Raw genomic sequence first — 56,379 nt, 5'->3', positions numbered from 1 at the left:
GCGGCGAGGAGGACTTCACCGTCCTTGAGACGCACGGCACGATCCGCGACTTCGCCGCCGAGGGCTTCGCGCCCAAGGACCACCTGGAACTCGGCGAGGCGCTGGGCGCCATCGACGTCGAGCGCGGCGCCAAGGTGTCGGGCTCGCGCTTCTACTACCTGACCGGCGTCGGCGCCCTGCTGGAGCTGGCCCTGGTCAACGCTGCGATCGCACAGGCCACCGAGGCCGGGTTCATCCCGATGCTGACCCCCGCCCTGGTGCGCCCGCGGGCCATGGAGGGCACGGGCTTCCTCGGCCAGGCCGCCGAGAACGTCTACCACCTGGAGAAGGACGACTACTACCTGGTCGGCACCTCCGAGGTCCCGCTCGCCGCGTACCACATGGACGAGATCATCGAAGCCGAGAAGCTGCCACTGCGCTACGCCGGCTTCTCGCCGTGCTTCCGCCGCGAGGCCGGTACCTACGGCAAGGACACCCGCGGCATCTTCCGCGTCCACCAGTTCGACAAGGTCGAGATGTTCTCGTACGTCGCGCCGGAGGACGCCGAGGCCGAGCACGCCCGACTGCTCGCCTGGGAGAAGCAGTGGCTGACCAGCCTGGAGCTGCCGTTCCAGGTGATCGACGTCGCCACCGGTGACCTCGGCGCCTCCGCCTCGCGCAAGTTCGACTGCGAGGCGTGGATCCCGACGCAGGGCAAGTACCGCGAGCTGACCTCCGCCTCGAACTGCGACGGCTTCCAGGCCCGCCGCCTGTCGATCCGCGTCCGCGACGGCAAGAAGACCCAGCCGCTCGCGACCCTGAACGGCACGCTGTGCGCCGTGCCCCGCACGATCGTCGCGATCCTGGAGAACCACCAGCAGGCCGACGGCTCGGTCCGGGTCCCCGAGGTGCTCCGTCCGTACCTGGGCGGCCGCGAGGTCCTGGAGCCGATCGCCAAGTGAGCCCGGCCCCGTTCCCGTACAAGCTCATCGCGACCGATCTCGACGGCACGCTGCTGCGTGGCGACGACACGGTCTCGGAACGCACCCGGGAAGCGCTCGCCGCGGCCACCGCGGCGGGCGCCGTCCACATCATCGTCACCGGCAGGGCCGTGCCCTGGACCCGGCGCGTACTGGACGACCTCGGCTACCGGGGGATAGCGGTGTGCGGCCAGGGCGCGCAGGTCTACGACGCGGGCGCGCACCGGCTGCTGACCTCGGTGACGCTGGACCGGCAGCTGGCCGGCCTGGCGCTGTCGAAGCTGGAGGCCGAGGTGGGCCCGCTCGCGCTGGCCGCCAGCCGTGACGGGGTGGACGGCGACGTGCTGTTCGGGTCCGGCTACCAGGTGCAGGGCGGCCTGCCGGCGGTGTACCTCGACGACACCGCCGCGGTGTGGTCGGCTCCGCTGAACAAGCTGTACATCCAGCACCCCGAGCTCGACGACGACGCCCTGGTCACGGTGGCGCGGCAGACGGTCGGCTCGCTGGTCGACATCGTCATGGCCGGTCCGGGGATAGTGGAGATCCTGCCGCTCGGCCTGACCAAGGCCACCGGGCTCTCCCTCGCCGCGCGCCGGCTGGGCGTGAAGGCCGCCGAGACGATCGCCTTCGGCGACATGCCCAACGACATCCCCATGTTCGGCTGGGCGGCACATGGTGTGGCGATGGCCAACGCCCATGCGGACCTAAAGGCGGTGGCCGACGAGGTCACGACCTCCAACGAGGAGGACGGGATCGCGGTGGTGCTGGAGCGCCTGCTGGGCGCCGCATAGGGGAGTGGTCGCGCGCGTACGGCCCGTCCGCGCGGATGGGAGGGTCCGGGGCAGCCCGCGCCGAACGGCGCGCTCGAAGTGGCTGCCCCGGACCTTTTGTTCTCCCCGCACCGCCCACTGTGCCCCGGGCGGAAGCCCCGTACCAGTGATTTTCGGCGCCTCGGCGGCAGCCCAGGGGCAGCCGCTGCCGGTCATGTTTCACGTGAAACATGACCAGGGGGGCGGCAGGGGTGCGGGTTGCGGGTCAGTGGCCAGGCGAGTAGGCCGACGGAGAGTGAGATCGCGTGCCCGAGGTCGGTGAAGGTGGCCCCGGTCAGGAGCGGGACCCCGAAGAAGGCGAAAGCGCCGGCCAGGTAGAACCAGCGCAGGGGGCTGGGGAGCCGGTAGGTGAGGACACCGATGGAGGCCGCGAGGCCGTAGCTGACGCCGACGTCGACGACGTGGACCATGCTGTGCGGTGCCCGGTGGTCCTGGATGGCCGTCAGGACGAGCTTCTGGCTGATCAGGGTGGCCGTGATGTGGGCGGTGGCGACGATGGCGAGCCAGCGCAGGGTGCCGAGCCAGCGTTCCACGGGGGCGTGGAAGACCTCGAAGAGGACGGCGTAGAGGGCGAGTGAGGCCGGGTCCTCGATCCAGAAGGCGCTGGAGAGCAGGGCGCGTACGGGGTGCCGGGTGAGCTCGTGGATATTGCTGCTGTGGCGGTGGAGCAGGACGCTTTCGAGGTGGTCAGGGGTGATCACGACGACGAGGCTGGTGATCGCGATGACGAGCAGCCATATGTGCGTTCCGGGCGAGGAGCGTATCCAGGACCTCACGGGCCTGGAGGGCTCCGGCTCGGGGTGCTCGGTCATGCCCCGATGATGCCCCGCACGGCTGTGCCCCGCCCGGCTGGTGGGCCGGGCGGGGCACGGGTGCTCCGGGCTCTTTCGGGCTGGCCCCGTCGGGGCCGTCCTGCTGTTCCTACTCCTCGCCGGCGAGGGTGAGGCGGCGCAGCTTCTGGCCGGCGTACATGGTGGCGCCGACGGTGACCACGATGAGGAGGACGACCGCGGTGGGCAGGGCGACGGTGGCGTCGACGTAACCCTCGCCGGCGATCTTCTCGGCCACGGCCAGGGCCCACTGCTGGACGCTGAGGGTCTTGGCGCCGGAGACCAGGCTGCCGAAGAGCGACTCCCAGATCAGGGCGTAGACCAGGCCGAACACCACCGCATGCCGACTGACCGTGCCCAGCAGCAGGAACAGGGCACTGTAGGCGATGGAGGCGACCAGCGCGGCAATGGTGTAGGCGACGGCGATCTGCTGGCCGTTGTTGTTGAGTATGAAGCCGGCGATCAGGGTCGGGATGGCGGAGAAGGCCATCGTGACGGCGATCGCGACGATCAGCTTGGTCATGATGATCGTCGGCCGCTTCACCGGCTTGGAGAGGAGGTAGACGATCGAGCCGTCGTCGATCTCCGGCCCGATGGCACCGGTGCCGGCGATGACGCCGATCAGCGGGACCATCGTCGCCAGTGCGAAACCGCCCAGCAGATCGGCGGCGATCTTGTCGTCCAGGCCGGTGAAGACGCGGACGGCAGCCGCGATGACGATCAGCATGGCGGGCAGCGCGAAGAGGATCAGCGCGCGGCGGCGGCCGAGCAGGGCGCGGTAGGTGAGCCGGGCCACGGTGGGGTTGTACATGGGTGCCAGCTCCTTCAGGCCGCGACGAGGTAGGAGAAGACCGACTCGAGGGACTCGTCGGAGGGGGAGACCGTGAGCAGCCGGATGCCGTGGGCACGGGCGACCTGCGGCAGCAGCTCCGTGAAGCGTCCGAAGTCGACGGCCTGGATGCGCAGGGCGCCCTCCTTGACGTCGACCTCGATCCCGGCCGTGGACGGGTCGGCGATCAGGGCTGCAGCGAGGGCCCGGTCGTCGGAGGACCGGACCACGTAGCGGTGCGGGCGGTCCGTCATCAGGCGGCGGATCTTGCGGAAGTCGCCGGAGGCGGCGTGCCGGCCGGCGACGACCACCTCGATGTGGGAGGCGAGCTGCTCGACCTCCTCCAGGATGTGGGAGGAGAACAGGACGGTGCGCCCCTCCTCGCCCATGCGCCGCAGCAGGTCCATGAGCTGCATGCGCTGACGCGGGTCCATACCGTTGAACGGCTCGTCGAGCAGGAGCACTGACGGATCGTGGACCAGCGCGGAGGCCATCTTCACGCGCTGGCGCATGCCCTTGGAGTAGGTCGCGATCTTGCGGTCCTGGGCGTACTCCATCTCGACGGTGGCCAGGGCGCGCTGCGCGGCGGCGTCGTCGAGACCGTGGAGCTCGGCGTTGGCGACCACGAACTCCCGGCCGGTGAGGAAGTCGTACATGGCCTCCCGCTCCGGCACGACGCCGATCTGCCGGTAGGCCTGCTCGTTGCCCCAGATGGGGGCGCCGTCGAGGGTGACGGTGCCCGTGGAGGGGGCCAGGAAGCCGCCCATCATGTTGATCAGGGTGGACTTGCCGGCGCCGTTGGGGCCGAGCAGCCCGGTGACGCCGGGGCCGATCCGCATGGTCACGTCGTTGACCGCGACGACGTTCCCGAACCAGCGGGAGGTGTGGTCGATGTCGATGGTGGTCACAGCCCGGCCTTCCGGTAGCGCGCCATCAGGGCGGTGTACGAGCCGACGATGAGGGCGAGGATGACGAGCAGGTAGACGAAGCCGACGCCCGTCGAGGGGCCTTCGCCGCCGGGGAAGGCGGAGGTGGCGCCGAGGAACGCCGTCTGCATGCCGTCGATCAGGGTGATCGGGGAGAACAGGCCCATCCACTCGATCGGGGCGGTCGTTCCGGCGCTGTAGGAGACGCCCTGCACCGCGGTGACCGCGCCGTAGGGGATCACCAGCAGGGCGATGACGCCGGCCACGCCGAACCCGCGGCGCGGGGTGAGCGCGGCCACGACCAGGCCGAGGCCGGCGAAGAGGACCGAGAGCAACAGCACGGAGACCAGCCCCTGGGCGAACCCCTTGGTCTGGTCCGCGAAGTCGAATTTGGCCAGCAGAGAGCCGATCCACATGATCAGCAGCGGTGTGGCGGTGAGGATGAACAGGGCCGAGGCCATCGCCGCGAACTTGGCGAGGACGTAGTCGACCCGCTCGATCGGCCGCGAGAAGTACAGCGGCACGGTCTTGAACCGCAGGTCGCGCGAGACCGACTGGGGTGCCTGCGAGGCGAGGTAGAGGCCGATGACCATCTGGGTGGTCAGCGCGTACGTCGTGTACTTGATCGGCAGGTCGGTCGACCCGGGCACCGCGATGGCGATGGCCACGATGATCAGCGCGGGGATGCACATCACCGCGAAGAGGATCATCGGGAGGACCTTGGACTTGGCCGAGCGGCCGAGCCCGTACGCGCCGCGCAGGGACTGCGAGTACAGCGAGGTGCGGGCGTAGGAGCGGCCGAGCCGGGCGCCTTCGTAGGACCGGTAGCCGATGTTGTGGATCTGGGTGGAGGTCTCAGGCGCCATCGCCACCGGGCCCCTTCCGCTGGTCGTTGTCGCGGAAGACCTCCGCGATGTGGTGGCGGCGCTGTTCCATGCGGACCAGGCCGAGGCCGAGGCCCGCGACGGTGTCGACGATCGTGTCGTAGGTGCTCTCGCCGGTGGCCTCGACGAGCAGGATGTGGCCCGCGCCGGGGAGCCCCTGCTCCTCGCCCGGGTGCAGGACGACGCCCGCCTCGGTGAGCGCCGCACGCAGGGCTGCGGTGCCGTCGGGGTGCGCGTCCGAGTCGGTGACCTCGACGGCGACGGTCGCGGTGGTCTGCATGAAGTCGCTGGTGGAGCTGGACCGCAGCAGCTTGCCGCCGTCGACGACCACGACGTGGTCGCAGGTCCGCTCCAGTTCCCCGAGGAGGTGCGAGGTGACCAGCACCGAGATGCCGAAGTCGGTGTACACGCGGCGGATCAGGCCGAGCATCTCGTCGCGGCCGACCGGGTCCAGGCCGTTGGTGGGCTCGTCGAGGAGCACCAACTGCGGGTCGTGGACGAGCGCCTGGGCGAGCTTGACGCGCTGCTTCATGCCGGTGGAGTAGCCGCCGATGGGGCGGTAGCGCTCCTCGTACAGCCCCACGTGGCGCAGGGTGTCGGCGGTCCGTTCGCGGGCGGCGGCCGGTGGGAGTCCGGACATGCGCGCCATGTGCACGACGAACTCGGTGGCCGAGACGTCGGGGGGCAGGCAGTCGTGCTCGGGCATGTAGCCGACCCGCTCCCGGATGGCACTGCCGTGCGTCGCGACGTCGAGGCCGAGCACGGAGGCGCGCCCCTCGGTGGCGGGGGACAGTCCCAGCAGGATCTTGATCAGCGTGGACTTGCCGGCACCGTTGGCGCCCACCAGGCCGGTGACTCCCGGGCCGATGTCCAGGGAGAGCCGGTCGATGGCGGTCACTCGGGGGTACCGCTTGGTCAGGCCTTCGGCCGCGATGACAGTCACGGCTTCGACGGTAGTGGCGCGTCACCTGCAGGTCGTCAGACTTGGAGCGCGATCCGGTGTCAGCCTTCAGGACTACGAACCCTGACGCGAGACTGATGTGCACCGGACAAAATTGTCCACAGGTCCGTGCACGCCCCCTTGACGTGACCTCCGGCCATTGTCACATTCATCAATGTCAAGTTACTGGCGGTACGGCCCTACGGACGGACGGCTATGGGTGGGGACACGAGGCAGCGCACCGCACGGCTCACCGGTCGGCTCGCCGCCGACCTCAGCGGTTTCAGAGGAGTGCAGCGCCTCGCTTACGAGTGCGCCGAGGCGGTGGCGGCGCAGCTGCGGCCGGGCGTGACCGAGCGCGAGGCCGCCCGGATGCAGCGGGAGTGGCTGCGCCAGCGTGGGGTGCGGGACTGGTTCCACCTGCCGTTCGCCTGGTTCGGGGACCGCACCGCCTTCGCGAACTTCAAGATCCCGCTCCAGTTCTTCCCGACCAACCGGAAGCTGGAGCCGGGGATGCCGTTCATCCTCGACATGGCACCGGTCCACCGGGGCTACGCGGCCGACATCGGGTACTCGGGCAGCCTCGGGCTGAACCCGGTGCAGGACCGGCTGATGTCCGACCTGCGCGCCCACCGGGAGCTGATCCTCGGGCAGGTCCGCGAACGCCGCCCGCTGCGCGAGATATACGAGAACGTCGACCGGCTGATGGTCCGGCAGGGGTACGCCAACCGGCACCGCGCCTACCCGTTCGGCGTGATCGCCCACAAGATCGACCGGGTGCGGGAGCGGCGCTGGTCCCCCACCGCGTTCGGCTTCGGGGTGCAGTCCCTGAAGGGGTTGGCCTCCGACGCCCTGCACGGGCACCGGGAGGGCTGGTCTCCGCTGTGGAGCCCGTACCGCTTCTCCGACCACGCCCCGCAGCCCGGGATGTGGGCGGTGGAGCCGCACCTGGGGTTCCGGGGCACCGGCGCGAAGTTCGAGGAGATCCTGGTCGTCACGGACTCCCGCGATCCCGAGGAGAGCGCGTTCTGGCTGGACGACGATCTGCCGCACGTGCGGCGCTGGGCCGAGGAGAAGGCAGCATGAGCGGCAGGGGCGGGGCGGACGGCGTGGACCGTGTGACGGGCGAGGGCGAGGGCAGGAGCAAGGGCGTGGACGCTGTGGGCGGGGTGAACGGGGTGCGTCGCACGGGTCTGGCCGGAGCGCGCGAGCGCCGGGTGAGCACCGGCGGGATCGAGTTGTGCGTGGTCGAGCTCGGTGACACGGCCCGGCCGACCGTGGTGCTCGTGCACGGGTACCCCGACAGCAAGGAGGTCTGGGCGGAGGTCGCCGAGCGGCTTGCGGCCCGATTCCACGTCGTGCTCTACGACGTGCGCGGCCACGGACGCTCCACGGCGCCCGTACCGCTGCGCGGCGGGTTCACGCTGGAGAAGCTGACGGACGACTTCCTGGCGGTGGCGGACGCGGTCAGCCCGGAACGCCCGGTGCACCTGGTCGGCCACGACTGGGGCTCCGTGCAGGGCTGGGAGTTCGCGACCGTCGCCCGGACCGAGGGCCGGATCGCCTCGTTCACCTCCGTGTCGGGGCCCTCCCTCGACCACTTCGGTCACTGGATCAAGAAGCGGGTGAACCGGCCCACCCCGCGCCGGGCGTCACAACTGCTGGGCCAGGGCCTCAAGTCCTGGTACGTGTACGCACTCCACACGCCCGTCCTGCCGGAGCTCGCCTGGCGCGGGCCGCTCGGCAAGCGGTGGCCCGGCATCCTGGAGCGCGTCGAGAAGGTGCCGGCCGGCTCCTACCCCACGCCCTCGCTGCCCTCGGACGCCGCGCACGGGGCCTGGCTCTACCGCGACAACGTGCGGTCCCGGCTGAGCCGCCCGCGCGCCGACGCGTACGCCCACGTACCGGTGCAGCTGATCACGCCGACCGGAGACGCCTTCCTCTCCGAGAAGCTCTACGACGACCTGGAGCGGTGGGCCCCCGGCCTGGTGCGGCGCACCCTGGCGGCCAAGCACTGGGTGCCCCGGACCCGTCCCGACCAGTTGGCCGCGTGGATCACCGAGTTCGTCACCGCCCGGGAGGAGCCCGCCGCGCGGGCCCCGGAGACCAGGGCTCCGGGCAGGTACGCCGACTGGTTCGGGGGCCGCCTGGTCCTGGTCACCGGCGCCGCCAGCGGCATCGGCCGGGCCACCGCCTTCGCGTTCGCCGAGGCCGGGGCCCGGGTGGTGTGCGTGGACCGGGACGCGGAGGGCGCGGAGCGCACGGCCGGCATGGCACGGCTCATCGGCGCCCCCGAGGCCTGGGGCGAATGCGTCGACGTCAGCGACGAGCAGGCCATGGAGAAGCTCGCGGCGAAGACCGCGGCCGAGTACGGCGTGGTGGACGTCCTGGTCAACAACGCCGGGATCGGCCTGTCGGGTCCGTTCCTGCAGACGACGGCGGAGGACTGGAAGAAGGTCCTCGACGTCAACCTGTGGGGCGTCATCCACGGCTGCCGGATCTTCGGGAAGCAGATGGCCGAGCGCGGCCAGGGCGGACACATCGTCAACACCGCTTCCGCCGCCGCCTACCTGCCGTCCCGGACCCTGCCCGCGTACAGCACGTCGAAGGCGGCGGTCCTGATGCTGTCGGAGTGCCTGCGCGCCGAACTGGCCCCGCAGTCGATCGGCGTCTCGGCGATCTGCCCGGGCATCGTGAACACCGGCATCACCGCCACCTCCCGGTTCGCCGGGGTGGACGCGGCCGAGGAGAAGCGCCGCCAGGCGCGCGCCTCGCGGCTGTACGGGCTGCGCAACTTCCCGCCGGAGAAGGTCGCCGACGCGATCCTCCGGGCGGTCGTGCACAACCAGGCCGTGGTCCCGGTGACACCCGAGTCCAAGGGTGCCCTGTGGATGTCCCGCTTCGCGCCCCGGGCCCTGCGCCGGCTCGCCCGGGTGGAACCCCGGCTGTGAACGGGGGCCGCGCGGCCGTGTACCCCTCATTCCGGCGGTCGTACCATCCCTCGCAGGAGGGCTCGCTGCGCAGGCGGGGCCGGGCCGCCATGTCGTAGGGAGCCGGGATTGTCCGATCAGGCAGCAGCCGAGTACCGGATCGAGGATCTGGCGCACCACAGTGGAGCCACGGTGCGCACAATCCGGGCGTACCAGGACCGTGGCCTGCTGCCGAAGCCGGAGCGGCGCGGCCGTTCGAACGTCTACGGCGACACGCACCTGGCACGGCTGCGCCAGATCGCCGACCTGCTGGACCGCGGCTACACCCTGGCCTCCATCAAGGAGCTGCTGGAGGCCTGGGACGCGGGGCGGGGACTCGGCGGCGTCCTCGGGCTCGTCGCCGAGGTGCACGGGCCGTGGACCGACGAGGAGGCGGCCCGGGTCAGCCGGGCCGACCTGGACGAGCGCTTCGGGGGGACCTCCGACGACGCCACCGTGAACGAGGCCTGCGAGCTGGGCGTGCTGGAGCGGATCCCGGGCTGTCCGGAGGAGTTCCTGGTCCCCTCGCCACAAGAACTGGCGGTGGCCGCCGAGCTGTACGCGGCAGGGGTGCCGCTGCCGGCGATCACCGGGCACCTGCGGGAACTGCGCGGGCAGGTCGAACACATAGCATCCCGCTTCCTGGAGTTCACCACCGAGCACGTCTTCGCCCGCTACTTGGGGCAGGTGCCGCCGACGGACTCGGACGCCGTGGAGGCGGCGGCCCTGGTCCGCCGGCTGCGGCCGCTGGCCCAGCAGACGGTGGACGCCGAGCTGGCACGGGCCATGAGGCTGTTCGCGACCCGGCACCTGCAACGACACCTGGGGGCCGCCGGCGCGCCGCAGGCGTCGGGACCGGCGTCCGTGGCGCTGCCGGCCGGGACGGTACGGGCGGTGCAGGAGCTGGTCGGCGCCGAGCACGTGGGGGAGTTCGTCCGAGCGGCGACGGAACGCGAGCTGCAGGCCCGCAGGATGAACGACCTGGCTCAGCGGGGCGGCCGACGGGACCCGGTGGACGACGGAGAGTAGTCCACAGGGCGGATCGCTCGTTTGCCGTCAAAACCCACCCAACCGGCTGTGGACAAGCCGGGGATTCCTGTGGGCAAACCTGTGGACGACGGATCAGCCGACGACCTCGTTACGCCGGTCTGGCAGTGGGGGCTTCCCTCGTCCCGCCTTCCGTTTCCCGACCCGCACCCCGGCCAGCCGCCCGCCGGCCGGCGCCACGTGGGCCCGAGGCGCGTCCCGAGCCGCCGTACAGGAATCCGGCGAGGGCCAGCCCCGCGGCCGCTCCGACCAGCTGCGCCGCGATGAAGCCGGGCAGCGACTGCGGGGCGATGCCCGTGAACGAGTCGCTGAAGGCGCGCCCGACGGTGCCGGCCGGGTTCGCGAAGGAGCCCGAGGAAGTGAACCAGATCGCGCAGGCGATGTACGCCGCCACCGCCGCCGGGACGAGCTTCGGGCGACCGATGCGCTCCAGGCCCTGGATGACGAGGACGAGCCCGGCGGTGGCGACGATCTCTCCGACGAGCAGGTGGCCGCCGCCGCGGACCTGGGTGGAGAGGACGCCCGGGGGCCGCCCGAACATCACCTCGGCGAGGAGGGCCCCGGCGACGGCCCCGACGGTCTGGGCCGCGGCGTAGACGAGCGCCTCCCCTCCCGCCAGCCCCTCGCCGCCGCGCCGACGCGCCCACCAGGAAGTGAGGCTGACCACCGGGTTGAGGTGGGCCCCGGACAGCGGGCCGAACAGGGTGACGACCAGCCCGAGGCCGATGGCCGACGCGAGCGAGTTCGCGACGAGGGCGACCCCGGTGTCGCGGCTGAGACCGTCGGCCTGGATGCCGGAACCGATCACCACCACGAGCAGGCCGGCGGTGCCGACGAGTTCGGCGACGGCGCGGCGCTGCAGGGAAGCGCGAGTCGTCATCAGGTCCCCCCTGGACGGGATCTTCAATGGAAAAGATGTTCCGTATCTTGGAAGAAGGATAGTTGCTGTCCGCGACCGGACGGCCTGGCGGAAAATCGCTGCGGCGGTCCCGAGCGGACCGGCAGGCTGGGCCCATGGACGACAGACGCACCGTGAAGGTGTCCAAATACGTCTCGAAACACCTGCGGCACCAGCCGGAGCGCATCGGACTCACCCTCGATCTGCACGGCTGGGTGGAGATCGACGCCCTCCTGCGTGCGGCCGCGGCCCACGGATTCCCCATCACCCGTGCCGAGCTCGACCACGTCGTCGCCGCCAACGACAAGCAGCGCTTCGCCGTCGAGGGCACGCGCATCCGCGCCAACCAGGGCCACACCGTCCCCGTCGACCTGGACCTCCCGGCGGCGGAACCGCCCGCGTACCTCTACCACGGCACGGTCGCCGCCGCGCTGGGCGCGATCCGCGCCGAGGGCCTGCGGCCCATGGCCCGGCACCACGTCCACCTGTCCCCCGACCGGGAGACCGCGACCCGCGTCGGCGCGCGGCGCGGCAGGCCGATCGTGCTCAGCGTGGACGCGGGCGCGATGCACGCCGCCGGCCACGTGTTCCGGGTCAGCGCCAACGGGGTGTGGCTGGTGGATGCGGTCCCTCCGCAATTCCTGCGCCTGCCGTGACCCTCCCGAATTTCCCAGGAGATTGTCAGATGAGCGCCCTAATGTGTTGCTCACTCCGGGATCCGTGAGGGGGGGCACCTCGCGATCGCCGAACTTTCCCGTACGCACGCGAGGTGACACTCCATGACGTCCAACTTCCAGGTGGACCTGCGCGGTCTGGTCGACCTGCTCTCCCACCACCTCTATTCCAGCCCGCGCGTCTACGTCCGCGAGCTGATGCAGAACGCGGTGGACGCGGTCACCGCCCGCCACGCGCTCGACCCGGAGGCGGAGATCCGCATCCGCCTGTCGGCATCCGCGGACCGGGTCACCATCGAGGACAGCGGCATCGGCCTGACCGCCGCCGAGGCCCACTCCCTCCTCGCCACCATCGGCCGCAGCTCCAAGCGCGGCGGCGAGCACGGCCTGGAGACCACCCGCCGCGAGTTCCTCGGCCAGTTCGGCATCGGCCTGCTCGCCTGCTTCGTCGTCGCCCGTGAGATCCGCGTCATCACCCGCTCCGCACGCGACCCGCAGGCCGCACCCGTCGAGTGGCTGGCCACGGACGACGGCTCGTACACCGTCCGCGAACTCCCCCACGACGCCCGCCCGGAGCCCGGCACCACCGTCGTCCTCCAGGCCCGGCCGGGTGCCGAGGAGTGGATGGTCCCCACCAAGGTGGAGCAGCTGGCCCGCGACTACGGCTCCCTCCTGCCGTACGACATCACCTTCGACGACGGCCGGGGCGGCGACCCGCGGCCCGTCACCGACCGGCCCGCCGTCTGGGACCGCGCCTTCCCCACCCCGGCCGCCCGCCGCGTCGCGCTCGCCGGGCACTGCGCCCAGCTCTTCGGCTTCACCCCGCTCGACACCATCGACCTGGACCTGCCCGTCGCCGGGGTCCGCGGCGTCGCGTACGTCCTGCCCGAACCGACCAGCCCCGCCCACCGGGCCGGACACCGCGTCCACCTCAAGGGCATGCTGCTCACCGACCGGGCCGACAACCTGCTGCCGGACTGGGCGTTCTTCGTGCGCGCCGTCCTGGACACCGACACCCTGCGGCCCACGGCCTCCCGCGAGAACCTCTACGACGACGAGACCCTGTCCGCCGTACGGGAGGCGCTCGGTGCCCGTATCCGTACATGGCTGGCCGAGCTCGCCGCCAGCGAACCGGACCGGCTGGCGGCGTTCCTGAACGTCCACCACCTCGGGGTGAAGTCCCTGGCCCGGCACGACGCCGACCTGCTCGGCCTGATGCTGCCCTGGTTGCCGTTCGAGACCAGCGACGGCTCGATGAGCCTGCAGGAGTTCGCGGCCGCCCACACCGAGATCCACTTCACCCGCACCGTCGAGGAGTTCCGCCAGATCGCCCCGATCGCGGCGGCCCACGGACTCGGTGTCATCAACGCCGGCTACACGTACGACGCCGACCTGCTCGCCCTGCTGCCCACGGTACGGCCGGACCTGAAGGTCACCGAGCTGGATGCCGGCGCCGTCACGGAACGGCTCGACCCGGTCCCGACCGCCGCCGAGCTCGCCCTCGCGTCCTTCCTGTCCACCGCCCGCACCCGCCTGCAGCCGCAGGGCTGCGACGTGGTGCTGCGAGCCTTCCAGCCCGTCTCCGTCCCGGCGCTCTACCTCGACGACCGGCAGGCCCGCCAGGAGCGCGACCGGACCGCCGCCCTGGACAGCGCCGACTCCCTGTGGACGGGCATCCTCGGCGCCCTGCGCGGCTCCGCGCCGCGCGCCCGCCTGGTGCTCAACCACCACAACCCGCTCATCCGCCGGATCGCGGCCCTGTCCGACGAGGCGCTGGCGGGGACCGCCGTCGAGTCGCTGTACGGGCAGGCGCTGCTGATGTCCCAGCGGCCGCTACGCCCGGCCGACTCCACCCTGCTCAACCGGGCCTTCCTCGGGCTCCTGGAATGGGCGACCCACTCCGCCGATGCCCAGGAGGGCCAGCAGTGACCATGACGCACGAGGAGGTCCGGCGGGGCCTGGCGGAGAACCGCAGCGCCCCGAACGGGACCGCCCGCAACGCCCACGCCGAGGCCCTGGTGGGCGCGGCCGAAGCCCTCGGCGATGCCGCCCTGTTCCGCGACGCACTGGACAACCTGGTCCACGCCTACCTGTGGAGCTCCGAGTCCTCCAAGATGCTGGTGCCCTTCGCCCGGCTGCTCCAGGAGTACGACAAGGACCCCGGCTCCTTCGCCAAGTGGGACGCCCACTCCCTGTTCTGGCAGTTCAAGTGGGTGGCCACGGCCATCTCCGACTCCCCGGAGATCCCGCTCGAATCGGCCTGGGGCTGGGTCGCGGAGATGGAGCGCCGCTATCGGGTCGCCGGCTACAGCGAGCGGCCCGTGCGCGAGGCCGAGATGTGGCTCGCCCACTGCGCCGGGGACGACGAGCGGGCGGACCGGGCCCACCGGGCCTGGCTGGCGGCGGACCGCGACAGCATGAGCGACTGCCACGCCTGCGAGCTCAACAGCCAGGGCAGCTACGCCGCCCTGCGCGGCGACGACGCACAGGCGCTGGAGCACTGGCGGCCCGTACTGGACGGCGAGCGGACCTGCGCCGAGGAGCCCCACCGGGTACTGGCCACGTCGCTGCTGCCCCTGCTGCGCCTCGGCCGTCTCAACGAGGCCCGCTCCCACCACCTGCGCGGCTACCGCATGGCCCGGGGCAACGAGAGCCTGCTGCCGTCGATCGCCAAGCACATCGAGTTCTGCGCGCTGAGCGGCAACGAGTCCCGCGGGCTGGAGATCCTCGCCGAGCACGCCGCCCACCTGGGTCCGCTCGCCAACGCCGACGACCAGCTGGCCTTCCACGGCGGCATCCTCGTCCTGCTGCGCCGGCTGCAGGAGCTCGGGCACGGCAACAGCCCGGCCGCCGCCTACGAAGGCGTCCCTCGCACGGTCTCCGAGCTGTACGAGGTGATGTACGCGGGCTCGCTCGCCATCGCCCACCGCTTCGACGCCCGCAACGGCACGACCCGGGTCTCGGACCGCTTCCTCGCCCGGATCGGAGCGCAGCCGCTCGTCGGCGTGCTGCCGCTGGGCGTGCGCAGCGCACCGCTCCCCCAGACCGCGGGCGCCCCGACCACGGCGGCGGCACCCGCGCCGGCGGCGGCTGCGGCCGCGGCCGCGGTCACCGCCGGCGCAGCCGCGGTCACCGCCGGGGCCGCCTTCGCCGAGCTGGTGGAGCGGGCCCGGCAGGCTCGCGACCAGGGGCATCCGGCCGCGGACGGGCTGTGGGCGGAGGTGGCCGTACGGATGGACGCCCTCCCGGAGGAAGACGTGGATCCGCTGGTCGCCGCCGACGTGGCGGACAGCCGGGCGCTGGCAGCCGCACGCGCCGGTGCCCCGGAGGCGGGGGAGCTGCTGCTGACGGTCCGCGACCGCTACCGGTACCTCGGACAGGCGCAGCGGGCCGCGCTGGCGGAGCTGCGGCTGGCGAGCGTGGCCGGCCAGGACGGGGCCGAGCCCGACCGGGTACGGGAACTGCTGGCAGCGGCGGCGCGGGCGGCCGAGGCGCTGGATCCGGACGAGCCGCTGCGCGCCCGCCGGATCGCCACGGCGGAACTGGCCGCGATCCGCATCGAGCCGCACCTGCGCGCGCGGGACACCGGCCACGAGCACGCCCACGCGCCCCTGCACGGCCGCGATGCGGAGCACGACAACGACCCGGAGCACGACCACGGGCAGCGGGAGCTGACCGCCTTCGCCGAAGCGCACGCGCAGACGCTGCCGGATCTGGCCGCCGACGCCGAGGAAGCGCTCGGCCGGATCGCCCTGTCCCAGGGCGACCCCCAGCGTGCCGCGGCGCTGCTGGCCTCCGCCGCGCGGCACGCCGCAGAAGCGGGCCGGCCGTGGCAGGCCGTGGACCCGCTGGTGCTGCGGGCCGGGCTGCTGATGTCGCTCGGGCAGCCCGAGGAGGCCGAGGAGGCGGCCCGCTCCGCGGTGGAGTCCGCCCTGGAGATCATCGACGCCGAGACGCAGGGGACCGTACGACTCACCCTTGCGGACATCCTGATGGGGCGGGCCGAGGCGGCGGCCGAAGCGGCCGAGCACGCACTGACGGCGGCGCACTGGTTCGACCAGGCCGGACTGTCCTCTTTCAACGGGGCACAGGCACGGCTCCTCCTGGCCCGGGCGTACGCGCGGGACGACCGCTTCGCCGATGCGGCGGAGGTTCTGCAGTCCGCGTTGCCCGACCTGCTGGAGCACGGTGATCTCCAGGCCGTGTCCGCACGGCAGTTCCTGGGCGACCTGCTGCGGCAGCTGAACGAGCCGCGGGCCGCGGCGGAGCAGTTCCTGCTGGCGGCGGAGGCGGCCAAGGACTGGAACGGCCCGCAGCCGCAGGCGGACCTGGCGCACTCGGCTGCGGACCAGCTCTCTGCGGCGCAGCTGCCCGAGGAGGCGATCGCCGCGTACGAACGGGCCCTGGAGCTGTACCGGGCGAACGGTGGCGCGCCGGTCGCAGAGGTACGGATCCTTCGCTCCCTGGCCTGGCTGGCCCTGCGCGACGGGGCAGCGCGGGCGAGCGTGGCGCGGGCGCGGTTCCTGATGGACGAGGCGGTCGGGGTGCTGATGACCGCCTCCGACCCGGGGAACCCGCCGCTGCGGGCCGAACTCGCCCAGACCTGGCACCAGCTGGCGCAGGTGCTCGACCGGCAGGTGACCACCACCGAGCAGCTCGACGAGGAGTACGGGGAGGACGCGCGGCCCGCCGAGCAGCTGGACGCCGCGGAGCTCCGGGCGCTGCGTCTGGAGGAGGTCGACCTGTGCGAGCGGGCCGCCGCCGTCTACGCGGAGCTGGGACCGGACCACCTGGACGAACGCCTGCAGTGCGTGCAGTACGCCGCCTGGACCGAGCAGGAGCTGGGGCGCGACGAGGCGGGGGCGGCCCGGATGTCGGCCCTGGTCGACGAGCTTCGGGCGCTGCCGCAGGACACGGCGAAGGCCCTGCTGGAGCGTGCCGAGTACACGCTCCAGCGGCTGTCCTCCTGAGTCGGGATGCCGAGCCGGTGCCCCCGTCTTGGCGGGGGCACCGGCTCGTGTCCCACCGGCTCGTGTCCGCTGCGGGGGGCTCGGCGGCCGCTCCGTTGGCCGGCCGGTCAGGAGGCCAGCTGGGCCAGCCCCTCGGTGGCGATCTTCTCGAAGACGCCCTGGTCGGCGGCGAAGTCCGAGTCCGGGATCGGCGCGTGGATCACGAGCTCGGTGAATCCGAGCTCCTGGTGGCGCCCCGCGAAATCGACGAAGGCGTCCACGGACTCCAGCAGGGTGTTGCGCTCCGGGGTGAACCCGGTCAGCAGCACCTTCTCCATCGGCTCGATGTCGCGGCCGATCTCCACGAATGCCTTCTCCAGCCGGGTCAGCTGTCCGCGCAGCGCCTCCAGCGACTGCTCGGGGGTGCCGGCCTCGTACAGCTTCGGGTCTCCCGTGGTCACCCACGCCTGACCGTGTGCCGCCGCGAGCTTCAGTCCGCGCGGTCCGGTCGCCGCGACCGCGAACGGCAGGCGGGGCCGCTGGACACAGCCGGGGATGTTACGGACCTCGTCCGCGGAGTAGAACGTGCCGCGCGCGCTCACCGCGGGCTCGGTCAGCAACCGGTCCAGCAGCGGAACGAACTCGGCAAAGCGGTCGGCACGCTCTCGCGGGGTCCAGGGGTCCTGCCCGAGGGCGGTCGCATCGAATCCGTTGCCGCCCGCCCCGATACCGAGGGTGATGCGCCCACCGGAGATGTCATCCAGCGTCATGAGCTCCTTGGCGAGGGTCACCGGGTGCCGGAAGTTCGGCGAGGTGACGAGGGTGCCCAGACGCATGCGCTCGGTGGCCGCGGCCGCCGCCGTCAGAGTCGGAATCGCGCCAAACCACGGGAGGTCCCGGAAGGACCGCCAGGACAGGTGGTCATAGCTGTATGCGGTGTGGAAACCCAGCTCCTCGGCCCGTATCCACTGGTCGCGGCCGCCCTCGCGCCACGGTCGTACCGGGAGAATCACAGTGCTCAGACGCAAACTCATGCGTTCGAGACTACGACGCCGCCCATGTTTCACGTGAAACACAGCTGCCCGATGTTTCACGTGAAACATCGCCATCGGGGTCCCGGGCCAACGGGGCCCGGGTCCTCCAGGGCAGACCCATGGGTGAAGATGGAGCGGTGACCTCGGCTCCCCAGCGCCCGGACGGGCAGACACCCACTCCCCGGCTCATCGCCACCGATCTCGACGGCACCCTGCTGCGCGACGACAAATCCGTCTCGCCGCGCACGGTGGCCGCGCTCGCCGCCGCCGAAGCGGCCGGGATCGAGGTCTTCTTCGTCACGGGCCGTCCGGCCCGCTGGATGGACGTGGTCAGCGATCACGTGCACGGACACGGCCTGGCGATCTGCGCGAACGGCGCCGCGGTCGTCGACCTCCACGCCGGACGGGAGTTCGTCCAGGTGCGGGCACTGCCCCGGGCTACCGCGCTGACGGTCGTCGAGACCCTGCGGGCCGCCGCCCCCGGCACCTCCTTCGCCGTGGAGACGACCGCGGGCATCAATTACGAACCCCTGTACCCGCCCTTCTTCCAGGACCCGGGCGCCCAGGTCGCCACCGCGGAGAAGCTGCTGAGCGTCGAGGCGGACGACACCTCCGCCCCGGTGCTGAAGCTGCTCGCGCACCACGGCGAGCTGACCCCCGACGAGTTCCTGGCGCTCGCCCGCTCCGCGGCCGGGCACCACGCCTCGATCACCCGTTCCAGCCCGACCGCCCTCCTGGAGATCAGCGAGCTGGGCGTCTCGAAGGCCAGCACCCTGGCGCTGTGCTGCGCGGAGCGCGGCATCTCCCCGTCGGAGGTGGTCGCATTCGGCGACATGCCCAATGACGTGGAGATGCTGAGCTGGGCGGGCACCTCGTACGCCATGGGCAATGCGCATCCGGATGTGATCACAGCCGCCTCCGGCCGTACCGTCGCCAACAACGAGGACGGGGTCGCCGTCATCATCGAGCGGATGCTGGCCCGCCTCGGCGGACGGCAGCAGCAGCTGTAGGCGACGGCAGTACAGCGGGCGGCGGCGCGCGGCGGCCCCGGGCGTCGGCACCAGCCACAGGGCGTCAGAGCGGGGCTTCCCACACCAGGGTCGTCCCGCCGCCGTGCTCGCCGATCCCCGGTCCGTACGAGCTGGATCCGCCCAGCGATTCGGCCCGTCGGCGCAGGTTGCGCAGCCCACTGCGGCGCCCGTTCTCGCTGATGCCGATCCCGTCATCGGCTACCTCCAGCCGCACCGCGGGCCGCCCGTCGGACAGGGTGACCGTGGCATCGACCACGACCTCGATCCGGGTCGCCGCCGCGTGCCGGAACGCATTCGACAGGGCCTCGCGGAGCGCGGCGATCAGGTTCTTTCCCACCAGCTCGCCGATGGCCGCGTCGAGAGGGCCGAGGAAGCGGTGCGCGGGCTTGAAACCAAGCGGTACGGCCGCCATGTTGATCTCCCGCAGGACCCGGGTCCGCAGCCCCGAGGGCGCCTCCGCCGGACCTTGCTGGAGCGCGAAGATCGCGGTGCGGATCTCCTGGATGGTCACGTCCAGCTCGTCCACGGCTTTCCCGACGCCCTCACGTACCTCGGGGACGTCAGACCGCCGCTGAGCGCTCTCCAGCATCATCCCGGTGGCGAACAGCCGCTGGATCACCAGGTCGTGCAGGTCCCGGGCGATCCGGTCGCGGTCTTCGAACACCGCGAGCCGCTCCCGGTCGCGTTGCGCCTCGGCCATCATCAGGGCGAGCGCGGCCTGGGAGGCGAACTGGGTGGCGAGGGTCCGCTCGGCATCGCTGAACGGCCTCTTGCCGCGGTCGCGCGGGGTGACGAGGGCGCCCAGCACCCGTCCGCCGCTGTGCAGGGGCAGCATCATGCAGGGTCCGAACCCGCTGGTCAGCGGGCCGGCCGTGCGCGGGTCGGCCGCGGCGTCGTCCACGAAGACCGGCTCTCCGCGCAGCAGCCGGGCCACGACCGGGCTTTCGGCCGGCACGACCACACCGAGCGAGGTGGCCGGGGTGTCGGCGGAGACGGCGACGATCTCCATTCCGCCGTCCTCGGTCGGCAGCGTCACGATCCCGGCGGAGGAGTCGGCGAGGCGGCGGGCCTGTTCGGCCACTACGGAGAGGGCGTCGTCCGCGTCGCCGCCCGACAGCAGGGCCGTGGTGACGGCCACCGAGCCGTCGATCCACCGCTCCCGCTGGGTAGCGGCCTCGTACAGCCGGGCGTTGCCGATGGCGATGCCCGCCTCGGTGGCCAGCACCCGGACCATGTGGACGTCGTAGTCGCTGAACTCGCCGCCGCCGTTCTTCTCGGCGAGGTACAGGTTGCCGAAGATCTCTCCCTGCACGCGGATCGGGACCCCGAGGAAGGTCTTCATCGGTGGGTGGTGCGGCGGGAAGCCCGCCGAGCGGGGGTCCTGCGTGAGATCGGCGAGCCGTACGGTCCCGGCATGCGAGATCAGCGCTCCGAGCAGGCCCCGCTTGCCGTTCGGGCGGTGCCCGATCCGCTCCGCCACCTCGGCGTCGATCCCGAAGGTGACGAAGTCCGACAGGCCGCGGCAGGCGGTGTCCACGACGCCGATCGCCGCGTACCGGGCGTCCGCGAGCTCGGCGGCGGTCTCGCAGATGCGGTCGAGGGTGGAGTGCAGTTCGAGGCCGGTGCCGACCGATCGCATGGCCTCCAGCAGCTGCGGCACGCGTGCGGTGAGCTCGGTGGACAGCCCGTGCAGACTTCGGGTGGCCAGAGTGGCGGCCTCCAGCGGGTCCGGAACCCGGGGGGCCGGGTCCGGCGCTTCCGGCGACTGCTGCAGCGACATGCAGGTGAGCCTAGTTAGTCCGTTTTAACGGGGAAAGTCGGCCAGTACGCCGTCGGCTGCCGTCTCCCGCTCCAGCATGCGGCGCAGCGGGCCCTCGACGACGGCCAGCTCGTCGAAGGCGCCGCGCTGGACGACGCCTCCGCCGTCCAGGACGAGGACCTCGTCGACCGCTTCCAACCCGGCCAGCCGGTGCGTGATCAGCACGGTGGTGCGGCCCTCGGTCGCGGCCAGCAGGTCCGCGGTCAGGGCGTCGGCCGTCGCGAGGTCCAGGTGCTCGGCGGGCTCGTCCAGGACGAGGACGGGGAAGTCGGCGAGCAGGGCGCGGGCCAGGGCCAGGCGCTGGCGCTGGCCGCCGGATATCCGCGCGCCGTGTTCGCCGACCAGGGTGTCGAGGCCGTCCGGCAGCCCGTCGGCCCACTCCAGCAGCCGGGCCGCGGCCAGGGCCGTCCGCAGTTCCTCCTCGCTCGCCGCGGGACGGGCCAGCCTCAGGTTCTCCCGGACCGAGCTGTCGAAGATGTGGGCGTCCTGGGCGCACAGGCCGACGACCCGGCGGACCTCGTCCCCGTCCAGCCTGCGGGCCTCGGTCCCGCCCAGGGTGTACGAGCCCGCGCCCGGGTCCAGGAAGCGGAGCAGGACCTGCGCCAGGGTCGACTTGCCGGCGCCGGAGACCCCGACGACGGCGATCCGCCGCCCGGCCTCCAGCGTCAGGTCGAGGCCGTGCAGGGCGTCGCCCTCCTGGCCGGGGTGCCGGGCGGCGATACCCGACAGGCGCAGCGGGAACGGCGAGGCGGGCACCGGCGCGGGCCGCGCCGACTCGGCCACCGGGGCCGGGGCGTCGATGACCTCGTAGACCCGCTCGGCACTGCGCCGCACCCGCTGCCGGAACTGCACGGCCTGCGGCAGTCCGGTGACCGCTTCGAAGGCGGCCAGCGGGGTCAGGACGGCCGCGGCCATGGCCACCCCGGACAGCCGCCCGTCCTGCACCGCGTCGGCGGCGACGGCCGCGGCGCCCGCCACGGTCAGCCCGCACACGAGAGCCGACAGCCCGCTGCCGAGCCCGGTGGCGGCGGCGCCGCGCGCGGCGATGGCGGTCAGGATCCGGTCGCTCTCGCGCACGGCGTCCTTGCGCCGTCCGAGCGCGCCGGCGACGGTCAGCTCCGCGGTCCCGGTCAGCAGGTCGGCCGTACGGGTGGCGAGTTCCCCTCGGGCGGGTGCCAGCCGGCGCTCCGCGCGGCGGGAGCACGCCCCGCTCACCAGCGGCACCCCGACCCCGGCAGCCAGCAGTCCGACGGCGAGAACGGCCCCGGCTTCGGGCAGCAGCCACGCGGTGAACGCGACCGACCCGCCGCCCACGAGGGTGGCGGTGCCCACCGGCAGCAGCCAGCGCAGCCAGTAGTCCTGCAGGGCGTCGGCGTCCGCCACCAGTCGGGCCAGCAGGTCACCGCGCCGCTGTGCGGGCAGCCCGGCGGGAGCGATGCGCTCCAGCCGCCGGAAGACGGACACCCGCAGGTCGGACAGCATCCGCAGGACGGCGTCGTGCGAGACCAGCCGCTCCGCGTACCGGAAGACGGCCCGTCCGATGCCGAACGTGCGGGTGGCCGTGACCGCCACCATCAGGTACAGCACGGGCGGCTGCTGGGAGGCCCGCGAGATGAGCCATCCGGAGACGGCCATCAGCCCGACGCTGCATCCGACGGCCAGCGCCCCCAGCAGCAGTCCGAGCCGGAACCGGCCCTGCCAGGCCTTGGCCACGTCCCTGACCCGGCGCAGCGGGTCCCGCCCGGCTGAGTCGCCCCAGCCGGCCCCGGCCAGCGGGGCCTGCGGGGCGGTGTCCTCGGACCCGTGGTTCCGCGGCCCCGGCACCCGTTCCTCGGACGAACGCCCCTCGGACGACCGGTCCCCCGGCACCCGATCCTCCAGCAGGGGGTGCGACATGGCCGCGGGCACACCCGTCGGTCCGGCGCCGAGCACCAGCACCCGGTCCGCGAGGGCGAGGAGCGCCGGCCGGTGGACAACCAGCAGGACGGTCCGCCCCACCGCGAGGCGGCGTACGGCCTCGACCACCGCTGCTTCGGTCTCCCCGTCCAGCGCCGCCGTCGGCTCGTCCAGCAGCAGCACCGGGCGGTCCGCCAGGAAGGCCCGCGCCAGCGCGATCCGCTGGCGCTGTCCGGCGGACAGGCCGGCGCCGCCCTCACCCAGCACCGTTTCGATGCCGTGCGGCAGTGCGGCCACGAAGTCCCCCGCCCCGGCGTCCTCCAAGGCCGCCGCAACGGCCTCGTCGGAGGCGTCCGGCCGGGCCAGACGCACGTTCTCGGCGAGGGTCCCCGCGAACAGGTGCGGCCGCTGCGGCACCCAGGCGATCCGCTCCCGCCACTGCTCCGGCGCGAGCCCGGCCAGGTCCGCGCCGCCGATCCGCACCCGGCCCGCGGTCGGCGCCGTGAACCCCAGCAGCACGTGGAGCAGCGTGGACTTGCCGGCCCCGCTGGGGCCGGTGAGGGCCACGCACTCGCCGGGCCCCACCGTGAAGGAGACCGGCCCGGGCGAGTCCTCGCCCCGCCCGGGATGCCGTACGGCCACCCCGTCGACCTCGATCCGCAGCCCGGCAGGTCCCGCCCCGGGCACGCCGACGCCGGCAGCCCCGGTGGCGCGGGCGTCGGGCCCGCCCACCGGGGTCGGCGTCCGGAGGACCTCGAAGACCTCCTCCGCCGCCGCCAGCCCCTCCGCGGCCGCGTGGTACTGGGCACCGACCTGCCGCAGCGGCAGGTACGCCTCGGGCGCCAGGATCAGTACGACCAGGCCGGTGTAGAGGTCCAGTTCTCCGTGGACCAGTCGCATGCCGATGGTCACGGCGACCAGCGCCACCGACAACGTCGCCAGCAGTTCCAGCGCGAAGGACGACAGGAACGCGATGCGCAGGGTGCGCATCGTCGCCCGCCGGTAGTCCTCGGTGATCCTGCGGATGGACTCCGCCTGCGCCTTGGCACGGCCGAAGACCTTCAGCGTCGGCAGGCCCGCCACGACGTCGAGGAAGTGCCCCGACAGCCGCGACAGCAGCCGCCATTGGCGGTCCATCCGCGCCTGGGTGACCATGCCGATCAGCACCATGAACAGGGGGATGAGCGGCAGGGTGACCACGATGATGGCCGCCGACACCCAGTCCTCGGTGACGATCCGGGCGAGGACGGCGACCGGCACGGCCACCGCGAGCCCCAACTGGGGCAGATAGCGCGCGAAGTATTCGTCGAGGGCGTCCACGCCCCGGGTGGCCAACGCCACCAGCGACCCCGTTCGCTGCCCGCTCAGCCAGCCCGGCCCGAGACCGGTGGCGCGGTCCAGCAGCCGGGCACGCAGCTCCGACTTGACCGACGCGGCCGCCCGGTGGGCGGCGAGTTCGGTGAGCCAGGCGAGGAGGCCGCGGCCCACCGCCACGGCCGCCAAGAACAGCAGCGGTGTGCGCAGCTGCCCACCGTCCAGGCCCTTCTCGAAGGCACCGACCACGATCTCGGCGATGAGCATCGCCTGACCGATGACCAGCCCCGCCCCGGCACATCCGAGGGCCACCACCGCCGCCAGGAAGAGGCGGGTGGAGCGGGCGTACCGAAGCAGGCGCGGGTCGATCGGTTTCACGTGAAACATCTCCCAGACAGGGTCAGGGCGCGTCGGCGGACAGGGTCAGTGCGCGTCGGCGATGTGCTGCGTGCCGATCCGCTTGCGGAACACCCAGTACGTCCAACCCTGGTAGAGCAGGACGACCGGGGTGGCCACGGCAGCACACCAGGTCATGATCTTCAGGGTGTACGGGCTGGACGAGGCGTTGGTGACCGTGAGGCTCCAGGCCTCGTTCAGCGAGGACGGCATGACGTTCGGGAACAGCGTCAGGAACAGCATCGCGACGGCCCCCGCGATGGTGATCCCGGACAGGGCGAACGACCAGCCCTCCCGGCCCGCCAGGTTGCAGCCGAGGGCTCCGGCCAGCGCCACCACCGCCACGATCAGCGCGACCAGGCTCCGCCCGTCCCCGTGCGAGAGCTGGGTCCAGCCCAGGAAGACGAGGGCCAGCACCGCGGTGACCAGGCCCAGCCGGGTGGCCAGCGCCCGTGCACGGTCGCGGATCTCACCCACCGTCTTGAGCGCGGCGAACACCGCGCCGTGGAAGGTGAACAGGGTGAGGGTGACGAGGCCGCCGAGGACGGCATAGACGTTGAGCAGGTCGAGGAGGGTTCCGACGTACTCCTTGTCCTGGTCGATCTTCACGCCCCGGGCGATGTTGGCGAACGCCACGCCCCACAGGAAGGCGGGGATCAACGAGGTCCAGAAGATCGCGTGTTCCCAGTTGGTCTGCCAGCGGTCCTCGTCCCGCTTGTGCCGGTACTCGAAGGCGACGCCGCGGACGATCAGGCACACCAGGATGACCAGCAGAGGCAGGTAGAAGCCGGAGAACAGGGTGGCGTACCAGTCGGGGAAGGCGGCGAAGGTCGCACCGCCCGCGGTGAGCAGCCAGACCTCGTTGCCGTCCCAGACGGGCCCGATCGTGTTGATCAGGACCCGCTTCTCCTTGCGGTTGCGGGCGAGCAGCTTGGTCAGGACGCCGACCCCGAAGTCGAAGCCCTCGAGGAAGAAGTAGCCGGTCCACAGGAGGGCGATGAGCACGAACCAGACGTCGTGGAGTTGCATGGTGGGGTCCCCTCAGCCTCAGTACGAGAAGGCCATCGGCCGGTCGGAGGAGTCGTGGCCGCCGATCTTGGTCGGCGGGTTGAGGTCGGCTTCGGTGAGCTCGGGCGGGCCGGCCTTGACGTACTTGACCAGCAACCTGACCTCGATCACGGCGAGGACGGCGTACAGGGCGGTGAAGACCAGCATCGAGGTGAGTACCTCGGCCTGCGAAACCCCCGGGGAGACCGCGTCCCTGGTCCTCAGGACTCCGTAGACGACCCAGGGCTGGCGGCCCATCTCGGTGAAGATCCAGCCCCAGGAGTTGGCGATCAGCGGGAAGCCGAGCGTCCAGATCGCGGCCAGCCAGTACAGCCGGGTCAGTCGCGGGCTGAGGGGCTTGGCGAACAGGACCAGGTGCGGCCGTTCGTCGTCACCGGTCCGCAGGGCCGGCGGGAGCAGGAACTTCCTACGGGTCAGCCACAGGCCGGCGGCGCCGATGGCGACCGAGGCCATGCCGAAGCCGATCATCCAGCGGAAGCCCCAGTAGGCGACGGGGATGTTGGGCCGGTAGTCGCCTGGCCCGTACTTCTCCTGCTCGGACTTGTTGACGTCGTTGATGCCGGGCACGAACGAGTCGAAGTTGTTGTCGGCCAGGAAGGACAGCAGGCCGGGCACCTCGATCGCGACCTTGTTGTGGCCCTTGTCGACGTCGCCGTAGGCGAAGACGGAGAACGGGGCGCTCTCCTCGCCGTCCCACAGGGCCTCGGCGGCGGCCATCTTCATCGGCTGCTGCTTGAACATGACCTTGGCGAGCGTGTCGCCGCTGATCGCGACGAGCGCACCGCCGATGACGACGGCGACCAGGCCGAGCCGCAGCGAGGTACGCATCACCGGGATGTGCTTCTTTCGCAGCAGGTGGTAGGCGGCGATGCCCACCATGAAGGCGCCACCCGTCAGCAGGGCCGCGGTCAGGGTGTGGAAGACCTGCGCCAGAGTGGTGTTCTGGGTCAGGACGAGCCAGAAGTCGGTCAGCTCGGCGCGGCCGGTTTCCTTGTTGATGCGGTAGCCCACCGGGTGCTGCATCCAGGAGTTCGCAGCGAGGATGAAGTACGCGGAGAGCACGGTGCCGAGCGACACCATCCAGATGCAGGCGAGGTGGATCTTCTTCGGGAGCTTGTCCCAGCCGAAGATCCACAGGCCGATGAAGGTGGACTCGAAGAAGAAGGCTATGAGCGCTTCGAAGGCCAGCGGGGCGCCGAAGACGTCGCCGACGAACCGCGAGTAGTCGGACCAGTTCATACCGAACTGGAACTCCTGGACGATGCCGGTGACGACACCCATCGCGATGTTGATCAGGAAGAGCTTGCCCCAGAACTTCGTGGCCTTGAGGTACTTCTCCTTCTCGGTGCGCACCCATGCGGTCTGCAAGATCGCGACCAGGGCGGCGAGGGAGATCGTGAGGGGGACGAAGAGGAAGTGGTAGACGGTCGTGATGCCGAACTGCCAGCGCGCCAGTGTTTCCGGCGCCAAAGCTAGGTCCACGTCGTCATCTCCTTCGGGTCGCCGTGGTCATGGCCGAAGTCACCCCTCCGCATTCCCCCCATTCGGGAAGGAAACGGACGAGCTTGTGAACGCGTTCACATTCACAAGCATTATGTCGTACCGCTTCCGACGACTTCCAGCCGGGGTCCCCTAGCGAATATCTTCAACAAAATGTTGAATGCAGCTCATGAAGATCCACATCTCGTGGCCTGGGGAGAGGAGGTCTACTTCGACACCGGCGTCGCCGCGGCCCTGGAACACGACGCCCGACAGGTCGTCGAACCGGGCACCGTCGCGTTCTGGACCGAGGGCGACGCCCTCGCGCTCCCCTACGGCCCGACGCCCATCTCGCGCGGGGGCGAGAGCCGCCTGGCGAGCCCGTGCAACGTCCTCGGCTCCCTCGACGGCGACGCCCGCCTGCTGGCCACCGTCCGGGACGGCGACCCGATCCGGGTGGAGCGGGCATAGCGCTCGCGCGAGCGCCACACCCCCTCACAGCACTACATCTCCTTGAGGAAGGCTTCCGCCGTGTGCAGGAAGATGTCGTTCGCCTCGCACTCACCGATCGTGATCCGCAGGCCCTCGCCCGGGAAGGGCCGGACCACCACGCCGGCCTTCTCGCAGGCCGCGGCGAACTCCAGGGTCCGCTCGCCCAGCCGCATCCACACGAAGTTGGCCTGCGTCTCCGGCACGACCGTCCAGCCCTGACCGAGCAGCCCCTCGTGGACCCGGGTCCGCTCGGCGACCAGCGAACCGACCCGACCCATCAGCTCGTCCTCGGCCTGCAGCGAGGCGACCGCCGCGTCCTGGGCCAGCTGGCTCACACCGAACGGCACCGCCGTCTTGCGCAGCGCCGCGGCCACCGGCTCGTGTGCCACTGCAAAGCCGATGCGCAGGCCGGCCAGGCCGTACGCCTTGGAGAAGGTGCGCAGCACGCAGACGTTCGGACGGTTGCGGTAGAGCTCGATGCCGTCCGGTACCTCGGGGTCGCGGACGAACTCGCGGTACGCCTCGTCGAGGACCACGAGGATGTCCGAGGGCACCCGGTCCAGGAAGCGCTCCAGCTCCGCCCGGCGCACGGCGGTGCCGGTCGGGTTGTTGGGGTTGCAGACGAAGATCAGACGGGTCCGCTCGGTGATCGCGTCGTACATCGCCTCGAGGTCGTGCACGTCCCCGGGGGCCAGCGGGACCGGCACGGACTTCGCACCCGAAATCTGCGTGATGATCGGGTAGGCCTCGAAGGAGCGCCAGGCGTAGATCACCTCGTCGCCGTGGCCGGCGGTCGACTGGACCAGCTGCTGGGCGACGCCCACCGAGCCGGTGCCGGTGGCGATGTGGTCGGCCGGGATCCCGAACCGCTCCGCGAGCTCGTTCACCAGCCGGGTGCAGGCCAGGTCCGGGTAGCGGTTGAACTGGCCGGCCGCCGCCACCGCGGTCTCCAGCACGCCGGGCAGCGGCGGGTACGGGTTCTCGTTCGAGGACAGCTTGTACGCGACGGGACCGCCCGCGGCGGCGGGCTTGCCCGGCTTGTAGACGGGGATGCCGTCCAGCTCGGCGCGCAGCTTAGGGGTCATCTCGCTCACCGCAGGTCCTCCTAGACCATCCCGTCGGACGTCGCCGTCGACTCAATACTGCTCACCTTAAGAGGATTCCGCTCCGGCGAAAATGGCGGCGCCAGGATTGCGGGGGAGCGCACGCATATATGCGTGCGCCGGTGGCCTGCGCCGTGGCGCGCATCCCTCGTACAGGTGAGTTGGGAACGCCCCAGGACCGCGCCGTTTTGGCATGCTCGGACCCGACAGCAACGGGCCCATTCACCGCGAACTCTCAAATGCCTTTATTTTCAAGGCTATTGGGGGTGTCGACCATGCAGAAACGTGCCTGTCAACGCGTGCATATGCATCCGGACCGCCTTACCCACCGAGCCCTACTATCGGCTCGCCATGACAGCAGCAGGGAAGCATCAGGTGAGCCGGACCGAGACCACCCGGCGGGCCGCCGGCCGGCAGGGCCGGGCCGGCATCAGGGACGTGGCCGCCGCGGCGGGCGTCTCGATCACGACAGTCTCCGACGCGCTCAATGGCAAGGGGCGACTGCCCGATGCCACCCGCCGCCACGTCCGCGAGGTCGCCGACCGGCTGGGGTACCGCCCCTCCGCCGCGGCCCGCACCCTCCGTACGGGCAAATCGGGCCTCATCGGCCTGACCGTCACCACGTACGGGGATGAACCTTTCACCTTCACCGAGTTCGCGTACTTCGCCGAGATGGCCAGAGCCGCCACCTCGGCCGCGCTCGCCCGTGGCTACGCCCTCGTCATCCTGCCGGCCACCTCCCGGCACGACGTGTGGTCCAACGTCGCCCTCGACGGCACCGTCGTGATCGACCCCTCGGACCACGACCCCGTCGTCACCGAGCTGGTCCGCCAGGGCCTTCCGGTGGTCTCCGACGGGCGCCCCGCCGGCTCCCTCCCCGTCACCGCCTGGGTCGACAACGACCACGAGGCGGCCGTGCTCAACCTGCTGGACCACCTCGCCGCCGCCGGAGCCCGCCGTATCGGGCTGCTGACCGGGACGACCACCGACACGTACACCCACCTGTCCACCACCGCCTACCTCAACTGGTGCAAGCGCGTCGGACAGGACCCGGTCTACGAGTCCTACCCCGCCCACGACCCGTGCGCCGGGGCGGTCGCCGCAGACCGCCTGCTCGCCCGGCCCGACCGGCCGGACGCCGTCTACGGGCTGTTCGACCCGAACGGCACCGACCTGCTCGCCGCGGCCCGCCGCTACGGCCTGCGCGTTCCCGAGGACCTGTTGCTCGTCTGCTGCAGCGAGTCCACCGTGTACGCCAACACCGAGCCGCCGATCACCACGCTCTCCCTCAAGCCGCGCCGCATCGGCACCGCCGTCGTGCAGTTGCTCATCGACGCCATCGAGGGCGTGGACGCCGGGCGCACCGTCGAACAGGTCGTCCCGACCGAGCTGATCGTCCGTACGTCCTCGCAGCGCAGGAGGCCCCGGACGACGATCAGCCCTCCCCGGTCTCCGGCCCAGGACTGACCGCTGCACCGTCGTTCCGGCGGGGTCGATGCCCCCGCCGGAGAGTTCGACATCGCTGATTTCGGGATAAAGCGGCAGGAACGATCGGTTCCGCACAGGATTCACCACCCCTGGTGCGTCACACAGCGCGAGCTGCATTCCTATGATGGGCGCACGACATCACGGATCCTCCGACCCGGAGGGCGGGCGGATCCGCAGGTGTACGGCAGCGCGACGGTGGTGGAGGGGTCGATGACTCAGGGGGCCGGTCAGGGACCCGCGATGCGGACGGAGACGCTGCGGGACTTCCGGGTGCCGGTCACCGAGCCCCATCCGTACGGCGTGCCCGCGCGACTTCCCGAAGAGGCCCCGGTCTACGGCGAGTACCCCGCGTACTACGGCGAGCCCGCGCCCGCGCCGGGAGCGGTCCCGCCGCCTCCCGGTCCGGTGCCGCCCGCGCCCGCGCCGGTGCCACCGGCCCCGCCCGCGCCGCCGGTGCCGCACGTGCCCCCGCAGCCCCCCGTGGGGATGCCGCCCGCGGAGGGCGGCATGGACGACTACACCCCCACCCAGCGCGATCTCCCGGTCATCGGTCGCAGCGGTCTCGGCGGCCCCGGCGACACCGTCCAGGTGCACTATGTTCCCCAGCAGGCGCCGAGCGGCCCCGGCCCGCTCTACGTCGTCGGCGACGTGCACGGATACCTCGACGAGCTCGTCGCCGAGCTCCAGGCACAGGGCATCATCGACGCCGACCAGCGCTGGTCGGCGGGGAACGCCCGCATCTGGTTCCTCGGCGACTTCACCGACCGCGGGCCCGACGGCATCGGCGTGATCGACCTCGTCATGCGGCTGTCCGCCGAGGCCGCCGCGGCGGGCGGCTACTGCAAGGCACTCATGGGCAACCACGAGCTGCTGCTCATCGGCGCCAAGCGGTTCGGCGACACGCCGGTCCAGTCGGGCGCCGGCACGGCCACCTTCCAGGCCGCCTGGCTGCTCAACGGCGGCCAGCGCACCGACATGGAGCGGCTGGAGGACGTCCACCTGCAGTGGATGTCACGCCTGGACGCGGCCGTGCTGGTGGACGGGCACCTGCTGCTGCACTCCGACACCACCGCCTACCTCGATTACGGCGACTCCATCGAGGACGTCAACGACACCATCCACGAGCTGCTCAACCGCAACGACGCAGACATCACCTGGGACCTGTTCCGCAAGTTCACCAAGCGGTTCGCCTTCCGCGACGAGGAGACCGGCCCACAGGCCGTACGCGAGCTCCTCGACACCTACGGCGGCGGCCGGGTCGTACACGGCCACAGCCCCATCCCGTACCTGCTGGGCGAGGTGGGCACCGAGGACGGCGACGGCGCCGGCGGCCCGGAGGTCGTCGACGGCCCCCACGTGTACGCGGACGGCCTCGCCATCGCGATGGACGGCGGCGTGACGATGGCCGGCAAGCTCCTGGTCGTACAACTCCCTCTGAATGACTGAGGCTTGTCAGGAAGGGCGTATTTCGGGAAAGCCCCTGTCACGGCGTGGCATGGGCCCTCTACCATCGCTCTATCCGTAGCAGGCTCTCCTCCGCTTGTGCCGGCGCCCGGGTCTACGCGGGCAAACCGGCCCGCACGGAGCATCGGGGGATGCACATGAACAGCGCTCCGCACCTGCTGACCGAAGACCGGCCGGAGTTCGACCGGCTCCTCGACGAGGCGCTGCGCACCGCACACGAGCGGCCCGGACTCGACGGGCTGGGGGAACGGCTCACCGCCGAACAACTGCGCATCATGGCCGTCGGGGCCAGCGCGCTGCTGGCGGCTGCTGCCGCGGCCGAGTACGACCACTACGTGAAGGTGCGCGGCGCGCAGCGCGAGGAGATCCGCTCCACCCCGCAGGCGGACTACCGGGAGAACGGCCGGAAGGGGAGCGACGGGGCGGGCATCACCGCCATGGTCGCAGTCCTCGCCCCGGTCCTGGCGGCCACCGCCATGGTGATCTTCCTGCTGGTCGGCTACGCCCTGAAGGCGGTCGATCCCGAACCGGACTTCGCCGAGACGATGCTGACGGCCGGTTGGCTCTTCGGCGCCCTGACCGCGGTCACCCTGTTCGGCGCGGTGGTCGCGCTGCTGGTGACGGCCGTACGCAACCGGGCGACCGAGGTGGTGGCCGGGGACGGGGCCGACGCCGCACCCGACGAGGTCACCCTGGCGCGCGAGGCCTGGCGGAACGCCCTGCTGGAGCGGGGCATCCTGCCGTTCCTGCGAGAGGCCCTGACGGATCCGGCCGCCGAGCCGGTGCCTCCCGCCCTCCGCACGCCGAAAGCCGGGCGCATCCCCAACCTGGGATACACCCGGCCCGACTTCACCAGCCCCGGATCCCCCTCACAGGAGACCCGGCCCGGCTACACGCCGCCGGACTTCTCAAGCCCGGACTTCGGCGGCCCCGACAGGGCGCCGGAATAGTTACTGCAGGCTGTTACGGGCGCCTCCATGGGCGAGGTCGCCCTTCCACTGGATGCCCTTGCTGCGAAGCCCGATGTTCGGGTTCGGCCCGGGCAGCTGTAGCGTCCAGGCCTCGTCCCAGATGAAGTCAGTGCCCTCCACGTCACCGTGTGTCTGGTATACCTGACCATCCGTGGTCAGTACCTTGATGTACGCGTCATTGCCCTGAGCCTCGATGGAGATGGCGCAGGCCCGATTGACGGGGAAGTTCGGGTTGTCGTCGGCGTCGCTGATGTTCTGCCATGCCGGCACGCCGCCGAGTGCGGCTCCGCGGCCCGCGTACGCGACCCCGCCCACGAGCGCGGCGTGGAAGTCCTCTTCGGCCGAGGGGGCGTAGCTGTCGATGTCGACGCACAACGACGGGCCCGTGGCACCGGTGGCTCCCGTCGGACCGGTCAGGCCGGTGGCACCGGTGGCTCCCGTCGCACCGGTCAGGCCGGGGGCGCCCGTCGGACCGGTCGGGCCCGTCTTCCCCCTCGGGCCGGTGGGTCCCGTCTTCCCCTTCGGGCCCCTCGGACCCGTCGGCCCCCTCTCGCCCCTGCACTTGTCGTCGCCCGTCGGCTGCGCCGCCTTCTTCGCCACGGTCGAACAGTGGTCGCCGCTGTCCGGAACCACCACGGACCCGCCGGGCTGCGGCGCTCCGACGGCCGCGGGGGCCGCCATGCTGGCCAGGACCAGCGCCACGGAGGCGAACGTGCCTCCGACCAGCCAGCCCGTCCGGCGGGGCAGCGGCCCCAGGGGTGATCGGGGCCTGTCCTCAGAACTCATATACCACTCCTCGTGCGCACGGGATCGAATGTTTCCTCGAAGCCCGCACCTTCGCGCAGACTCCGCGAGCAGCCATCCTGAAGAGCAGTTCCCTCCGCGTCGGCTCGGCTCGCCAGCCAGTCAGACGAACGGACCAGCACGCAGGGCCACATGGCCCTGCGCACGCCAGCCGCGCGGGGCCGCAGACCGGCGTGCCGCACGCGGCCCGAGCGGCTCCGTCCCTAGGGTCGGCGGCCGTGAAGCCGACCATTTGCCTCTGCATGATCGTGAAGAACGAGTCCGCCGTCATCGAGCGCTGCCTGGACTCGGTACGGGACCTCATCGACACCTGGGTCATCTCCGACACCGGATCCACCGACGGCACCCAGCAACTGATCCGCAACGCCCTGCGGGGCATCCCGGGCGAACTCCACGAGGAGCCCTGGAAGGACTTCGGGCACAACCGCAGCCTCAACATCGCGCACGCCCGCGGCAAGGCCGACTACCTGCTCCTCCTCGACGCCGACCTCGTCCTGCGCCGTAGCGGCCCGCTGCCGCCGCTCACCGCGCAGTCGTACATGCTGCGGCACGAGGGGGAGACCGAATACCGGATCAAGCGTCTGGTCCGCGGTGACCTCCCCTGGCGGTACGAGGGCGTCACGCACGAGTACCTGACCTGCGACCGCCCCGACGAATACGACCAACGCCCTGGCATGCAGGAGAACCTCGACGCACTCGTCATCGAGGACTACGCCGACGGCGGCTCCCGGCACGACAAGTTCGAACGCGACGCGCGCCTGCTCAGCGCCGAACTCGAACGGGACCCCGCGAACCACCGGACGGTCTTCTACCTCGCGCAGACCATGCGGGATATGGGGAACACCGCGGAAGCAATCCGGCTCTACGAGCGCCGCGCGGCCATGGGCGGCTGGGAGGAGGAGGTCTACTACGCGCTCCTCCAAGCCGGTGTCCTGAACGCGGATGCGGGCGACTGGCCTGCCGCGATGGACGCACTCACGCGCGCCTGGGAGTTCCGGCCCGCGCGCCTGGAGGCCTGCTACGAACTCGCCTCACGGCTGCGGCTGCTGGGCCGGTACCACGCCGCGCACGCAATCACCCTGGCCGTCCTGGACCGGCCGGCCCCGGCGGACATCCTCTTCGTCCACCCGTGGGTCTACCGGTGGGGGCTGCTCTTCGAGCACTCCATCACCGCCTACTGGGTGGGGGACATGAACGCCTCGCTGCGCGCCTGCGACCGGCTGCTGGCACTGCCCGACCTCCCCGAGAACTACCGGCGTCAGACCGAGACCAACCGCGGCTACGCCTTGGACCGCGGCGGCTCATCCATCCCGGTTTCACGTGAAACATCGCCCGCTGCGGCGGTGTGACTCCCCAGACCTGGCCGGGGGTGTCGCCCCCGTCTGGGGGCGTCACCCGGCGGCGCGGTCCCCCAGCGGGCGGCGACGCAGCGCGGCATCCGCCAGTGCCTGCGGTCGCCAGACCCCGTCCGGGTGGTAGAGGTTCGTCCCGGGAGGCACGATCTCGTCGATGCGGTCGAGCGCGGCGTCGTCGAGCACCAGCGAGGCGCCCCCGACCAGCGATTCCAGCTGCTCCATGGTCCGCGGACCGATGATCGCGGACGTGACGGCCGGGTGCGCGAGCGGGAAGGCGACGGCCAGCTCGGGCAGGGTGCAACCAATGCCGTCGGCGAGCTCGACTAGCTTCTCCACGGCCTCGAGCTTGGCGAGGTTGCCGGGGATCGCCGGGTCGAAGCGCGCCGGAGTGAGTGCGGCCCGTCCCGAGGTCAGGTCGACGGACCCGCCGAGGCGGTACCTGCCGCTCAGGAACCCGGAGGCGAGCGGGCTCCACGTGAGCACGCCCATCCCGTACCGCTGGGCCACCGGCAGGACGTCGGCCTCGATGCCCCGCGCGAGGACCGAGTAGGGCGGCTGCTCCGTCCGGAACCTCGGCAGCGCGCGCCGCTCGGCGGCGTGCTGCGCCTCGACGAGCTCCTCAGCGGGGAACGTCGAACAGCCGAAGGCCCTGATCTTCCCGGCCCGCACCAGATCACCGAGGACCGACAGGGTCTCCTCGACGTCGGTCGTGGGGTCCGGTCGGTGCACCTGGTAGAGGTCGATCCACTCGGTGTCCAGCCTGCGCAGGCTGTCCTCGACGGCGCGCACGATCCAGCGGCGCGAGTTCCCGCTGCGGTTGCGGCCCTCGCCCATCTGGAAGTGGACCTTCGTCGCGAGCACGACGTCGTCGCGACGGCCGCGGAGGGCCTTGCCCACGATCTCCTCGGACTCGCCGGCCGAGTACATGTCCGCGGTATCGATGAAGTTGATGCCCCGGTCGAGAGCGGCATGGATGATCCGCACACATGCGTCGTGGTCCGGGTTCCCCACCGCCCCGAACATCATGGTCCCGAGGCAGTGTGCACTGACCTCCATGCCGGTGCGGCCCAGACTGCGGTATCTCATGGTCATGGGGCGGCACTGTAGGAGTTGGAGTGCACTCCAGCGCAAGCCTGCTACGGGCCGGTGGCCGGTCGGCCGGGCCCGCGACTCCCCCCATACGGGTCGCGGGTCCGGCCCGGCGGGGACGGCGGGTCAGTCCGCGATCGGCAGGTAGACCCGGTTGCCGGTCGCCGCGAACTCGGCGGACTTCGCCGCCATGCCCGCCTCGATCTCATCCGCCTTCAGGTCACCGCCGTGCTCGCGCCGGATGTCCTGAGAGATCTTCATCGAGCAGAACTTCGGGCCGCACATGGAGCAGAAGTGCGCGGTCTTCGCCGGCTCGGCCGGGAGCGTCTCGTCGTGGAACTCGCGGGCCGTGTCCGGGTCGAGGGCCAGGTTGAACTGGTCCTCCCAGCGGAACTCGAAACGCGCGTCCGACAGGGCGTCGTCCCACTCCTGGGCGCCCGGGTGTCCCTTGGCCAGGTCCGCCGCATGTGCGGCGATCTTGTACGTGATGACGCCGGTCTTGACGTCGTCGCGGTTGGGCAGGCCGAGGTGCTCCTTGGGCGTGACGTAGCAGAGCATCGCCGTGCCCCACCAGGCGATCATCGCCGCGCCGATGCCCGAGGTGATGTGGTCGTACGCCGGGGCGACGTCCGTGGTCAGCGGGCCGAGCGTGTAGAACGGCGCCTCCTCGCAGATCTCCTGCTGGAGGTCGATGTTCTCCTTGATCTTGTGCATCGGGACGTGGCCCGGGCCCTCGATCATGGTCTGCACGTCGTGCCGCTTCGCGATCTTGTTCAGCTCGCCCAGCGTCTTCAGCTCGGCGAACTGCGCCGCGTCGTTGGCGTCCGCGATCGAGCCGGGCCGCAGGCCGTCGCCCAGCGAGTACGTCACGTCGTACGCCGCGAGGATCTCGCAGAGCTCCTCGAAGTTCGTGTAGAGGAAGTTCTCCTTGTGGTGCGCCAGGCACCACGCAGCCATGATCGAGCCGCCGCGCGAGACGATGCCGGTCTTGCGACGGGCCGTCAGCGGGACGTACGGCAGCAGCACGCCGGCGTGGACCGTCATGTAGTCGACGCCCTGCTCGGCCTGCTCGATGACCGTGTCCTTGTAGATCTCCCAGGTCAGTTCCTCGGCCTTGCCGTCGACCTTCTCCAGTGCCTGGTAGAGCGGCACGGTGCCGATCGGGACGGGGGAGTTGCGCAGCACCCACTCGCGGGTGGTGTGGATGTTGCGACCGGTGGAGAGGTCCATGACCGTGTCGGCGCCCCAGCGGGTGGCCCAGGTCATCTTCTCGACCTCCTCCTCGATGGAGGAGGTGACCGCGGAGTTGCCGATGTTGGCGTTCACCTTCACCAGGAACTTCTTGCCGATGATCATCGGCTCGATCTCCGGGTGGTTCACGTTCGCGGGCAGCACGGCGCGGCCTGCGGCGATCTCCTCGCGCACGACCTCCGGGGAGACGTTCTCGCGGATCGCGACAAACTCCATCTCCGGGGTGATCTCACCGCGACGGGCGTACGCGAGCTGCGTGACGGCCTGGCCGCCGCGGCCGCGGCGCGGCAGGCGCGGGCGGCCCGGGAAGACCGCGTCGAGGTTCTTGAGACCGCCGCGCGGCGAGGTGTGCTTGATGCCGTCGTCCTCGGGGCGCACGGGACGGCCCGCGTACTCCTCGGTGTCGCCGCGGCTGATGATCCAGTTCTCGCGCAGCGGAGGCAGGCCGCGGCGGACGTCGGTCTCGGCCTGCGGGTCGGTGTACGGACCGGACGTGTCGTAGAGCGTCACGTCCTTGCCGTTGGTGAGGTGGACCTGGCGAACCGGCACCCGGATGTCGGGGCGAGAGCCCGCCACGTAACCCTTGTGCCAGCCCGGCTGGCGCTCGGTCTGGCCGTCGGCGTCCCGGCCGACGGCAGGCGTGCGTGCGTCCTGAATGGTCATGAGACCTGATCTCCCTACGCCGGCATTACCCGGTAACAGGTTCGGCGGTCGGCGCAGCCTTCTCCCGTACGCACGTCGTGCCGCGTACGGTGATCAGCGCCCTCTCAGCCCGGTGCTCCGAGCTCCCGCGTTGTGCAAAGGTGCCCCCACGCTAGCGTCATGTGTGGCGTGCTGAACAGTGGGCCCCGTCAACTCTTGCGATGATCAGCCGGTGACGTCCTCGACTCAGCCCCCCGACGAGCCCGCCGAGCCCACGGGACACACCGGCCACGCGCATGCCGACCACGGCCAGGGCCACGGGCATGCCCATTCCCACGGCCACGGGCCTGCGGCTCCCGTATCGAAGCACCTGCGCAAGGTCATCGCGGCCGTACTGATCCCCTTCGCCACGGCCGTGTTCGTGGGCATGGCGGTGCTGTGGCCGGGCGGCGCCCCCCCGCACGAGCGCTCCGGTGTGGGCTTCGACCGCCAGACCGAGCAGGGCCGGGTCGTCGCACTCGAACGGGTCGACTGCAAATCCGTGAACGCCTCTCAGGTGCCGCCCACGGCCAACCCCTCCGCCCCGGAGGGCCGCGAGGCGCAGGCCGCGCAGAACGGCCAGTGCAAGAAGGCCACCGTCGAGGTGGGCACCGGCCGCGACAAGGGCCGCACCTTCTTCGAGATCGTCCAGCCGGGGGCGCCCCGACAGTTGGAGGACGGTCAGGAGGTGGTCGTGGCCTACGCACCCGACGCTCCCCGGGACCTGCAGTACTCCGTCATCGACGTGAACCGCAAGATCCCGCTGGCGGTGCTGGCCGGCATCTTCGCCGTGGTGGTGGTCCTGGTGGGGCGGATGCGCGGCCTGTTCGCGCTGATCGCCCTCGCCATCAGCTTCGCCGTGCTGACCCTGTTCATCCTGCCGGCGATCCTGCAGGGCTCCAACCCATTGCTCGTCGCGGTCATCGGGGCCAGTGCGATCATGTTGATCGCGCTCTACCTGTGCCACGGGCTGACCGCCCGCACCTCCGTCGCGGTCCTCGGCACGCTCGTCTCGCTGCTGCTGATCGGGCTCCTGGGCTCGGTGTTCATCGACTGGGCGTTCCTCACCGGCAACACCGACGACAACACCGGGTTGATCCACGGGCTGTACCCGGACATCGACATGAGCGGTCTGCTGCTCGCCAGCATCATCATCGGGTCACTCGGCGTGCTCGACGACGTGACGGTCACCCAGACCTCGGCGGTCTGGGAACTCCACCACGCCGACCCGGCGATGGGGCCGCGGGCGCTGTACCGCGCGGCCATCCGTATCGGCCGCGACCACATCGCGTCCGTCGTCAACACCCTGGTGCTGGCCTACGCCGGCGCGGCCCTGCCCCTGCTGCTGCTGTTCTCGATCGCGAACAGCAGCGTGGGCGCGGTGGCCAACAGCGAGCTCGTCGCGGTCGAGATCGTCCGGACCCTGGTGGGCTCGATCGGCCTGGTGGCCTCGGTGCCCGTGACGACGGTGCTCGCAGCGCTGGTGGTGTCCGCAGACCGGCCGACGGCTGCGGCAACCGGTACGGCGGCGGCCCCGGGCGCCGGCCGTGGGAGCCGGGGCGGACGGGGTCGCAGGCGCAAGCGCTGAACCGGGCCGTCAGCCGGCGTTCTGCTCGTTCTGCCGGGACTCGCCGAGGATCCTGTCGAGGGCCTCGTCGAGGCTCAGCTCGAAATCGCCGAGGCTGCGCTCCTGGCCCAGCGGAACCAGCCGGTCGGTGCGGTCGAGGAAGGCGACGAGCGGCGCGGCACCGGCCCGGAAGAGGGCGCGGTCGCTGCCGACCTGGAGCCGGATGTGGACGTCGGACAGTTCCTCGGCCGAGGTCGGGGCGACGTGGACATCGCCCTCCCCGCACGGCTTGTTGATGCCGTCGAGCAGGAGCTCCCGCCCGAAGGCCCAGGTCACCGGCGCGTCTCCGGGGAGGTGGAAGGTCAGCCGTACCGCGTACGGGTCGCCGGCGTCGTACCGGAGCTCCACCGGGATCCGGAACGAGAGCTCCTCCGAAACGAGGAAGCTCATCATGACCTCTGCCTGTACCGACTCGCGCATTGCCTACCCCGCTGTTGTGGAAGTGGCCAGGAATGACCCCCCGGGACCCCCTTGACAAGATTGGTGGAAGCGCTAGCGGATCACAAGGAGTGAGTTTTCAGATACTGATAGAGAAGGAGAGAGTACTCAACAGCGCGCCTACTTCACTCCGTAGTCGATCGACTACCCATGGCAGTCTTTCGCACTGATGGAAAGGGAGAGAAATGGCCATCGTGGCGGCGGTGTCTCCGGCAGTGATCGGGATCGCGGCGCACACCGTGCCCAGCGCGTACTCCTGACGCTCGGTCACGGGCTCCATCCGCCCCAACGAACCGATCTTCTGTTCCAGGGCGCGCTGGTCCCGCACGGTGTACGGGGTGATGGCCTCGACGGGATGGCGGTCGTAGTACTCCCGGCGCGTCTCCTCGTCGAGCTGGGCCAGCAGGCACTGCCCGATCGCGTGCGCGTGGCCGGTCGCCCTGAAGTCGGCCCACTCCTCGACGGCCGGGTCCGCCGGGGTGTCCGATACGCCCACGACCTCGATTTCACCCTCGCGGAAAACCGCGAAGTAGACGGGTGCCCCGACCGCGTCGCGGAAGTGCGCGAGCGAATCCCGGATCATGGTGCGACGTTTCTGCTGCAATCCGCCGGCCGCCAGCCGTCCGGCCGCGTCCCCGAGGACGAAGACGCCGCCCTCGCGGCGGAGGTATCCCTCGTGCGTGAGCGTCCGCAGCAGGTGGTACGCGGTGGGAAGGGGGAGCCCGGCCTCGCGCGCCAGTTGTTTCGCCGGGGCTCCCCCACTATGGGAGCCGGCCGCTTCGAGCAGCCTCAACGCCCGCTGCACCGAACCGATCAGTGTCGGCACACCGGCATTGTGAACCGGAGACAAGGACTCACCCCCAGGCGTGGCGGCGGGCTGTGGGGCCCGCCCTGCGGGGGCCGCCCCCGCACATGCCGCGGGTCCTGGGGCCGTGCTCGTTCCTGCGGGGCAAGGCCGAAGGTCGGAGCGGCCGTACCAGCGTTCGCACCCAGGGGGACGGCGCAGGTTGCACTTTAGCGACCGCGTCCCGCCCGGTGAGCGGCGTCGAGCCCCGCGTTAGGCCACCCGGGTTAATCCCCGGGCGGCCCCGAGCGGGGCCCGTACCCGCCCGCTACCACTCGCGGGACGAGGACTTCGCGCTGCTACCACCCAACTTCTTCACCAGGAAGACCAGGCCGCCGACCAGGGCGACGAAGAGCAGCAGCTTGAAGGCGAACCCGATCAGGGCACCGAGGATGCTCGTGATGACGCCGCCGAAGACGAAGAGCACCAGAAGCGGGATCGCGACCCACTTCACCCACCAGGGCATACCTGCGAATGTCTCTCGGATGCCGTCCATGTCCTCGACCTCTTCCTCTTCCGCGTCCCCGTCGGTGACGTCCTCTTTCCTGCCTCCGATGCTAGGAGGAACCGCACGCGTCCGGGTGCCCGCGAGCCCCCGGACTCCCCTGATCCGGCCCCTAGGGGGATCGGGGGTCCGACCCCCACCCGGCGGCCGCGGTCACGCCTCCGGCGGGGAGAACACCACCAGCACCTTCAGGTCCTCGGTGATGTGGTGGAACTTGTGGGGCACGCCAGCCGGCACGTAGACGACGCTGCCGCGGGCCACGGCCGTCGTCTCCTCCCCGACCGTGATCGAGGCGCGGCCGCTGACCACGAAGTACACCTCGTCCTGGCGGTGCGGCTGCTGCGGGTCGCTCTGGCCGGCGTCGAGTGCGTACAGCCCGACCGACATGTTCCGCTCACGCAGGAACTGCAGGTAGGCGCCGTCGTTGGCGAGCCGCTCGGCTTCGAGCTCGTCCAGCCGGAAGGCCTTCATCGTCGTTGTGCCCCTCGTGTTCTCGCGGTGCGGGATCGGCAGATCCACCGATATGCCGCCGGGATCTTCTCTGCCACGATCAGACACATGACGAATTTCGTAGTCAAGACGCTGGCGAACGCGGCCGCCCTCGCCGTGGCCATCTGGCTGGTATCGGGCATCACGCTCGACGACGGCAGCCCGCTGGGGCGCCGAACACTGACGTTGATCCTGGTCGCCCTGGTCTTCGGCCTGGTGAACCTCATCGTCAAGCCGGTGGTGAAACTCCTGTCGCTGCCGCTGTTCGTCCTCACCCTCGGCCTGTTCACCCTCGTCGTGAACGCGCTCATGCTGCTGCTGACGTCATGGCTCGCCCAGCAGTTCAACCTCAGCTTCCACGTGGACAACTTCTGGAGCGCGCTGCTCGGCGGCGTGATCATCGCCGTCGTGTCCTGGGCCGTGAACATGGCCCTGCCCGAGAAGGACTGAACGGAGCGACCGTGTACCGCGTGTGCTTCGTCTGCACCGGCAACATATGCCGCTCTCCCATGGCCGAGTCCGTGTTCCGTGCGCGTGTCGCCGAGGCCGGGCTCGACGGGCTGGTCGACGTGGACAGTGCCGGAACCGACGGCTGGCACGAGGGGGACGGGGCGGACCCGCGCACCGTCGCCGTCCTGGAAGCCGCCGGGTACGCACAGGACCACCGGGCCCGGCAGTTCCGCGCCTCGTGGTTCGCCGCCCTCGACCTCGTCGTCGCCCTGGACGGGGGGCACCTGCGCGCGCTGCGGGCCATGGCTCCCACCGCCGAGGACGCGGCAAAAATCCGGCTGCTGCGTTCCTATGACCCCGCCGCCCCGGCCGGGGCGGACGTACCCGATCCCTACTACGGCTCCCTCGAAGGGTTCGAGGAGTGCCTGCGGCTCGTCGAGGCGGCGTGCCCGGGCCTGCTGGAGGCCGTACGGGGGGCACTGGAGACGAAGGAGCACGCCGCGTGACCGACCGCACTCACGAGACGGGCGACGGCACCCGGGCCGTGCGCGCCGGCCTGCCCGCGCCGGTGAAGAACGAACCGCCCCTGCCCGGCCCCGTCTTCGCCGCCCACTTCCACCTCCCCGGCGACGTCACCGGCCCTTACGCCTACGGCAGGGACACCAACCCCACCTGGACCCTGTTGGAGCGGGCCATCGGGGAGCTGGAGGCCCCCGGCCGGCAGGACGTGGACACCGTCGTCTTCGCCTCCGGGATGGCCGCCGTGTCCGCCGTCCTCTTCTCGCAGGCCCGCGCCGGCGACACCGTCGTCCTGCCCGACGACGGATACCAGGCACTGCCGCTGGTCCGGGAGCAACTGGAGGCGTACGGGATCCTCGTCCGCACCGCGCCGACCGGGGGCGACGGCCAGCTCGCCGCCCTCGACGGAGCCCGGCTGCTGTGGATCGAGACGCCGTCCAACCCCGGGCTCGACGTGTGCGACGTGCGGCGCCTGGCCGACGCGGCCCGTGCGGGCGGCACCCTGGTCGCCGTCGACAACACCCTCGCCACCCCTCTCGGGCAGCGGCCGCTGGAGCTCGGGGCCGACTTCTCCGTCGCCAGCGGCACCAAGGGGCTGACCGGCCACGGCGACATCCTCCTGGGCTACGTGGTCTGCCGCGACGCGGAGCTCGCCGCCGGAGTCCGCCGCTGGCGCAAGATCGTCGGGGCCATCCCGGGGCCCATGGAGGCCTGGCTCGCCCACCGCTCCCTGGCAACCCTCCAGCTCCGCGCGCAGCGCCAGTGGGCCAACGCCCTGGCAGTCGCGGAGGCCCTGGCCGACCGCCCCGAGGTGGCGAGGCTGCGCCACCCGGGGCTCCCCTCGGACCCCGCCCACGCCACGGCTTCCCGGCAGATGCGGGGATTCGGCTCGATCGTCTCGTTCACGCTGCCCGACCGCGCCTTCGCCGAGCGGTTCCTGTCCGCTCTGCACCTCGTCGAGGACGCCACCAGTTTCGGCGGCGTGCGGTCCACCGCGGAGCGGCGCGGGCGGTGGGGCGGCGACCCGGTCCCGGAGGGCTTCATCCGCTTCTCCGCCGGCGCCGAGGACAGCGAGGACCTGGTCGCGGACGTGCTGCGGGCCCTCGACGCCGCCGGGAAGGGCCGCGGCTGACGCACCCCGGCCGCGCGCGAAGGGCGGTCCGAGCCTCCCCCCTCCTGGCTCGGACCGCCCCGGGTTCCGCGCGAAGAACCACGTGCTCAAGGCTAGTTGACCCAGCGTCAGAGTCCAATCACGGTAACGACAGGGGCCTATCGACATATTTATAGTTGAAGGTCCCCACCGAGAGGGGCCCCTCATGGACCTGGCCCTGCTGCGCACTTTCGTCGCCGTACACCGGGCCGGCTCGTTCACCCGTGCCGCTGCGCTCCTCGGGCTGTCCCAGCCCGCCGTCACGTCCCAGATCCGCACCCTCGAACGCCAGCTGGGCCGCCCCCTGTTCCACCGGCGAGCACGTGGGGTCACCCCCACCGCCGTCGGGGACGAGCTCGCCCACAAGGCAGCCCCGCACCTCGACGCCCTCCTGCAGATCACCGAGGCCGAACGGGAGGCCGCCGGTGCGTCCCGCACCCTGCACCTGGCCGGCCCCCCGGAGTTCCTCTGCCTGCGGGTCCTGCCCGCCCTCGCCCCGCTCGTCGGCCAGGGCCACACTCTGCGGACCACCCTGCGGACCCGAGCCGAGGAGACCCTCGACGGGCTCGCCACCGGCCACCACGACCTCGTGGTCACCACCGCCCGCCCCCGCGGCGAACTCTTCACCGCCACCGCCCTGTGCGACGAGGAACACGTCCTGGTCGCCGCGCCCTACTGGGCCGCCCTCGTAGACCCGGACCGGCTGCGCGACACCGGTCCCGCCACCCTCGACGGCATTCCGCTCGTCGAGGTCCACGAGAGCCTGCCGCTGGTCACCCGCTACTGGGCCGCCGTCTTCGAGACCCGCCCCGACACCACCCGGCAGCCCGATGCCGCGACCGTGGTCGTTCCGGACCTGCGGGCCGTACTCGAATGCGTCCGGGCCGGCGCCGGGCTCGCCGTCCTGCCCCGCTACCTGTGCCAGAGCGCCCTCGACAGCGGGCAGGTCGTGGCCCTGCTGGAGCCCGCGGTACCGCCGCTTCGGACCTGGTTCCTCGTCGTCCGCGCCGGAAGCCTCTCCCTGGCCCACCTCTCCCGCGCCCACGAGCGGCTGCTGCGCGCCGCCGCGCAGTGGTGAGCCTTCCGGTTCCGGCCCGTGGCGCGTTTCAGAAGGCGAGTCCTGGGCCACTCTTCTCCCATGACCGAACGTCCCGTGGTCAAACGCACCGCCCGCGCGATCCTGCTCGACGGTGACGACCTGATCCTCATCAAACGCACCAAGCCCGGCGTCGACCCCTACTGGCTGACTCCCGGCGGGGGAGTCGAGCCCTCGGACGAGACCGTCGTGGACGCCCTCCACCGGGAGGTCCACGAGGAGCTGGGGGCCAAGATCACCGATGTGGTGCCCTGCTTCGTCGACACCGTCGAGCACATCGCCGACGGGGGAGTGACCGGAGTGAAGGTCCAGCACTTTTTCGTCTGCCGGCTCGCTTCGATGGATCCCTCCGAGCGGCACGGCCCTGAGGTGGAGCAGCCGGAGGGGACGTACGAGATCGTACGGGTACCGTTCAGCCGGGTCGGCATCGCGGCCGTCCACCTCGTGCCGCTGTCGCTGCGCCACTACCTGGACGGAAACATCGAGGGTGTGCGGGCCATGCACGCTCCCGACCTGGGCTGATCCGGCGCTCTTCACACGGCGGGTGCCCGGCGGTCTCAGCCGGCGGCGCCCGCCAGCTCCTCGACCGCGTCGTAGCGGATCCGCTCGCGGGGAATGCCGATCCGCTGGAGCTCGCCCACACCGCTGCGGATCATCGCCGGTGGCCCCGAGACGAAGGCGTCGTACGAGCTCCACGGCCCGTGCCGGCCGACCGCACGCGGCAGCTGTCCTGCCAGGCCCTCGCAGACGACCGGGCGTACCGACAGCCACGGGTGCGAGCGTTGCAGCCCCAGCAGGGTGTCCTTGTCGTACAGGTCGCCGTCGGTGCGCGCCCCGAAGAAGACCTCCACCGGGCGCCGTTCTCCGTGTACGGCCACGTCCTCGATCAGTGCCTTGATCGGGGCGATGCCGGTGCCGCCGGCCAGGCACAGCATTCCGTTGTCGGTGCTGTGGTCCACCACCATCGACCCTGCCGGGGGCCCGAGCCGCAGTACGTCGCCGGGGCGGGCGTGGCGTACGAGGGCGTTGGAGACCCAGCCGGCGGGAACGGCCTTGACGTGGAAGGACAGCAGACCGTCCGCGCGCGGGGCCGAGGCGAAGGAGTAGTGCCGCCAGACCCGTGGCCACCACGGCGTCTCAAGGCTTGTGTACTGGCCGGCGAGGAAGGTGTACGGCTGGTCGGGGCGGACGGTCAGCACGGCGATGTCGGGTGTGCGCAGCTCGTGGGAGACCACCTCGGCGTACCACCACGCCGGTGACTTCCGCTCGTCCTCGGCGGCGGCATCGATCATGATCTGTGAGATGGCGGTGTAGGTCCGCACCCATGCGGCCTCCGCCTCCGGGCCCCAGGTGTTCATGGCGTACCGCGAGAGCGCTCCGATGAGGGCCTCGCCGACCACCGGATAGTGGCCGGCGAGCGTGCCGTACTTGCGGTGCCCCGTGCCCAACCGCTGGAGGTACGGCGTGAGGACATGAGGGTCGTCGATGTGTTCGGCCGCGGTGAGCAGCGCCTTCAGCAGCCTGTCACGCTGGGCGTCCATCGCGGCCGGGAACATGCCCCGCACTTCCGGGTGCCCGGCGAACACCAGGGCGTAGAAGTAGGAGGTCACCCGGTCAGCGATGGGTGCGATCTCCTCCAGCGTCCGGCGGATGAGCACCGCGTCCGGGGAGGGCTCGGCCAGGCTGTCCCCGGACGGTATCCGGACCGTCCCTCTGGCCGATCTGGTGGGCGGAGCGTCCATGCGGTGCCTCGCTTCGAGCATCTCGGTCGGTAAGCACGCCACGGCCTTCGAATCCGTGGTTCCGGGGCTCACAGACTGCCAGCCGACCCAGACACTCGCGGGGGAATGGAGAAATCCCGCGTTTCGAACCCACTTTCCTCTTAAGATGCATCAACTCCCGGGCGCGCCGCGGCAACGAGCTGGTATGCATCGCGCAGGTCCCGCCCTTCGTACACGTGCGTGGCGCGCTCGGCCAGGGCGGGCCGGGCATTGACCGCCACCGATACCGGCACCGCCTCGAAGAGCACCTCATCGGTCACCGAATCGCCGTACGCCACGCAGTCCGCGCGTTCGACCCCGAACCGGGAGCACAGCCGGTCGGCCACGGTGACCTTGTCCTTCGGTGTCAGGATTCCGGTCACGTCGACGGGGCGGGTGAACGGGACCTCGGGGAACAGCGAGCCGTGGGCTGCGTGTGCACCCCACTCCAGCAGCAGCTCCACGAAGAACGACGGCGAGAGCGAGATGACCGCGCAGTAGTCGCCCCGCTCCCGGATCTCCTGCCACACCTCGCGGATCCCGGCCAGCCAGGGAGCGCCGTCGAAGGCGTCCCGGACATGGGCGGGAGTCAGTCCGGCCCACAACGCATGGGCCGCCACCGAGAACTCCGGCGGGTCGATCTCTCGGGCTCCGAACGCCCGCTCCAACTCGGCGATCTCCGCGCTCAGGCCGAGCTGCCGGGAGATCTCCACCGTCGCTGCCGAGCCGTACATCAGAGTGCCGTCGAGGTCGAAGAGGTGCAACAAGGTCATGTCAGGGGAGGCTAGCCGCTGGTTTCACGTGAAACGGTGTGTTTCACGTGAAACCGCGGTTCTGGTTTCACGTGAAACATCGTGCGGTTTCACGTGAAACATCAGACCGATCAACGCCGAACATCGCCCGAATTCCCCTGGACGCCTCCCCGCTGATGATCCAATCTGAGCCCGTGACACCACCACACCTCACCGACCTGCCGATCCGTGCACTGACGGTGGAAGATCTCCGTCACTGCGCCAACCTGTCCCAAGACCGCGGGTGGCCACGCGAGGACCACAAGTGGGGCTTGCTCCTCGCCGCAGGCAAGGGCTACGGAGTCGACGCCCCGGACGGGCGGGGGCTTGCCGCCGCCTGTGTCGTCACCTCCTACGGGCAGACCTACGACAAGCCCGAGCTGGCCGCCATCGGCATGGTCCTCGTGGCCGATCGGTACGCCCGTCAGGGGCTGGGTCGCCACCTGATGAAGCACCTCTGCGACGACGTCCTCAACGGTGTCCCGCTCACCCTTCACGCCACCCCCTACGGCCGCCCCCTCTACGAGGAGCTCGGCTTCACTGCAACGGGCCGGGCCGAGATGCTCCTGGGCTCCTTCCGCCCAGATGCCGCAACCCCGGAGCCGGGCGGCAGCACGGTCCGGCCCGCCGCTGCCGAAGACATCGCACGAATCCTCCGCCTGGACGCCGAGGTGTTCGGAGCCGACCGGACCCACCTGATCACGAGGCTCCCTGCCTTTGCGGACCGGCTCCTGATCGCCGAGGACCGCGCGGGCCACCTCACTGGGTACGCCGCCATCTGGCCCAATATGGAGACGCATGTGATCGGCCCGCTGGTCGCCCGCGACACCGTCTGCGCTCAGGCCCTCGTCACCACCCTCGCCGCCACCACCCGCAGGCCCCTGCGCACGGATGTCGACGTCCGCCACGAGGGGTTCGTCAGCTGGCTCAAGGAGCGCGGTCTGGAATCCGTCGCCTTCAACGCTGTCATGACCCGAGACATCCCCGGGCTCCCCGGCGATTGGACCAGGCGCTGGGCTCCGCTCACCGTGGCCGCCGGCTGAGAGAGGAGCCCCTCCCAAAACTGCCATCTGGTCCAGCCCACCTCCGACGTGACCCGTACCGAGGCCCACCGCTTCTACGAGCGGCTCGGATTCACCGCATCCCACATCAGCTTCCAGCTCACGCTCTGGTCGAACGGCGGGCCGGGCCGACCGGGCCCGGCCCGATCCCCCGCCAGCCCTGCGGGTCCACCCCGCCCGGTACCGGAGCCTCGGTGTCGTAGGGCTGCCGGGTGAACACGAACGACCCCAGGTCGAGGTGGCTCACCGAGCGGTCGGGCCGCCGGACCGCCCGCAGCGTCTCCCCCGCGTAGTAGCCGTTCAGGCCCCGCCAGCTGCCGTCCGGCTCTGCTCGGAACCGGGCCGCCCGGCCCAGGGCGCCCGCAGGACCCAGTTCCAGCTCCCCGGTCGACCGAAGCCGGACCACGTGCGGCGCCGGCCCCCAGTACCAGGGCCCGCACAGTTCCAGTGCCGCCGGGTCCGCCTCCGTGAAGGGCCTCCACGGCTCGGGGAACAGCGGTTCGGCGTCAGCGACGATGGTCAGCAGGTCCGCGGCCAAGGACCCGGCCGGCAGCCCCGACGTGCAGTTCGCCAGCACGACGGCCACCACGTCCTCGGCCTGGTTCAGCCAGAGCCCCGCGACGAAGCCGGGCAGCGAGCCGCAATGCCCCACGAGCCGCCGACCGCTGCTCTCCGTCAGCTGCATGCCCAGCCCGTAGCCGAACTCGGCGAGTCCCGGCTCGGCGGGCGCCGCCGCGGCGGCCATCTCCCGCACGGATTCCATGTCGAGCACCTGCTCGTCCCCGTGCAGCAGGAACCGCCCGAACCGCGCCAAGTCCCGGGTGGTGGACCACAGCTGTCCTGCCGACGCCATCAGGCCCAGGTCCTCCGACGGTTCGGGCAGCAGCACGTCGGCCCACGGATGGACGGCCCAGCCGTCCGCGTACGGCGCCTGCGCCTGAACCGTCGTCCGGTCCAGCCCCAGCGGCTCCAGCACCTCGGTGCGCAGCACCTCTTCCCAGGCCTTGCCGCGCACGGCGGCGACAAGTGCGCCCAGCAGCGTGTAGCCGGGGTTGGAGTAGTGGTGGCGCCGGCCCGCCTCGAAGAGGAGCGGCTCCTCTCCCAGGACGTCCGAGAGTTCCGAGCGCAGGGAGGCGGAACTCCGCTCCCACCACGCACCGGGCGTCTCAGCGGCCAACCCGCCCGTGTGGGCGAGTAGCTGTCGGATGGTCACTTCTCCGACGCCGGTCCCCGGTAGGTGCTTCTCCAGAGGGTCTTCGAGTGCCAACAGTCCCTCGTCGCGCAACCGCATCACCAGAACGGCCGTGAAGGTCTTGGTGATCGACCCGATCCGGTACTGCACGTTCCCGTCGAGGCCGTGCCCGTCGGCCGAGCCACGGGACCCTTCCCAGACCAGGGCGCCTCCCCGCGCCACAGCGGCGACGACCGAAGGCGCGCGGCCTTCGTTCTGGGCGACGGCGATCCGGTGCCCGAGGGCACGCCGGGTGGAGGGAAGCAGGTCCTGGTCTTCAGGCAGGGCGTTCATGCCCGGATGCTACGTGTTGGCCATGTCCACGAAGCGCGAATAGTGGCCCTGGAAGGCGACCGTGATCGTCGCCGTGGGGCCGTTTCGGTGCTTGGCCACGATCAGGTCGGCCTCGCCCGCGCGCGGCGACTCCTTTTCGTACGCGTCCTCGCGGTGCAGCAGGATCACCATGTCGGCGTCCTGCTCGATCGAGCCCGACTCACGCAGGTCGGAGACCATCGGCTTCTTGTCGGTGCGCTGTTCGGGACCACGGTTCAGCTGGGACAGTGCGATCACCGGCACCTCGAGTTCCTTGGCCAGCAGCTTGAGGTTTCGGGACATGTCCGAGACCTCCTGCTGACGGCTCTCGGGCCGGCGGGAGCCGCCCGACTGCATCAGCTGGAGGTAGTCGATGACCACGAGGGCCAGGTTGTTGCGCTGCTTCAGGCGCCGGCACTTCGCCCGGATCTCCATCATCGACAGGTTGGGGGAGTCGTCGATGTACAGCGGGGCGGCGGAGACGTCCGGCATGCGGCGGGCCAGCCGGGTCCAGTCGTCGTCCGTCATGGTGCCGGAGCGCATGTGGTGCAGGGCAACGCGGGCCTCTGCGGACAGCAGGCGCATCGCGATCTCGTTGCGCCCCATTTCGAGGGAGAAGATCACGCTCGGCAGGTTGCTCTTGATGGAGCAGGCACGTGCGAAGTCCAGCGCGAGCGTCGACTTGCCCATGGCGGGTCGGGCCGCAATGACGATCATCTGGCCCGGGTGCAGGCCGTTGGTGAGCGAGTCGAGGTCGGTGAACCCGGTCGGGACACCGGACATCTGGCCGCTGCGCGAGCCGATGGCCTCGATCTCGTCGAGCGCGCCCTCCATGATGTCGCCGAGGGGCAGGTAGTCCTCGGAGGTCCGCTGCTCGGTGACGGCGTAGATCTCGGCCTGGGCGCTGTTGACGATCTCGTCGACGTCGCCGTCCGCCGCGTATCCCATCTGCGTGATCTTCGTACCGGCGGCGACGAGGCGGCGCAGGACGGCGCGCTCGTGGACGATCTCCGCGTAGTACGAGGCGTTGGCGGCAGTGGGCACCGACTGGACCAGCGTGTGCAGGTACGAGACGCCGCCAACCTTGCCGATCTCGCCGCGCCGGGTCAGCTCGGCGCCGACCGTGATCGGGTCGGCGGGCTCGCCCTTGGCATAGAGGTCGAGGACGGCCTGGTAGATGGTCTCGTGCGAGGGCCGGTAGAAGTCGTGCCCCTTGATGATCTCTACGACGTCGGCGATGGCGTCCTTGGACAGCAGCATGCCGCCGAGCACCGATTGTTCGGCGTCGAGGTCCTGCGGCGGAACCCGCTCGAAGCCGCCGCCGTCCCAGGAGCCGCCCTCGCGGCCCCGTTCGTGCTGCTCGTCCCCGCGGCCCCGGCTGTCGGCCCCGCGGCGCGAGCGGGTGGGCAGACGGTCACCCGGACCGTTGTCGGCCCAGGGGTCGTCCATGGGCTCGGGCATACTCACCGGCCCGCCTCCTCACGTCCGCAATGCGGACCTCACCGTGCCGCTCGCTCCGCGGCACGGCCCTGACATTTGGGACACCCGAGTCGGCGGTCGGCCGGTCGGGCAACGCACAACGGTAGGGCCGGGAGCGACGTCAGCCAATCTTGTTATCCACAGGCTGTGTGGATGAGATGTGGACGACGGACCCAATGCTGTGGGTAACTCGTCCGAAGCTGTGCACGGACCAGGGGACGACGCTGTGGACAAAATCACCTGACGCACCCAATCTCCATGCCTGACCTGCACATTCTTCCTCCACCGCCTGTGGGGGAGAAATTTCTTCGTCACAGCCCCGAGATCGCCTCCGACAGGGTGTCACGCGCGCCGGAACCGATCGTTCAGTAAGCCCCATAACAGTGTTGTGTCTGTTACCTGTGGAAGATTAGATTGGGCGCATGACACAGGCCCTGGACACACCGAAGGCTGCACCGGGACGGCACGACCGAGAGATCCTCGCTCTCGCCCTACCGGCCTTCGGAGCGCTCGTCGCGGAACCCCTCTTCGTGCTGGCCGACAGCGCCATCGTGGGGCACCTCGGCACCTCCCAGCTGGCCGGGCTCGGTGTCGCCGCCGCTCTGCTGACGACCGCCGCCAGCGTGTTCGTGTTCCTCGCCTACGCCACCACCGCGGCCGTCTCCCGCCGCGTCGGTTCGGGCGACCTGGGGGCCGCCATCCGGCAGGGCATGGACGGCATCTGGCTCGCCCTCCTGCTGGGCGCCGCCGTCGTCGCCGTCACGCTCCCCACGGCGCCCTGGCTCGTCTCGGCCTTCGGGGCCTCCGACACCATCGCCCCCTACGCGATCACGTACCTGCGGATCTCGGTGCTCGGCATCCCCGCCATGCTCGTCGTCCTCGCGGCCACGGGGGTCCTCCGCGGACTCCAGGACACCCGTACACCGCTCTACGTGGCCGTGGCCGGCTTCGCCCTCAACGCCGGCCTCAACGTCGCTCTGGTCTACGGGGCCGGCCTCGGCATCGCTGGCTCCGCCTGGGGCACGGTCGCCGCGCAGTGCGCCATGGCAGCCGCCTATCTCTTCGTGGTGGTCCGCGGGGCCCGGCAGCACGGAGCCTCGCTGCGCCCCGACGTGGCAGGCATCCGGGCCTGCGCCCAGGCCGGCGTACCGCTACTGATCCGCACCCTGTCCCTGCGTGCCGTCCTGATGATCGCGACCGCCGTGGCCGCCCGGCTCGGTGACGCGGACATCGCCGCCCACCAGATCCTGCTCGCCTTGTGGAGCCTGCTCGCCTTCGCTCTGGACGCGATCGCCATCGCCGGACAGGCGATCATCGGCCGATACCTGGGAGCCGGCGACATCGCGGGCGCCAAAGCCGTCTGCCGCCGCATGGTGCAGTGGGGGATCGTGTCCGGCGCCGTCCTCGGCGCCCTGGTGGCCGTGGCCCGTCCCCTGATCGTGCCCCTGTTCACCACCGACCTGGTGGTGAAGGAGGCCCTGCTCCCTGCTCTGCTGGTCGTGGCCGTGTCCCAGCCCGTCGCCGGGGTGGTCTTCGTCCTCGACGGGGTCCTGATGGGTGCGGGCGACGGACGCTATCTGGCCTGGGCGATGCTGACGACGCTGGCCGTGTTCGCCCCGGCCGCCCTGCTCGTGCCGGCCATCGGCGGCGGGCTGACGGCCCTGTGGTGGGCCATGACCCTGATGATGCTGGTCCGGCTGGTGACCCTCCAGCTGCGCGCCCGCTCCGGCCGCTGGGCCGTCGCCGGGGCGATCCGCTGAGGACGGGGCCCGCGGTGCACGTGGAACATGGCCTCGCGGGGTCCCGTGTTTCACGTGAAACACCGTGCCCGACGTGAAACACGGCTTCCCGACGGCCGCACCAACGACGAAGGGCCGCACCCGGCAGGGTGCGGCCCTTCATACGCAGCACTTAGGCGGCGACGACCTCGACGCCCACGTTCGCGGCGACCTCGGCGTGCAGACGCACGGAGACCTGGTACGAACCGAGGGTCTTGATCGGGGCAGCCAGCTCCACGCGGCGCTTGTCGACCTTCGGACCACCGGAAGCCTCGATCGCCGTGGCGATGTCACCCGGGGTCACGGAGCCGAAGAGGCGGCCGGCGTCACCCGAACGGGTGGCCAGACGGACCTTCGTGCCCTCGAGCTGGGCCTTGACCTCGTTGGCCTGCTCGATGGTCGCGATCTCGTGGATCTTGCGGGCGCGGCGGATCTGCGCCACGTCCTTCTCGCCACCCTTGGTCCAGCGGATCGCGAAACCGCGCGGGACCAGGTAGTTGCGAGCGTAACCGTCCTTGACGTCAACGACGTCGCCGGCGGCACCGAGGCCCGAGACCTCCTGGGTCAGGATGATCTTCATTAGTCGGTCACCCTTTCCTTATCGCGCGGTGGACGTGTAGGGCAGCAGCGCCATCTCACGGCTGTTCTTCACGGCCGTGGCGACGTCACGCTGGTGCTGCGTGCAGTTGCCGGTAACGCGGCGGGCACGGATCTTGCCGCGGTCGGAAATGAACTTCCGCAGCATGTTCGTGTCCTTGTAGTCCACGTACGCGGTCTTGTCCTTGCAGAAAGCGCAGACCTTCTTCTTCGGCTTGCGCACAGGCGGCTTCGCCATGGTGTCTCTCCTGTGTGATCAAGAAGTGGGGGTGCGAGCTTCCCTAGAAGGGAGGCTCGTCCGAGTAGCCGCCGCCGGAGTTTCCACCCCAGCCACCGCCGCCGCCCTGCTGGCCGCCACCGGCCGGCGCGCTGGACGCCCACGGGTCGTCGGAGGGACCTCCGCCGCCCTGCGGACCGCCGCTGGGGGCTCCGCCCCAGCCGCCGCCGCCCTGCTGGCCGCCGCCGTACCCACCCTGGCCACCGCGGCCGGTGGTCTTGGTGACCTTGGCCGTGGCGTTCTTCAGGCTGGGACCGACTTCCTCGACGTCCAGCTCGAAGACCGTGCGCTTGACACCCTCACGGTCCTCGTACGACCGCTGCCTCAGCCGGCCCTGCACGACGACGCGCATGCCCCGCTGGAGGGACTCGGCGACGTTCTCCGCCGCCTGCCGCCACACCGAGCAGGTAAGGAACAGGCTCTCGCCGTCCTTCCACTCGTTGGTCTGACGGTCGAAGGTGCGGGGGGTGGACGCGACACGGAACTTCGCGACCGCCGCACCCGAGGGGGTGAAGCGCAGCTCGGGGTCGTCGACGAGATTGCCGACGACCGTGATGACGGTCTCGCCTGCCATGGATGAACCTCTCGGCGGGGATGTGCTGCTGGCTGCTGTGCTACTCGAACCCGATTACCGCTGAACCGAAGTTCAGTGGGTCTCGGGGCGAAGGACCTTGGTCCGGAGAACCGACTCGTTCAGGTTCATCTGGCGGTCGAGCTCCTTGACGACCGCGGGCTCGGCCTGCAGGTCGATGACCGAGTAGATGCCCTCGGGCTTCTTCTTGATCTCGTAAGCGAGACGACGACGGCCCCAGGTGTCGACCTTCTCGACCTTTCCGTTGGCCTCGCGGACCACGGAGAGGAAGTTCTCGATCAGGGGGGCGACAGAGCGCTCCTCGAGATCGGGGTCGAGGATGACCATCACTTCGTAGTGACGCATGTGGAACCCACCTCCTTTGGACTCAGCGGCCACGGTCGTTCCGTGGCAGGAGGGTCGTGATGCGTGCCGCACGGCGCCTGAGAGCAGACACCGCGCAGACCGTACAGACTACCCCGCCGCCTCCTTCCGGTTGAAATCCGGCGCAGGGGGGCCACAATCTGTAGGCATCGGGTGTGCTCGGTGCTATGCCCCCGGCCCGGAGGCAGGCCCGCAGCACCGGTCTGCTTCAGCCAGGAGGTGCCTTCCGATGGCACAGGCAATGCGCTCCCAGCCCTCCATCTCGCTCCTCGCGACCGACGGCAAGCCCCATCCGCTGCAGGACACCCTGATGGCGATCACGCTCATCTGCGGCGCCGTGGCATGCATCACAGCATTCTTCGACAACCTGCACCTGATCACGTCGTGGACCGGGCTGGTCGGGATCCTGACCGGCGCGTACGGACAATTCGTCTCGGAAACGACGCGCGAGCGCTTCGCGCTGATCATCGGCCTTGGCGCATCCGGCCTCGGCTTCTATCTCGGCATGGCCCACGGCGGCCTCTTCGGCGGCCTTCTGGGCTGACCGGGGCACCTCCGCGACAGGGCGTCCACCCTCCGACCGGCCCTGATACGGCCCGTCCCCCAGAAGGGTGGCGCCCTTGTCGCAGTAGGCTTCGCGCCATAGCCAGCGAAGCCGCCGGAGGAGACGCCCCGCATGAGCCTGTCCCTGAGGACCATCAGCCGAGAGCAGCATCTGGGTTATCTCCAGAGCCTGCCCTCGGCTAGCCACTGCCAGGTCCCGGCGTGGGCCGACGTGAAGAACGAGTGGCGGTCCGAGAACCTCGGATGGTTCAACGAGAACGACGAACTCATTGGTGCCGCACTCGTGCTGTACCGCCAGTTGCCCAAGGTGAAGCGGTACCTCGCCTACCTGCCCGAGGGCCCCGTCATCAACTGGTTCGCCCCCAACCTGGAGGAGTGGCTGCAGCCGATGCTGGCGCACCTCAAGCGCCAGGGCGCCTTCACCGTGAAGATGGGCCCGCCCGTCGTCATCCGGCGCTGGAACTCCGCCGCCATCAAGGGCGGCATCCAGGACCCGAACGTCAAGCGCCTGCGCGACGTGGAGCCTTCGCACATCGAGCCGCGCGCCTTCGAGGTGTCCGACAAGCTGCGCCGCATGGGTTGGCAGCAGGGCGAGGACGGCGGCGCCGGCTTCGGCGACGTCCAGCCCCGCTACGTCTTCCAGGTGCCGCTCGCCAACCGCTCGCTGGACGACGTCCTCAAGGGCTTCAACCAGCTGTGGCGCCGCAACATCAAGAAGGCCGAGAAGGCGGGCGTCGAGGTCGTCCAGGGCGGCTACGACGACCTGGCCACCTGGCAGCACCTGTACGAGATCACGGCCGAGCGCGACAAGTTCCGCCCGCGCCCGCTCAGCTACTTCCAGCGCCAGTGGACGGCCCTCAACGCCGAGGACCCGAACCGGATGCGGCTCTACATCGCCCAGCACGAGGGCGAGGCGCTGGCCGCAGCAACCATGATCACCGTCGGCCAGCACGTCTGGTACTCGTACGGCGCCTCCGCCAACCACA

50 protein-coding genes and 2 pseudogenes (2 of these 52 running past the window's edge) are annotated in these 56,379 nt (G+C 71.0%); 25 read left to right on the top strand and 27 right to left on the bottom strand.

All coding sequences use genetic code 11. The features are described 5' to 3' along the window. Together serS and ACSHWO_RS17890 are read left to right on the top strand one after the other, a co-directional pair. Positions 1 to 941, top strand: the 3' portion of a protein-coding gene (gene serS, locus ACSHWO_RS17895; RefSeq protein WP_438313065.1) for a serine--tRNA ligase. The gene continues 337 nt to the left of window position 1, outside the view; 941 of the gene's 1,278 nt are visible here — the last part of the coding sequence; the start codon falls outside the window, past its left edge; it ends in the stop codon at positions 939 to 941. Then, entirely contained in the window at positions 938 to 1,750 is an 813-nt protein-coding gene (locus tag ACSHWO_RS17890; RefSeq protein WP_438313063.1) for an HAD family hydrolase, read from the top strand. Before serS ends, ACSHWO_RS17890 begins: the two co-directional genes overlap by 4 nt. A gap of 191 nt (positions 1,751 to 1,941) precedes the next feature. Here ACSHWO_RS17890 and ACSHWO_RS17885 read toward each other — a convergent pair whose 3' ends face one another. The 5 genes from ACSHWO_RS17885 to ACSHWO_RS17865 form a co-directional block, all read right to left on the bottom strand. Next, complete coding sequence (locus ACSHWO_RS17885) at positions 1,942 to 2,601, bottom strand: rhomboid-like protein (protein ID WP_438313061.1); 660 nt, start codon at positions 2,599 to 2,601, stop codon at positions 1,942 to 1,944. A gap of 109 nt (positions 2,602 to 2,710) precedes the next feature. Continuing rightward, a complete protein-coding gene (locus ACSHWO_RS17880; RefSeq protein ID WP_385829532.1) occupies positions 2,711 to 3,430 on the bottom strand; it encodes an ABC transporter permease in 720 nt (239 codons plus the stop codon). Positions 3,431 to 3,444: 14 nt separating this feature from the next. Next, entirely contained in the window at positions 3,445 to 4,356 is a 912-nt protein-coding gene (locus ACSHWO_RS17875) for an ABC transporter ATP-binding protein (RefSeq protein WP_404237242.1), read from the bottom strand. Then, complete coding sequence (locus tag ACSHWO_RS17870; RefSeq protein WP_361093252.1) at positions 4,353 to 5,240, bottom strand: ABC transporter permease subunit; 888 nt, start codon at positions 5,238 to 5,240, stop codon at positions 4,353 to 4,355. Before ACSHWO_RS17870 ends, ACSHWO_RS17875 begins: the two co-directional genes overlap by 4 nt. Next, positions 5,230 to 6,201, bottom strand: a complete 972-nt coding sequence (locus ACSHWO_RS17865) for an ABC transporter ATP-binding protein (RefSeq protein ID WP_361093249.1) — start codon at positions 6,199 to 6,201, stop codon at positions 5,230 to 5,232. Before ACSHWO_RS17865 ends, ACSHWO_RS17870 begins: the two co-directional genes overlap by 11 nt. A 213-nt stretch (positions 6,202 to 6,414) precedes the next feature. Between ACSHWO_RS17865 and ACSHWO_RS17860 the strand changes: the two genes are divergently transcribed. The 3 genes from ACSHWO_RS17860 (at position 6,415) to ACSHWO_RS17850 (ending at position 10,196) form a co-directional block, all read left to right on the top strand. Beyond that, positions 6,415 to 7,284, top strand: a complete 870-nt coding sequence (locus ACSHWO_RS17860) for a M24 family metallopeptidase (RefSeq protein ID WP_361093246.1) — start codon at positions 6,415 to 6,417, stop codon at positions 7,282 to 7,284. Further along, on the top strand, positions 7,281 to 9,149 hold the full coding sequence (locus ACSHWO_RS17855; RefSeq protein WP_438313057.1) for an SDR family oxidoreductase: 1,869 nt from the start codon (positions 7,281 to 7,283) through the stop codon (positions 9,147 to 9,149). Before ACSHWO_RS17860 ends, ACSHWO_RS17855 begins: the two co-directional genes overlap by 4 nt. A gap of 108 nt (positions 9,150 to 9,257) precedes the next feature. Beyond that, positions 9,258 to 10,196, top strand: a complete 939-nt coding sequence (locus ACSHWO_RS17850) for a MerR family transcriptional regulator (RefSeq protein WP_438313055.1) — start codon at positions 9,258 to 9,260, stop codon at positions 10,194 to 10,196. 109 nt (positions 10,197 to 10,305) lie between these two features. Here the strand turns inward: ACSHWO_RS17850 and ACSHWO_RS17845 are convergent, their stop codons facing one another. Then, on the bottom strand, positions 10,306 to 11,094 hold the full coding sequence (locus tag ACSHWO_RS17845; protein WP_438313053.1) for an aquaporin: 789 nt from the start codon (positions 11,092 to 11,094) through the stop codon (positions 10,306 to 10,308). A 134-nt stretch (positions 11,095 to 11,228) separates the two neighbouring features. On the opposite strand from ACSHWO_RS17845, the gene ACSHWO_RS17840 reads away from it, so the two are divergent. From ACSHWO_RS17840 to ACSHWO_RS17830, 3 genes are all read left to right on the top strand, one after another. Further along, complete coding sequence (locus tag ACSHWO_RS17840) at positions 11,229 to 11,768, top strand: RNA 2'-phosphotransferase (RefSeq protein WP_385829419.1); 540 nt, start codon at positions 11,229 to 11,231, stop codon at positions 11,766 to 11,768. Between the two features lie 123 nt (positions 11,769 to 11,891). Then, on the top strand, positions 11,892 to 13,715 hold the full coding sequence (locus ACSHWO_RS17835) for an HSP90 family protein (RefSeq protein ID WP_438313051.1): 1,824 nt from the start codon (positions 11,892 to 11,894) through the stop codon (positions 13,713 to 13,715). Further along, a complete protein-coding gene (locus ACSHWO_RS17830) occupies positions 13,712 to 16,756 on the top strand; it encodes a tetratricopeptide repeat protein (RefSeq protein WP_438313049.1) in 3,045 nt (1,014 codons plus the stop codon). Before ACSHWO_RS17835 ends, ACSHWO_RS17830 begins: the two co-directional genes overlap by 4 nt. A gap of 107 nt (positions 16,757 to 16,863) precedes the next feature. On the opposite strand, the gene ACSHWO_RS17825 is transcribed toward ACSHWO_RS17830, so the two are convergent. Then, on the bottom strand, positions 16,864 to 17,769 hold the full coding sequence (locus ACSHWO_RS17825; protein WP_438313047.1) for an LLM class flavin-dependent oxidoreductase: 906 nt from the start codon (positions 17,767 to 17,769) through the stop codon (positions 16,864 to 16,866). A gap of 119 nt (positions 17,770 to 17,888) precedes the next feature. Here ACSHWO_RS17825 and ACSHWO_RS17820 point away from each other — a divergent pair, with 119 nt between their 5' ends. Beyond that, a complete protein-coding gene (locus ACSHWO_RS17820) occupies positions 17,889 to 18,779 on the top strand; it encodes a Cof-type HAD-IIB family hydrolase (protein WP_385829375.1) in 891 nt (296 codons plus the stop codon). Between the two features lie 64 nt (positions 18,780 to 18,843). Here the strand turns inward: ACSHWO_RS17820 and ACSHWO_RS17815 are convergent, their stop codons facing one another. The 4 genes from ACSHWO_RS17815 to ACSHWO_RS17800 are packed head-to-tail and all read right to left on the bottom strand — an operon-like array spanning position 18,844 to position 26,775. Then, positions 18,844 to 20,580: a GAF domain-containing sensor histidine kinase gene (locus ACSHWO_RS17815; RefSeq protein ID WP_438313045.1), complete on the bottom strand. Its 1,737-nt coding sequence runs from the start codon at positions 20,578 to 20,580 to the stop codon at positions 18,844 to 18,846. 24 nt (positions 20,581 to 20,604) lie between these two features. Then, positions 20,605 to 24,207, bottom strand: coding sequence for a thiol reductant ABC exporter subunit CydD (cydD, locus tag ACSHWO_RS17810; RefSeq protein ID WP_438313043.1), 3,603 nt, complete (start codon positions 24,205 to 24,207; stop codon positions 20,605 to 20,607). Between the two features lie 45 nt (positions 24,208 to 24,252). Beyond that, positions 24,253 to 25,254 carry a cytochrome d ubiquinol oxidase subunit II gene (cydB, locus tag ACSHWO_RS17805; RefSeq protein ID WP_438313041.1) on the bottom strand — a complete coding sequence of 334 codons (1,002 nt, stop codon included), beginning with the start codon at positions 25,252 to 25,254 and terminating at the stop codon, positions 24,253 to 24,255. 18 nt (positions 25,255 to 25,272) lie between these two features. Then, the gene (locus ACSHWO_RS17800) at positions 25,273 to 26,775 is read right to left on the bottom strand and encodes a cytochrome ubiquinol oxidase subunit I (protein ID WP_438313039.1); all 1,503 of its coding nucleotides are present in this window, start codon (positions 26,773 to 26,775) and stop codon (positions 25,273 to 25,275) included. A 210-nt stretch (positions 26,776 to 26,985) separates the two neighbouring features. Here ACSHWO_RS17800 and ACSHWO_RS17795 point away from each other — a divergent pair. Further along, positions 26,986 to 27,243, top strand: a pseudogene (locus ACSHWO_RS17795) (cyclophilin-like family protein); the annotation flags it as partial. Between the two features lie 32 nt (positions 27,244 to 27,275). Here ACSHWO_RS17795 and hisC read toward each other — a convergent pair. Continuing rightward, positions 27,276 to 28,358: a histidinol-phosphate transaminase gene (gene hisC / locus ACSHWO_RS17790; RefSeq protein ID WP_361093204.1), complete on the bottom strand. Its 1,083-nt coding sequence runs from the start codon at positions 28,356 to 28,358 to the stop codon at positions 27,276 to 27,278. A 360-nt stretch (positions 28,359 to 28,718) separates the two neighbouring features. On the opposite strand from hisC, the gene ACSHWO_RS17785 reads away from it, so the two are divergent. From ACSHWO_RS17785 to ACSHWO_RS17775, 3 genes are all read left to right on the top strand, one after another. Next, positions 28,719 to 29,834 (top strand): LacI family DNA-binding transcriptional regulator, encoded by a 1,116-nt coding sequence (locus tag ACSHWO_RS17785; protein ID WP_361093202.1) that lies wholly within the window; start codon positions 28,719 to 28,721, stop codon positions 29,832 to 29,834. A gap of 231 nt (positions 29,835 to 30,065) precedes the next feature. Continuing rightward, complete coding sequence (locus ACSHWO_RS17780; protein ID WP_361093199.1) at positions 30,066 to 31,301, top strand: metallophosphoesterase; 1,236 nt, start codon at positions 30,066 to 30,068, stop codon at positions 31,299 to 31,301. 149 nt (positions 31,302 to 31,450) lie between these two features. Continuing rightward, entirely contained in the window at positions 31,451 to 32,269 is an 819-nt protein-coding gene (locus ACSHWO_RS17775; RefSeq protein WP_438313036.1) for a hypothetical protein, read from the top strand. Here the strand turns inward: ACSHWO_RS17775 and ACSHWO_RS17770 are convergent, their stop codons facing one another. Then, on the bottom strand, positions 32,270 to 33,076 hold the full coding sequence (locus ACSHWO_RS17770) for a hypothetical protein (protein WP_438313034.1): 807 nt from the start codon (positions 33,074 to 33,076) through the stop codon (positions 32,270 to 32,272). A gap of 236 nt (positions 33,077 to 33,312) precedes the next feature. On the opposite strand from ACSHWO_RS17770, the gene ACSHWO_RS17765 reads away from it, so the two are divergent. After that, complete coding sequence (locus ACSHWO_RS17765; protein ID WP_438313032.1) at positions 33,313 to 34,443, top strand: glycosyltransferase; 1,131 nt, start codon at positions 33,313 to 33,315, stop codon at positions 34,441 to 34,443. Between the two features lie 42 nt (positions 34,444 to 34,485). Here the strand turns inward: ACSHWO_RS17765 and ACSHWO_RS17760 are convergent, their stop codons facing one another. Both ACSHWO_RS17760 and thiC read right to left on the bottom strand, forming a co-directional pair. Further along, positions 34,486 to 35,535 (bottom strand): aldo/keto reductase, encoded by a 1,050-nt coding sequence (locus ACSHWO_RS17760; protein WP_438319137.1) that lies wholly within the window; start codon positions 35,533 to 35,535, stop codon positions 34,486 to 34,488. A gap of 129 nt (positions 35,536 to 35,664) precedes the next feature. Beyond that, entirely contained in the window at positions 35,665 to 37,452 is a 1,788-nt protein-coding gene (gene thiC, locus ACSHWO_RS17755) for a phosphomethylpyrimidine synthase ThiC (RefSeq protein ID WP_361093191.1), read from the bottom strand. A gap of 211 nt (positions 37,453 to 37,663) precedes the next feature. Between thiC and ACSHWO_RS17750 the strand changes: the two genes are divergently transcribed. After that, complete coding sequence (locus ACSHWO_RS17750) at positions 37,664 to 39,058, top strand: YibE/F family protein (RefSeq protein ID WP_438313030.1); 1,395 nt, start codon at positions 37,664 to 37,666, stop codon at positions 39,056 to 39,058. Between the two features lie 9 nt (positions 39,059 to 39,067). Here ACSHWO_RS17750 and ACSHWO_RS17745 read toward each other — a convergent pair whose 3' ends face one another. From ACSHWO_RS17745 to ACSHWO_RS17730, 4 genes are all read right to left on the bottom strand, one after another. Continuing rightward, the gene (locus ACSHWO_RS17745) at positions 39,068 to 39,517 is read right to left on the bottom strand and encodes an SsgA family sporulation/cell division regulator (protein ID WP_361093185.1); all 450 of its coding nucleotides are present in this window, start codon (positions 39,515 to 39,517) and stop codon (positions 39,068 to 39,070) included. A gap of 97 nt (positions 39,518 to 39,614) precedes the next feature. After that, positions 39,615 to 40,361, bottom strand: a complete 747-nt coding sequence (locus tag ACSHWO_RS17740; protein WP_438313028.1) for an IclR family transcriptional regulator — start codon at positions 40,359 to 40,361, stop codon at positions 39,615 to 39,617. A gap of 286 nt (positions 40,362 to 40,647) precedes the next feature. After that, on the bottom strand, positions 40,648 to 40,875 hold the full coding sequence (locus tag ACSHWO_RS17735) for a DUF5326 family protein (protein WP_361093179.1): 228 nt from the start codon (positions 40,873 to 40,875) through the stop codon (positions 40,648 to 40,650). Between the two features lie 162 nt (positions 40,876 to 41,037). Beyond that, positions 41,038 to 41,355: a cupin domain-containing protein gene (locus ACSHWO_RS17730; RefSeq protein ID WP_385829230.1), complete on the bottom strand. Its 318-nt coding sequence runs from the start codon at positions 41,353 to 41,355 to the stop codon at positions 41,038 to 41,040. A gap of 87 nt (positions 41,356 to 41,442) precedes the next feature. Between ACSHWO_RS17730 and ACSHWO_RS17725 the strand changes: the two genes are divergently transcribed. The 5 genes from ACSHWO_RS17725 (at position 41,443) to ACSHWO_RS17705 (ending at position 45,110) form a co-directional block, all read left to right on the top strand. Beyond that, positions 41,443 to 41,823: a phage holin family protein gene (locus ACSHWO_RS17725; RefSeq protein ID WP_361093173.1), complete on the top strand. Its 381-nt coding sequence runs from the start codon at positions 41,443 to 41,445 to the stop codon at positions 41,821 to 41,823. A gap of 59 nt (positions 41,824 to 41,882) precedes the next feature. After that, complete coding sequence (locus ACSHWO_RS17720; RefSeq protein ID WP_438313025.1) at positions 41,883 to 42,329, top strand: low molecular weight protein-tyrosine-phosphatase; 447 nt, start codon at positions 41,883 to 41,885, stop codon at positions 42,327 to 42,329. Further along, positions 42,326 to 43,474: a cystathionine gamma-lyase gene (locus ACSHWO_RS17715; RefSeq protein ID WP_438313023.1), complete on the top strand. Its 1,149-nt coding sequence runs from the start codon at positions 42,326 to 42,328 to the stop codon at positions 43,472 to 43,474. Before ACSHWO_RS17720 ends, ACSHWO_RS17715 begins: the two co-directional genes overlap by 4 nt. Before the next feature lie 184 nt (positions 43,475 to 43,658). Further along, a complete protein-coding gene (locus ACSHWO_RS17710; RefSeq protein ID WP_361093164.1) occupies positions 43,659 to 44,570 on the top strand; it encodes a LysR family transcriptional regulator in 912 nt (303 codons plus the stop codon). Positions 44,571 to 44,630: 60 nt separating this feature from the next. Next, positions 44,631 to 45,110: an NUDIX hydrolase gene (locus tag ACSHWO_RS17705; protein WP_361093161.1), complete on the top strand. Its 480-nt coding sequence runs from the start codon at positions 44,631 to 44,633 to the stop codon at positions 45,108 to 45,110. 35 nt (positions 45,111 to 45,145) lie between these two features. Here ACSHWO_RS17705 and ACSHWO_RS17700 read toward each other — a convergent pair whose 3' ends face one another. Both ACSHWO_RS17700 and ACSHWO_RS17695 read right to left on the bottom strand, forming a co-directional pair. Further along, entirely contained in the window at positions 45,146 to 46,477 is a 1,332-nt protein-coding gene (locus ACSHWO_RS17700) for a globin domain-containing protein (RefSeq protein WP_385829603.1), read from the bottom strand. Continuing rightward, positions 46,471 to 47,121, bottom strand: coding sequence for an HAD family hydrolase (locus tag ACSHWO_RS17695; RefSeq protein ID WP_361093155.1), 651 nt, complete (start codon positions 47,119 to 47,121; stop codon positions 46,471 to 46,473). Before ACSHWO_RS17695 ends, ACSHWO_RS17700 begins: the two co-directional genes overlap by 7 nt. A 155-nt stretch (positions 47,122 to 47,276) precedes the next feature. Between ACSHWO_RS17695 and ACSHWO_RS17690 the strand changes: the two genes are divergently transcribed. Beyond that, entirely contained in the window at positions 47,277 to 48,182 is a 906-nt protein-coding gene (locus ACSHWO_RS17690; protein ID WP_438313020.1) for a GNAT family N-acetyltransferase, read from the top strand. Positions 48,183 to 48,194: 12 nt separating this feature from the next. Then, positions 48,195 to 48,308: pseudogene (locus ACSHWO_RS17685) on the top strand (GNAT family N-acetyltransferase); the annotation flags it as partial. On the opposite strand, the gene ACSHWO_RS17680 reads toward ACSHWO_RS17685, so the two are convergent. Together ACSHWO_RS17680 and dnaB are read right to left on the bottom strand one after the other, a co-directional pair. Continuing rightward, positions 48,301 to 49,725: a serine hydrolase domain-containing protein gene (locus ACSHWO_RS17680; protein WP_438313018.1), complete on the bottom strand. Its 1,425-nt coding sequence runs from the start codon at positions 49,723 to 49,725 to the stop codon at positions 48,301 to 48,303. The pseudogene ACSHWO_RS17685 and the gene ACSHWO_RS17680 overlap by 8 nt on opposite strands. A gap of 9 nt (positions 49,726 to 49,734) precedes the next feature. Then, a complete protein-coding gene (dnaB, locus tag ACSHWO_RS17675) occupies positions 49,735 to 51,210 on the bottom strand; it encodes a replicative DNA helicase (protein WP_361093146.1) in 1,476 nt (491 codons plus the stop codon). A gap of 434 nt (positions 51,211 to 51,644) precedes the next feature. Here dnaB and ACSHWO_RS17670 point away from each other — a divergent pair, with 434 nt between their 5' ends. Then, positions 51,645 to 52,982 (top strand): MATE family efflux transporter, encoded by a 1,338-nt coding sequence (locus ACSHWO_RS17670; RefSeq protein ID WP_438313016.1) that lies wholly within the window; start codon positions 51,645 to 51,647, stop codon positions 52,980 to 52,982. 151 nt (positions 52,983 to 53,133) lie between these two features. Here ACSHWO_RS17670 and rplI read toward each other — a convergent pair whose 3' ends face one another. The 4 genes from rplI to rpsF all read right to left on the bottom strand — a co-directional run bounded on the left by rplI (position 53,134) and on the right by rpsF (position 54,811). Next, positions 53,134 to 53,580, bottom strand: coding sequence for a 50S ribosomal protein L9 (gene rplI, locus ACSHWO_RS17665; RefSeq protein WP_361093140.1), 447 nt, complete (start codon positions 53,578 to 53,580; stop codon positions 53,134 to 53,136). 18 nt (positions 53,581 to 53,598) lie between these two features. Beyond that, positions 53,599 to 53,835: a 30S ribosomal protein S18 gene (rpsR, locus tag ACSHWO_RS17660; RefSeq protein ID WP_005315025.1), complete on the bottom strand. Its 237-nt coding sequence runs from the start codon at positions 53,833 to 53,835 to the stop codon at positions 53,599 to 53,601. A 43-nt stretch (positions 53,836 to 53,878) separates the two neighbouring features. Beyond that, a complete protein-coding gene (locus tag ACSHWO_RS17655) occupies positions 53,879 to 54,448 on the bottom strand; it encodes a single-stranded DNA-binding protein (RefSeq protein WP_438313014.1) in 570 nt (189 codons plus the stop codon). Positions 54,449 to 54,520: 72 nt separating this feature from the next. Beyond that, positions 54,521 to 54,811 carry a 30S ribosomal protein S6 gene (rpsF, locus tag ACSHWO_RS17650; RefSeq protein ID WP_361093134.1) on the bottom strand — a complete coding sequence of 97 codons (291 nt, stop codon included), beginning with the start codon at positions 54,809 to 54,811 and terminating at the stop codon, positions 54,521 to 54,523. Between the two features lie 247 nt (positions 54,812 to 55,058). On the opposite strand from rpsF, the gene ACSHWO_RS17645 reads away from it, so the two are divergent. Together ACSHWO_RS17645 and ACSHWO_RS17640 are read left to right on the top strand one after the other, a co-directional pair. Next, positions 55,059 to 55,373: a hypothetical protein gene (locus ACSHWO_RS17645; RefSeq protein WP_361093131.1), complete on the top strand. Its 315-nt coding sequence runs from the start codon at positions 55,059 to 55,061 to the stop codon at positions 55,371 to 55,373. A 132-nt stretch (positions 55,374 to 55,505) separates the two neighbouring features. Next, positions 55,506 to 56,379, top strand: the 5' portion of a protein-coding gene (locus ACSHWO_RS17640; RefSeq protein ID WP_438313011.1) for a lipid II:glycine glycyltransferase FemX. 245 nt of this gene lie beyond the right edge of the window; 874 of the gene's 1,119 nt are visible here — the first part of the coding sequence; it begins with the start codon at positions 55,506 to 55,508; its stop codon lies beyond the right edge, outside the window.

This window comes from Streptomyces pallidus (ex Mingjun et al. 2026) (assembly GCF_051550185.1).
In the GTDB taxonomy this organism is placed as follows: Bacteria; Actinomycetota; Actinomycetes; order Streptomycetales; family Streptomycetaceae; genus Streptomyces.
Note: the sequence above shows the minus strand (reverse complement) of the source record. Positions and strands in the feature narration are given on the sequence as shown.

What these genes read in the sequence shown, in the direction of transcription:
- ACSHWO_RS17780 (WP_361093199.1), top strand. Translation starts at nt 30,066, where the DNA reads ATGACTCAGGGGGCCGGTCAGGGACCCGCGATGCGGACGGAGACGCTG.
- ACSHWO_RS17710 (WP_361093164.1), top strand. Translation starts at nt 43,659, where the DNA reads ATGGACCTGGCCCTGCTGCGCACTTTCGTCGCCGTACACCGGGCCGGC.
- ACSHWO_RS17645 (WP_361093131.1), top strand. Translation starts at nt 55,059, where the DNA reads ATGGCACAGGCAATGCGCTCCCAGCCCTCCATCTCGCTCCTCGCGACC.
- ACSHWO_RS17720 (WP_438313025.1), top strand. Translation starts at nt 41,883, where the DNA reads ATGGCCGAGTCCGTGTTCCGTGCGCGTGTCGCCGAGGCCGGGCTCGAC.
- ACSHWO_RS17860 (WP_361093246.1), top strand. Translation starts at nt 6,415, where the DNA reads ATGGGTGGGGACACGAGGCAGCGCACCGCACGGCTCACCGGTCGGCTC.
- ACSHWO_RS17725 (WP_361093173.1), top strand. Translation starts at nt 41,443, where the DNA reads ATGACGAATTTCGTAGTCAAGACGCTGGCGAACGCGGCCGCCCTCGCC.
- rpsR (WP_005315025.1), bottom strand. Translation starts at nt 53,835, where the DNA reads ATGGCGAAGCCGCCTGTGCGCAAGCCGAAGAAGAAGGTCTGCGCTTTC.
- ACSHWO_RS17785 (WP_361093202.1), top strand. Translation starts at nt 28,719, where the DNA reads ATGACAGCAGCAGGGAAGCATCAGGTGAGCCGGACCGAGACCACCCGG.
- rplI (WP_361093140.1), bottom strand. Translation starts at nt 53,580, where the DNA reads ATGAAGATCATCCTGACCCAGGAGGTCTCGGGCCTCGGTGCCGCCGGC.
- ACSHWO_RS17835 (WP_438313051.1), top strand. Translation starts at nt 11,892, where the DNA reads ATGACGTCCAACTTCCAGGTGGACCTGCGCGGTCTGGTCGACCTGCTC.
- ACSHWO_RS17745 (WP_361093185.1), bottom strand. Translation starts at nt 39,517, where the DNA reads ATGCGCGAGTCGGTACAGGCAGAGGTCATGATGAGCTTCCTCGTTTCG.
- ACSHWO_RS17870 (WP_361093252.1), bottom strand. Translation starts at nt 5,240, where the DNA reads ATGGCGCCTGAGACCTCCACCCAGATCCACAACATCGGCTACCGGTCC.
- ACSHWO_RS17680 (WP_438313018.1), bottom strand. Translation starts at nt 49,725, where the DNA reads ATGAACGCCCTGCCTGAAGACCAGGACCTGCTTCCCTCCACCCGGCGT.
- ACSHWO_RS17820 (WP_385829375.1), top strand. Translation starts at nt 17,889, where the DNA reads ATGGGTGAAGATGGAGCGGTGACCTCGGCTCCCCAGCGCCCGGACGGG.
- ACSHWO_RS17655 (WP_438313014.1), bottom strand. Translation starts at nt 54,448, where the DNA reads ATGGCAGGCGAGACCGTCATCACGGTCGTCGGCAATCTCGTCGACGAC.
- ACSHWO_RS17735 (WP_361093179.1), bottom strand. Translation starts at nt 40,875, where the DNA reads ATGGACGGCATCCGAGAGACATTCGCAGGTATGCCCTGGTGGGTGAAG.
- ACSHWO_RS17880 (WP_385829532.1), bottom strand. Translation starts at nt 3,430, where the DNA reads ATGTACAACCCCACCGTGGCCCGGCTCACCTACCGCGCCCTGCTCGGC.
- ACSHWO_RS17670 (WP_438313016.1), top strand. Translation starts at nt 51,645, where the DNA reads ATGACACAGGCCCTGGACACACCGAAGGCTGCACCGGGACGGCACGAC.
- rpsF (WP_361093134.1), bottom strand. Translation starts at nt 54,811, where the DNA reads ATGCGTCACTACGAAGTGATGGTCATCCTCGACCCCGATCTCGAGGAG.
- ACSHWO_RS17695 (WP_361093155.1), bottom strand. Translation starts at nt 47,121, where the DNA reads ATGACCTTGTTGCACCTCTTCGACCTCGACGGCACTCTGATGTACGGC.
- cydB (WP_438313041.1), bottom strand. Translation starts at nt 25,254, where the DNA reads ATGCAACTCCACGACGTCTGGTTCGTGCTCATCGCCCTCCTGTGGACC.
- ACSHWO_RS17770 (WP_438313034.1), bottom strand. Translation starts at nt 33,076, where the DNA reads ATGAGTTCTGAGGACAGGCCCCGATCACCCCTGGGGCCGCTGCCCCGC.
- ACSHWO_RS17690 (WP_438313020.1), top strand. Translation starts at nt 47,277, where the DNA reads ATGATCCAATCTGAGCCCGTGACACCACCACACCTCACCGACCTGCCG.
- ACSHWO_RS17815 (WP_438313045.1), bottom strand. Translation starts at nt 20,580, where the DNA reads ATGTCGCTGCAGCAGTCGCCGGAAGCGCCGGACCCGGCCCCCCGGGTT.
- ACSHWO_RS17840 (WP_385829419.1), top strand. Translation starts at nt 11,229, where the DNA reads ATGGACGACAGACGCACCGTGAAGGTGTCCAAATACGTCTCGAAACAC.
- ACSHWO_RS17730 (WP_385829230.1), bottom strand. Translation starts at nt 41,355, where the DNA reads ATGAAGGCCTTCCGGCTGGACGAGCTCGAAGCCGAGCGGCTCGCCAAC.
- thiC (WP_361093191.1), bottom strand. Translation starts at nt 37,452, where the DNA reads ATGACCATTCAGGACGCACGCACGCCTGCCGTCGGCCGGGACGCCGAC.
- ACSHWO_RS17855 (WP_438313057.1), top strand. Translation starts at nt 7,281, where the DNA reads ATGAGCGGCAGGGGCGGGGCGGACGGCGTGGACCGTGTGACGGGCGAG.
- ACSHWO_RS17760 (WP_438319137.1), bottom strand. Translation starts at nt 35,535, where the DNA reads ATGAGATACCGCAGTCTGGGCCGCACCGGCATGGAGGTCAGTGCACAC.
- ACSHWO_RS17705 (WP_361093161.1), top strand. Translation starts at nt 44,631, where the DNA reads ATGACCGAACGTCCCGTGGTCAAACGCACCGCCCGCGCGATCCTGCTC.
- ACSHWO_RS17775 (WP_438313036.1), top strand. Translation starts at nt 31,451, where the DNA reads ATGCACATGAACAGCGCTCCGCACCTGCTGACCGAAGACCGGCCGGAG.
- ACSHWO_RS17825 (WP_438313047.1), bottom strand. Translation starts at nt 17,769, where the DNA reads ATGAGTTTGCGTCTGAGCACTGTGATTCTCCCGGTACGACCGTGGCGC.
- ACSHWO_RS17845 (WP_438313053.1), bottom strand. Translation starts at nt 11,094, where the DNA reads ATGACGACTCGCGCTTCCCTGCAGCGCCGCGCCGTCGCCGAACTCGTC.
- ACSHWO_RS17885 (WP_438313061.1), bottom strand. Translation starts at nt 2,601, where the DNA reads ATGACCGAGCACCCCGAGCCGGAGCCCTCCAGGCCCGTGAGGTCCTGG.